48 protein-coding genes (1 of these 48 running past the window's edge) are annotated in these 57,671 nt (G+C 43.7%); 25 read left to right on the top strand and 23 right to left on the bottom strand.

Translation table 11 applies throughout. The annotated features are described in order from the left end of the window. A protein-coding gene (locus E3D81_RS15370; protein WP_134778082.1) for a 3-deoxy-D-manno-octulosonic acid transferase crosses the window boundary here: on the bottom strand, positions 1 to 1,186 show its 5' portion. 59 nt of this gene lie to the left of the window's left edge; the window shows 1,186 of its 1,245 coding nt (coding positions 1–1,186); its start codon is at positions 1,184 to 1,186; its stop codon lies beyond the left edge, outside the window. 59 nt (positions 1,187 to 1,245) lie between these two features. Here E3D81_RS15370 and E3D81_RS15375 point away from each other — a divergent pair, with 59 nt between their 5' ends. Further along, complete coding sequence (locus tag E3D81_RS15375) at positions 1,246 to 2,208, top strand: UDP-glucuronic acid decarboxylase family protein (RefSeq protein ID WP_134778083.1); 963 nt, start codon at positions 1,246 to 1,248, stop codon at positions 2,206 to 2,208. A 15-nt stretch (positions 2,209 to 2,223) separates the two neighbouring features. Continuing rightward, on the top strand, positions 2,224 to 3,252 hold the full coding sequence (gene galE / locus E3D81_RS15380) for a UDP-glucose 4-epimerase GalE (RefSeq protein WP_134778084.1): 1,029 nt from the start codon (positions 2,224 to 2,226) through the stop codon (positions 3,250 to 3,252). Between the two features lie 73 nt (positions 3,253 to 3,325). Here galE and E3D81_RS15385 read toward each other — a convergent pair whose 3' ends face one another. Both E3D81_RS15385 and E3D81_RS15390 read right to left on the bottom strand, forming a co-directional pair. Further along, a complete protein-coding gene (locus E3D81_RS15385; RefSeq protein ID WP_245153235.1) occupies positions 3,326 to 3,763 on the bottom strand; it encodes a DUF983 domain-containing protein in 438 nt (145 codons plus the stop codon). Next, a complete protein-coding gene (locus E3D81_RS15390) occupies positions 3,754 to 4,611 on the bottom strand; it encodes a helix-turn-helix domain-containing protein (RefSeq protein ID WP_245153236.1) in 858 nt (285 codons plus the stop codon). Before E3D81_RS15390 ends, E3D81_RS15385 begins: the two co-directional genes overlap by 10 nt. Positions 4,612 to 4,772: 161 nt before the next feature. Here E3D81_RS15390 and E3D81_RS15395 point away from each other — a divergent pair, with 161 nt between their 5' ends. Together E3D81_RS15395 and mfd are read left to right on the top strand one after the other, a co-directional pair. Continuing rightward, complete coding sequence (locus E3D81_RS15395; RefSeq protein WP_134778087.1) at positions 4,773 to 5,324, top strand: hypothetical protein; 552 nt, start codon at positions 4,773 to 4,775, stop codon at positions 5,322 to 5,324. Positions 5,325 to 5,350: 26 nt separating this feature from the next. Next, a complete protein-coding gene (mfd, locus tag E3D81_RS15400) occupies positions 5,351 to 8,686 on the top strand; it encodes a transcription-repair coupling factor (protein WP_134778088.1) in 3,336 nt (1,111 codons plus the stop codon). A gap of 10 nt (positions 8,687 to 8,696) precedes the next feature. On the opposite strand, the gene E3D81_RS15405 is transcribed toward mfd, so the two are convergent. Then, on the bottom strand, positions 8,697 to 11,192 hold the full coding sequence (locus tag E3D81_RS15405) for a M14 metallopeptidase family protein (RefSeq protein WP_134778089.1): 2,496 nt from the start codon (positions 11,190 to 11,192) through the stop codon (positions 8,697 to 8,699). Positions 11,193 to 11,302: 110 nt separating this feature from the next. On the opposite strand from E3D81_RS15405, the gene E3D81_RS15410 reads away from it, so the two are divergent. Next, positions 11,303 to 12,481: a trans-sulfuration enzyme family protein gene (locus tag E3D81_RS15410; RefSeq protein ID WP_134778090.1), complete on the top strand. Its 1,179-nt coding sequence runs from the start codon at positions 11,303 to 11,305 to the stop codon at positions 12,479 to 12,481. 281 nt (positions 12,482 to 12,762) lie between these two features. Here the strand turns inward: E3D81_RS15410 and E3D81_RS15415 are convergent, their stop codons facing one another. Both E3D81_RS15415 and E3D81_RS15420 read right to left on the bottom strand, forming a co-directional pair. Then, positions 12,763 to 13,962: a sensor histidine kinase gene (locus E3D81_RS15415; protein ID WP_134778091.1), complete on the bottom strand. Its 1,200-nt coding sequence runs from the start codon at positions 13,960 to 13,962 to the stop codon at positions 12,763 to 12,765. An 858-nt stretch (positions 13,963 to 14,820) separates the two neighbouring features. Continuing rightward, complete coding sequence (locus E3D81_RS15420; protein WP_134778092.1) at positions 14,821 to 15,636, bottom strand: helix-turn-helix domain-containing protein; 816 nt, start codon at positions 15,634 to 15,636, stop codon at positions 14,821 to 14,823. Positions 15,637 to 17,160: 1,524 nt separating this feature from the next. On the opposite strand from E3D81_RS15420, the gene E3D81_RS15425 reads away from it, so the two are divergent. From E3D81_RS15425 to E3D81_RS17650, 3 genes are all read left to right on the top strand, one after another. Then, positions 17,161 to 17,478 (top strand): zf-TFIIB domain-containing protein, encoded by a 318-nt coding sequence (locus tag E3D81_RS15425; RefSeq protein ID WP_134778093.1) that lies wholly within the window; start codon positions 17,161 to 17,163, stop codon positions 17,476 to 17,478. Positions 17,479 to 17,595: 117 nt separating this feature from the next. Next, complete coding sequence (locus E3D81_RS17515; protein ID WP_245153237.1) at positions 17,596 to 18,009, top strand: hypothetical protein; 414 nt, start codon at positions 17,596 to 17,598, stop codon at positions 18,007 to 18,009. Continuing rightward, complete coding sequence (locus tag E3D81_RS17650; protein ID WP_367575540.1) at positions 17,934 to 18,098, top strand: ATP-binding protein; 165 nt, start codon at positions 17,934 to 17,936, stop codon at positions 18,096 to 18,098. Before E3D81_RS17515 ends, E3D81_RS17650 begins: the two co-directional genes overlap by 76 nt. 71 nt (positions 18,099 to 18,169) lie before the next feature. On the opposite strand, the gene E3D81_RS15435 is transcribed toward E3D81_RS17650, so the two are convergent. Beyond that, positions 18,170 to 20,185, bottom strand: coding sequence for a BCCT family transporter (locus tag E3D81_RS15435; RefSeq protein ID WP_134778095.1), 2,016 nt, complete (start codon positions 20,183 to 20,185; stop codon positions 18,170 to 18,172). A 258-nt stretch (positions 20,186 to 20,443) separates the two neighbouring features. Between E3D81_RS15435 and E3D81_RS15440 the strand changes: the two genes are divergently transcribed. The 3 genes from E3D81_RS15440 (at position 20,444) to E3D81_RS17280 (ending at position 22,299) form a co-directional block, all read left to right on the top strand. Next, entirely contained in the window at positions 20,444 to 20,650 is a 207-nt protein-coding gene (locus E3D81_RS15440) for a hypothetical protein (protein WP_134778096.1), read from the top strand. Between the two features lie 247 nt (positions 20,651 to 20,897). Then, on the top strand, positions 20,898 to 21,407 hold the full coding sequence (locus E3D81_RS15445; RefSeq protein WP_134778097.1) for an RNA polymerase sigma factor: 510 nt from the start codon (positions 20,898 to 20,900) through the stop codon (positions 21,405 to 21,407). 721 nt (positions 21,408 to 22,128) lie between these two features. Beyond that, the gene (locus E3D81_RS17280; RefSeq protein WP_167554334.1) at positions 22,129 to 22,299 is read left to right on the top strand and encodes a hypothetical protein; all 171 of its coding nucleotides are present in this window, start codon (positions 22,129 to 22,131) and stop codon (positions 22,297 to 22,299) included. Between the two features lie 662 nt (positions 22,300 to 22,961). On the opposite strand, the gene E3D81_RS15450 is transcribed toward E3D81_RS17280, so the two are convergent. The 5 genes from E3D81_RS15450 to E3D81_RS17520 are packed head-to-tail and all read right to left on the bottom strand — an operon-like array spanning position 22,962 to position 31,005. Beyond that, positions 22,962 to 24,620 (bottom strand): sodium/sugar symporter, encoded by a 1,659-nt coding sequence (locus E3D81_RS15450; protein WP_099365407.1) that lies wholly within the window; start codon positions 24,618 to 24,620, stop codon positions 22,962 to 22,964. 1 nt (position 24,621) lies between these two features. Next, on the bottom strand, positions 24,622 to 25,788 hold the full coding sequence (locus E3D81_RS15455; RefSeq protein ID WP_134778098.1) for an aldose epimerase family protein: 1,167 nt from the start codon (positions 25,786 to 25,788) through the stop codon (positions 24,622 to 24,624). Between the two features lie 20 nt (positions 25,789 to 25,808). Then, entirely contained in the window at positions 25,809 to 26,963 is a 1,155-nt protein-coding gene (galK, locus tag E3D81_RS15460) for a galactokinase (RefSeq protein WP_134778099.1), read from the bottom strand. Beyond that, entirely contained in the window at positions 26,963 to 28,009 is a 1,047-nt protein-coding gene (locus tag E3D81_RS15465) for a UDP-glucose--hexose-1-phosphate uridylyltransferase (RefSeq protein ID WP_134778100.1), read from the bottom strand. The genes galK and E3D81_RS15465 overlap by 1 nt, the downstream gene beginning before the upstream one ends. A 47-nt stretch (positions 28,010 to 28,056) precedes the next feature. Next, positions 28,057 to 31,005, bottom strand: coding sequence for a family 43 glycosylhydrolase (locus E3D81_RS17520; protein WP_245153238.1), 2,949 nt, complete (start codon positions 31,003 to 31,005; stop codon positions 28,057 to 28,059). A 120-nt stretch (positions 31,006 to 31,125) separates the two neighbouring features. On the opposite strand from E3D81_RS17520, the gene E3D81_RS17285 reads away from it, so the two are divergent. The 9 genes from E3D81_RS17285 to E3D81_RS15510 all read left to right on the top strand — a co-directional run bounded on the left by E3D81_RS17285 (position 31,126) and on the right by E3D81_RS15510 (position 39,839). Then, the gene (locus E3D81_RS17285; protein WP_167554335.1) at positions 31,126 to 31,365 is read left to right on the top strand and encodes a hypothetical protein; all 240 of its coding nucleotides are present in this window, start codon (positions 31,126 to 31,128) and stop codon (positions 31,363 to 31,365) included. A gap of 862 nt (positions 31,366 to 32,227) precedes the next feature. Then, complete coding sequence (locus E3D81_RS17290; RefSeq protein ID WP_167554336.1) at positions 32,228 to 32,404, top strand: hypothetical protein; 177 nt, start codon at positions 32,228 to 32,230, stop codon at positions 32,402 to 32,404. An 18-nt stretch (positions 32,405 to 32,422) separates the two neighbouring features. Further along, positions 32,423 to 34,168 (top strand): hypothetical protein, encoded by a 1,746-nt coding sequence (locus E3D81_RS15490; protein ID WP_134778102.1) that lies wholly within the window; start codon positions 32,423 to 32,425, stop codon positions 34,166 to 34,168. Positions 34,169 to 34,448: 280 nt separating this feature from the next. After that, the gene (locus tag E3D81_RS17295; RefSeq protein WP_167554337.1) at positions 34,449 to 34,613 is read left to right on the top strand and encodes a hypothetical protein; all 165 of its coding nucleotides are present in this window, start codon (positions 34,449 to 34,451) and stop codon (positions 34,611 to 34,613) included. A gap of 9 nt (positions 34,614 to 34,622) precedes the next feature. Beyond that, the gene (locus E3D81_RS15495) at positions 34,623 to 35,000 is read left to right on the top strand and encodes an MmpS family transport accessory protein (protein WP_134778103.1); all 378 of its coding nucleotides are present in this window, start codon (positions 34,623 to 34,625) and stop codon (positions 34,998 to 35,000) included. Positions 35,001 to 35,526: 526 nt separating this feature from the next. Then, positions 35,527 to 36,162, top strand: a complete 636-nt coding sequence (locus tag E3D81_RS15500; protein WP_209023077.1) for a response regulator — start codon at positions 35,527 to 35,529, stop codon at positions 36,160 to 36,162. 9 nt (positions 36,163 to 36,171) lie between these two features. Further along, positions 36,172 to 37,461 (top strand): sensor histidine kinase, encoded by a 1,290-nt coding sequence (locus tag E3D81_RS15505; protein ID WP_134778105.1) that lies wholly within the window; start codon positions 36,172 to 36,174, stop codon positions 37,459 to 37,461. A gap of 628 nt (positions 37,462 to 38,089) precedes the next feature. Next, complete coding sequence (locus tag E3D81_RS17300; protein WP_167554338.1) at positions 38,090 to 38,245, top strand: hypothetical protein; 156 nt, start codon at positions 38,090 to 38,092, stop codon at positions 38,243 to 38,245. Positions 38,246 to 38,258: 13 nt separating this feature from the next. Beyond that, complete coding sequence (locus E3D81_RS15510; protein ID WP_134778106.1) at positions 38,259 to 39,839, top strand: hypothetical protein; 1,581 nt, start codon at positions 38,259 to 38,261, stop codon at positions 39,837 to 39,839. 246 nt (positions 39,840 to 40,085) lie between these two features. Here E3D81_RS15510 and E3D81_RS15515 read toward each other — a convergent pair whose 3' ends face one another. The 10 genes from E3D81_RS15515 to E3D81_RS15560 form a co-directional block, all read right to left on the bottom strand. After that, positions 40,086 to 40,475, bottom strand: coding sequence for a response regulator (locus E3D81_RS15515; protein WP_134778107.1), 390 nt, complete (start codon positions 40,473 to 40,475; stop codon positions 40,086 to 40,088). After that, positions 40,465 to 42,984, bottom strand: a complete 2,520-nt coding sequence (locus E3D81_RS15520) for a PAS domain-containing protein (protein ID WP_134778108.1) — start codon at positions 42,982 to 42,984, stop codon at positions 40,465 to 40,467. Before E3D81_RS15520 ends, E3D81_RS15515 begins: the two co-directional genes overlap by 11 nt. A 368-nt stretch (positions 42,985 to 43,352) precedes the next feature. Next, positions 43,353 to 43,727, bottom strand: a complete 375-nt coding sequence (locus E3D81_RS15525; protein ID WP_134778109.1) for a PleD family two-component system response regulator — start codon at positions 43,725 to 43,727, stop codon at positions 43,353 to 43,355. Positions 43,728 to 43,732: 5 nt separating this feature from the next. Further along, positions 43,733 to 44,548: a CheR family methyltransferase gene (locus tag E3D81_RS15530; protein ID WP_134778110.1), complete on the bottom strand. Its 816-nt coding sequence runs from the start codon at positions 44,546 to 44,548 to the stop codon at positions 43,733 to 43,735. Beyond that, the gene (locus tag E3D81_RS15535) at positions 44,545 to 44,940 is read right to left on the bottom strand and encodes a response regulator (protein WP_134778111.1); all 396 of its coding nucleotides are present in this window, start codon (positions 44,938 to 44,940) and stop codon (positions 44,545 to 44,547) included. Before E3D81_RS15535 ends, E3D81_RS15530 begins: the two co-directional genes overlap by 4 nt. 11 nt (positions 44,941 to 44,951) lie before the next feature. Then, complete coding sequence (locus E3D81_RS15540; protein WP_134778112.1) at positions 44,952 to 48,539, bottom strand: response regulator; 3,588 nt, start codon at positions 48,537 to 48,539, stop codon at positions 44,952 to 44,954. Then, a complete protein-coding gene (locus tag E3D81_RS15545) occupies positions 48,529 to 50,013 on the bottom strand; it encodes an ATP-binding protein (protein WP_134778113.1) in 1,485 nt (494 codons plus the stop codon). The genes E3D81_RS15540 and E3D81_RS15545 overlap by 11 nt, the downstream gene beginning before the upstream one ends. A gap of 339 nt (positions 50,014 to 50,352) precedes the next feature. Further along, on the bottom strand, positions 50,353 to 51,609 hold the full coding sequence (locus E3D81_RS15550; RefSeq protein ID WP_099365392.1) for a metallophosphoesterase: 1,257 nt from the start codon (positions 51,607 to 51,609) through the stop codon (positions 50,353 to 50,355). Positions 51,610 to 51,612: 3 nt separating this feature from the next. Next, positions 51,613 to 52,647, bottom strand: a complete 1,035-nt coding sequence (gene hemH / locus E3D81_RS15555; protein ID WP_134778114.1) for a ferrochelatase — start codon at positions 52,645 to 52,647, stop codon at positions 51,613 to 51,615. 137 nt (positions 52,648 to 52,784) lie between these two features. Continuing rightward, positions 52,785 to 53,633: a 4-hydroxy-3-methylbut-2-enyl diphosphate reductase gene (locus tag E3D81_RS15560; protein WP_134778115.1), complete on the bottom strand. Its 849-nt coding sequence runs from the start codon at positions 53,631 to 53,633 to the stop codon at positions 52,785 to 52,787. Positions 53,634 to 53,716: 83 nt separating this feature from the next. Between E3D81_RS15560 and E3D81_RS15565 the strand changes: the two genes are divergently transcribed. The 4 genes from E3D81_RS15565 to E3D81_RS15575 are packed head-to-tail and all read left to right on the top strand — an operon-like array spanning position 53,717 to position 55,943. Beyond that, the gene (locus E3D81_RS15565) at positions 53,717 to 54,136 is read left to right on the top strand and encodes a nucleoside-diphosphate kinase (RefSeq protein WP_099365389.1); all 420 of its coding nucleotides are present in this window, start codon (positions 53,717 to 53,719) and stop codon (positions 54,134 to 54,136) included. A gap of 50 nt (positions 54,137 to 54,186) precedes the next feature. Next, the gene (locus tag E3D81_RS17305; RefSeq protein WP_167554339.1) at positions 54,187 to 54,396 is read left to right on the top strand and encodes a hypothetical protein; all 210 of its coding nucleotides are present in this window, start codon (positions 54,187 to 54,189) and stop codon (positions 54,394 to 54,396) included. A 51-nt stretch (positions 54,397 to 54,447) separates the two neighbouring features. After that, on the top strand, positions 54,448 to 55,128 hold the full coding sequence (locus tag E3D81_RS15570; RefSeq protein WP_134778116.1) for a metal-dependent hydrolase: 681 nt from the start codon (positions 54,448 to 54,450) through the stop codon (positions 55,126 to 55,128). 50 nt (positions 55,129 to 55,178) lie between these two features. Beyond that, complete coding sequence (locus E3D81_RS15575; protein WP_134778117.1) at positions 55,179 to 55,943, top strand: LuxR C-terminal-related transcriptional regulator; 765 nt, start codon at positions 55,179 to 55,181, stop codon at positions 55,941 to 55,943. A 259-nt stretch (positions 55,944 to 56,202) separates the two neighbouring features. Here the strand turns inward: E3D81_RS15575 and E3D81_RS15580 are convergent, their stop codons facing one another. Beyond that, the gene (locus E3D81_RS15580; RefSeq protein ID WP_134778118.1) at positions 56,203 to 57,024 is read right to left on the bottom strand and encodes a hypothetical protein; all 822 of its coding nucleotides are present in this window, start codon (positions 57,022 to 57,024) and stop codon (positions 56,203 to 56,205) included. Between the two features lie 265 nt (positions 57,025 to 57,289). Here E3D81_RS15580 and E3D81_RS15585 point away from each other — a divergent pair, with 265 nt between their 5' ends. Then, positions 57,290 to 57,526, top strand: a complete 237-nt coding sequence (locus E3D81_RS15585) for a hypothetical protein (RefSeq protein ID WP_134778119.1) — start codon at positions 57,290 to 57,292, stop codon at positions 57,524 to 57,526. Positions 57,527 to 57,671: the final 145 nt, after the last annotated feature.

The raw sequence follows: 57,671 nt of genomic DNA on the forward strand, positions 1-57,671 counted from the left end.
TTTGCTGCACATAGTTTTTTGCTGCCGTTCCGGCTGGCAACCTTTTCTCATCAGCCAATAATGCCTCAAAAACTTCATTCAACTCCACCTGATTCCCAATGGAAAAACCAGCACCCAACTCCAACAAATCCACCGCCTCCTGGAATTTCGAATACTTTGGCCCAAAAATCACCGGAATCCCATAGGTCGCTGCTTCCAAGGTATTATGGATTCCCGCACCAAATCCCCCACCTATATACGCCATATCCCCATACGCATAAAGCGAGGATAACATCCCAATATTATCGATCAATAAAACCTGCGCTTGTTCCTTTTCCAAATCGGAATAACTTTCATACTTCGAAAACAACAGCGCCTTAGGAAACAAGCCCATCAACTGATTAATATGTTCCTTATGGATCTCATGTGGCGCTAAAATCATTTTCCAACCCTTATGATTATCCAACAAAACTTTCAACAATCCTTCATCCTGTCCCCAGGTACTTCCAGCTACCAAAACCCGATTCCCTCCTACAAAATCCCGCACCACCTCAATCTCCTTATGCTCTTTCGGCAATTCCACCACGCGATCAAACCGGGTATCTCCGGCCAAACCAGCATTGGTTATCCGAATCCATTTCAGCATATGCACACTATCCATATTCTGCGTAAAGAAATAGGATACATTTTTAAGAATATTCCTATAAAACCCACCATATTCCTTAAAAAACAACTGCTCTTCCCGAAAGATCGCAGAAATCATCAATAAACGGATATTACGTCTTTTCAGCTCCCTGAAATAAAAATACCAATACTCATATTTAGTAAAAACGACAAATTTGGGATTGATCAATTCGATGAATTTGCGGGCATTGCCGGCTGTATCTTCTGGCAAGTAGAATACATGATCGGCTAATGGTGTATTCTTTCGGATCTCGAATCCTGATGGGGAAAAAAATGTTACAATTATTTTTTCATCCGGAAAACGCTTCCTGATCTGCTCCAAAACCGATCTCCCCTGCTCAAATTCACCCAAGGAAGCAAAATGAAACCAAATGTGTTTTTGCCCTTGTTCAACCGTTTGCTCGATCTTTTTCAAAAGATCCTTTCGGCCATTTACCCAAAGCCTAGCCTTCGCATGGAATGGTGCCAGGATACGTAAAAGTAGCCCGTATAAAAAGATGCCTGCTTGGTAAAGGAAACGCATAATGTTAAAATATTGCTTATCTTCGTCAAAGATATTTAAACCTTTTCAATTTCACTATTGTGCAGGAGAACAAGCGCAAACGAATATTAATAACTGGAGCGGCTGGATTCTTAGGATCACACCTCTGTGATCGGTTTATTGAAGAGGATTTCCATGTCATCGCGATGGATAACCTCGTCACAGGGGACCTGAAAAATATCGAGCACCTCTTCAAATTACCCAATTTCGAATTCTACCATCATGATGTTTCAAAGTTCGTACATGTGCCGGGAGAATTACATTACATCTTACATTTTGCATCGCCGGCCAGTCCGATCGATTACCTGAAAATCCCCATCCAAACGCTGAAAGTAGGTTCCTTAGGAACCCATAACCTATTAGGTTTGGCAAAAAGCAAAGAGGCACGGATACTGGTGGCATCAACTTCTGAGGTATATGGCGATCCATTGGTATCCCCGCAGGCCGAAGAATACTGGGGAAATGTAAACCCAGTTGGCCCAAGAGGGGTTTATGATGAAGCCAAAAGATTCCAGGAAGCCATGACCATGGCCTACCATAATTTTCATGGCTTGGAAACGCGAATTGCCAGGATCTTCAACACCTTTGGCCCCCGGATGCGATTGGAAGACGGAAGGGCCTTGCCCACTTTCATTTCTCAGGCCTTACAGCATAAAGATTTAACGGTATTTGGGGATGGTATGCAAACGAGATCCTTTATCTATGTATCCGATCAGGTGGAGGGCATCTATAGGTTGCTTTTTTCCGATTATTGCTTGCCGATCAACATTGGTAATCCCGATGAAATGAGGCTCTTGGATATGGCGAAAGAGATTATTGCCTTAACATCCAGTCAATCAAGCATTGTTTTTGAACCATTACCGATTGATGATCCGAAACAAAGGCGCCCGGATATTAGCAAAGCCAAGAAGGTGCTGGATTGGCAACCTAAAGTAAACAGAAAAGAAGGTTTAATGAAAACCATTCACTATTATCAGACATTATTCAATAGTAACATACACTAGACTTAATACATCAACATGAGCAAAATATTAGTAACAGGCGGAACGGGATATATTGGATCACATACCGTTGTGGAATTACATAAAGCGGGTTATACCCCGATTTTGGTGGATAATCTTTCCAATTCCAGCATCAAGATATTGGATCAGATCGAAAAGATCATTGGCGTAAAGCCAGAATTCTATGAATTCGATCTATGTGATAACGAAAAGGTGAATGATTTTATCGGTAAACACCCTGATATTGCTGGAATCATACACTTTGCGGCATCAAAAGCTGTTGGAGAATCTGTTCAGAATCCATTGAAATACTACCATAATAATTTCTTCTCCTTGATCAATCTGTTGGAGGCATACCGAGAAAAGCCGATCAATTTCGTTTTCTCGTCAAGCTGTACAGTGTATGGCGAACCGGATGTATTGCCAGTAAATGAAGCGGCACCTGTAAAGAAAGCGACTTCACCTTACGGAAACACCAAACAGATTGCAGAAGAGATCTTGGAAGAAACTGCAAAGGCGAATTCCAACTATAATGTAATCGCATTACGTTATTTCAATCCGGTAGGAGCGCATGAATCTGCTTTGATCGGTGAATTGCCAAATGGCGTACCTGCAAACCTTCTGCCTTTCATTACCCAAACTGCCATCGGAAAACGCGAAAAGATCACGGTCTTTGGAAACGATTATGATACACCTGATGGTTCTGCTATCCGTGATTATATCCACGTAGTGGATTTGGCAAAAGCACATGTGGCCGCTATCAAGTTATTGGAAAAAGGAAATCCGAACGGTAATTATGATATTTTCAATGTAGGTACGGGAAATGGATACTCTGTTTTGGAAGCCATCCATGCTTTTGAGAAAGCTTCCGGCCAAAAATTGAATTACGAATTCGGTCCTCGCCGAGAAGGGGATATTATCAAGGTTTGGGGTGATGTGAATAAGTCTACCAAAGAATTGGGATGGACAGCTCAATTAGGGATTGATGAAATGATGGCTTCTGCCTGGGAATGGGAAAAATATTTGCACGAGAATCCAATCCAGTAAGATATTAAAATAAAAACCCTGTAAACTTATTTACAGGGTTTCCTATTTTAAACCATTTACTGTTTCCTAAAATTTACTTTCCTTCTTCCTTTACCTGGGCATAGATCTTCGGATTGAAGCGGAACATCGGTGTCATCCAATACAAAAGGATAATCCGTGAATAACGATTGTTAAAAGGCGCCATGATCAAGGTTACGGCCAATGCTACGATCACATATAACCAAGGGTTTTCCAAGTTACCGGTCAGCAAATACGTACCGACACATGCTGCGATCAACTCGCCAACACTCAAAGCATAACTCACGTACATCGCTACATAAAAATAACCCGGCTCTTTCTCAAATTTCAAATCACAGGCCGGACATCTATCCAACATCCTTTTTGATTTAAAACTAAATAGTGGGCCAGCAAACATATTTCCAGTTCTACATCTTGGACATTTCCCGTCAATTGCACTCTTTAATTCCGATGGAATGGTATATTGTGTTTCCATGTTTGTATTTATTTCCATTGTGATCTCCTAAATTCTTCAGGGGTAATCCCTGCTATTTTCTTAAAAAATTTTGTGAAATACGAATTATCATTAAAATTTAATTCATAACTAACCTGTGAGATGGTCCAATCCGGTAGGATCAATAAGCGTTTTGCCTCCAGTAATATCCGATTCCGAATGACTTCCCCCGCCTGCAATCCCATGTATTCCTTACAAACCGCATTCAAATGATTGGGAGTTACAAATAATAATTCCGCATATTCCTTCGGCAAATGTAGCTCTTTGAAATGCTGATCCAAAAGGGCCAAAAAATTCTTGATCAGCACCAGATGGTAATCTAAGCTTTTTCCTTCCAAGCTTGGTGCATAAGCTTGATCCAGTTTTAACAGAATGAATAACAATAAGGTCCTTTGTAGATCCGTGGTCACTCGATCATTCAATTCCAATAATTGGCTGAACAGGTTAATGATTTCCCGCAGTTGATATTCGTCCAATACAAATACACTTTCTGTCAAGGAAGAAAATATCCCAAGCCGTTCCACATAATCCTGTTGAACCAAAAGTGTCTTGAAGTAATCAATATCAAAATTGACAATGAAACCTTTCATTTCACCTTGGAACATCCAAGAATGTACCTGACCAGGCCCCATCATATATACCTGCCCCCTTTCTACCGCATATTCCTTAAAATCAATTTCATGTGATCCGCCTCCTGCAAGGAAAAGTACCATATGGTAAAAATTATGGCGGTGTGGAAAAACCAGGTTTTTATTCTGCTCCAGATATACCTCCAGGCGATCTACCAAGAAGTCTTTGTTCTCCTTGTAGGAAACCGTACATTGTTCTATTACAGGTATCTTTGCCATCAGCTACAAAAATAGACAATTACTACCATTCTGGATGGTACAAAAAGGGTTATCAATGGTAATAATTACTTTTTGCTATTATAGGAAGACTAAATACCCATGAATTAGTACCATTTTTGCTATCATACAAGGTATCTCTTGGAAAATAGTTAATTTTAAACATGTCACTACATAAAGATCTACCTTTAAAACAAGCTGTCCTATCCTTATCCGAAAAAGAAAAAGATAAGCTATTGGTGCGATTGATCAATAAGGATAAAATGCTCTTAAAGCAACTGCATTATGAATTATTGGAGGATGAGGCTGATCTGGCCGACCGCATCGAAGTCCTAAAGGACAGATTGGAAAGTTTGTTCGATCAGGCGTCTTCAACTATTAAGAACTTGCCTTTATATAGTAATTATAGAGAATTGACCAGTTTGATGAGGCAAGCAAGTGGTTGGATCAATGAACATGAGAAAGTAACAAAAGATAAGTTCTCTGTGGTGGAGTGTCGATTGATCCTGCTACAGGAAGCCTTCGAAAGATTCCCTGTCCTTTTTGGACCAACTGCATTATTACCTGGCATGAAGCTTCATAAATACGTTATGGGTAGGGTCAAAAATGTAAATGGCTTGTTCAACAAACTACATGAAGATCTACAGTTCGATCTCAACCCACAAATGGAATCTGTCATATCTTTTGCTGAAGAACATCGATTAATTACTTTTTAGTATTTTTGTAAAAACATCCTTTCCGCGTGAACATTCAAGAACTATTAACAAAATACAGTAATTCCACTCAAGTAAAAGCCTTACAACAAAGCATTCAAGGGAAGAGACCCAAGATCCATTTAAAGGGATTGGTGGGTTCGGCGGATGCCATGGTTGCTGCCGCATGTTATCAACTGGAAAAAAGATTAAATGTATTCATCCTTCCTACACATGAGGATGCCTCTTATTTCTTGAGCGACCTGGAAAGTCTTTTTGATAAACAGATCTTATTTTTTCCGGCTTCTTACCGAAAACCCTACGAATTTACACAACTGGATAGCGCGCATGTGCTTCAGCGGGCTGAGACCTTGAGTTCTTTGAACCAAAATTCGGAACTCCCTAAAATTGTGGTCACCTATCCCGAAGCCATTGCGGAAAAGGTGATCAACAAACAGGATCTGGAAAAGAACACCCTGCCCATTACACAGAACACCAAACTCAGTATCGATTTCATCAACGAATTTTTATACGAATACGATTTTGAGCGGGTAGATTTTGTCTATGAACCTGGACAGTTCGCCATCCGTGGGGGAATTGTGGATATCTTCTCTTTTTCCAACGACCTCCCCTATCGCATCGAATTCTTTGGGGATGAAATTGAGAGCATCCGAACCTTCGATATTGAAAATCAGTTATCCGTCAATAAAATCCATACCGTAACGATCGTACCTAATGTACAAGCGAAATTCTTGTCGAACAACCATATTTCTTTATTGGAATATATCGATAAAAACTCCGTAGTATGGATAAAGGACGTTCAATTCACCTTGGATATCCTGAAGGATGGTTATAAAAAAGCATCCCAATTTTGGAAAGCTTTAACAGAGAAAGACCTGAAAGCAAATCCGGAATTGTTAGATCCGCGATTTACATTCACCGATGAGAAGAATTTCAATGCAATGTTGTTCGAATATCCCATCATCGAATTTGGAAAACAATTTTTTTACAATGCGGATGAACAACTAGAATTCGATACACATCCACAACCTTCGTTTAACAAGGACTTCAATCTGTTGATCCATAACTTCAAGGAAAACGAGAAACATGGCATCCACAATTACATTTTTTCCGATTCCACCAAACAAATTGAACGAATTTATGCGATTTTAGATGATCTGGATAAGACCGTAAGTTTTACCCCAATCTACAAAGCGCTTAGAGAAGGTTTTAGGGATGATGTTCTAAAAGCCGCCTGCTATACCGATCATCAGATCTTTGATCGTTATTATAAATACAAGCGGAAAAAGGGTTACGAACGTTCGCAAGCCATCACATTAAAAGAACTTGGGGAATTAAAACCAGGTGATTTCATTACCCATATCGATCATGGCGTTGGTAAGTATGCGGGGTTGGAAAAAGTAGATGTGAATGGTAAAACGCAGGAAATGATTCGGTTGGTTTATGCGGATAATGACCTCCTATATGTCAACATCAACTCCCTGAACAGGATTTCCAAATATTCCGGAAAAGAGGGCACTGTTCCCAAGATGAACAAGTTAGGAACAGATGCTTGGGACAAACTAAAGAAAACGACGAAAAAGAAGGTCAAGGATATTGCCCGCGACCTGATCATGTTATATGCCAAACGCAAGGCCCAAACCGGTAATGCGTTCAGTCCGGACACCTATTTGCAGCGCGAGCTGGAAGCCTCCTTTATCTATGAGGATACCCCAGATCAGGAAAAGGCAACCAATGATCTGAAAAGAGATATGGAGTCCCCTCATCCTATGGACCGCTTGGTCTGTGGTGATGTTGGTTTCGGAAAAACAGAAGTTGCCATCCGTGCGGCGTTTAAAGCCGTAGCAGATAGCAAACAGGTGGCTGTTTTAGTCCCTACAACGATCCTTGCGCTACAGCATTTCCGAACCTTCTCCGAAAGGCTGAAAGGTTTTCCGGTGAATATCGATTACATCAACCGTTTCAAATCCAGCAAACAGATCAAGGACACCTTGAAAAGACTGGAAGAAGGAAAAGTGGATATCATTATCGGAACCCATCGCTTGGTGAGCAAGGATGTGAAATTTAAGGACCTTGGATTGATGATCATCGATGAGGAACAGAAATTCGGGGTATCGGTAAAGGAGAAACTGAAAGTCATGCGTGCAAACGTCGACTCCCTGACCTTGACCGCAACACCTATCCCACGAACCTTACACTTCTCCCTAATGGGAGCAAGGGATTTAAGCATTATTTCTACCCCACCACCGAACAGACAGCCTGTACAGACAGAACTTCATGTGTTTAATGAAAGTCTGATCCAGGAAGCGGTTAGCTTTGAACTGGACCGAGGCGGACAGGTGTTCTTCATCCATAATCGGGTGGCAGACCTTCCTCAATTAGGCATGTTGATCCGGAAATTGGTCCCAGGAGCGAGAGTTGGTATAGCGCATGGGCAATTGGAAGGTGATGAACTGGAAGATGTAATGTTGAAGTTCATCAATCATGAATACGATGTTTTGGTCGCTACCACGATTATCGAAGCGGGCCTAGATATACCAAATGCCAATACGATCATGATCAACCATGCCCATATGTTTGGATTGAGCGATCTTCACCAAATGCGTGGTCGTGTGGGACGGACCAACAAAAAGGCATTCTGTTACCTGATGAGCCCACCATTGTCCACCTTGACCAATGAGGCATACAAAAGGTTATCGGCCATTGAAGAATTCTCGGAATTAGGTTCAGGATTCAATGTGGCGATGCGCGATCTGGATATCCGCGGTTCAGGGAACCTTTTGGGAGCAGAACAATCGGGATTCATCGCAGAGATTGGTTTTGAGATGTACAATAAGATATTGGATGAAGCGGTTCAGGAGCTAAAAGACGATGAGTTTGGTGATCTATTTGCCGATGAGACAAATCGTAAATATGTAAACTTTACCCAGATCGATACGGATCTGGAAGTATTGATCCCGGATGAGTATGTAACCAATATATCTGAAAGATATAACCTGTACAATGATATTGCTAAACTGAAGGACGAGTCGCAATTACAGGCATTTGAACAATCCTTAATGGATCGATTCGGACCAGTACCAGGGCCAGTTTACGAACTGTTCAATACCTTAAGGTTGCAATGGCTGGGCAAGGAAATCGGATTGGAGAAAATCTCCTTTAAGAAAGATACCTTAAAAGGATTTTTTGTAAGCAATCCGAAATCGAGCTATTACCAGTCTGAGAAATTCGGGCAGGTATTGGCATTTGTTCAGAAGCATGGAAGTATCGCGAATCTGAAAGAAGTGAAAGGTCAATTAAGGATTGCGGTCAACAATGTCAATAGCATTGAGTATGCTATAGAGCTGCTGAAAGAAATGGCATAATTGGTAGGGGTTATTCCCCTACCAAAAACACAGCATTTGCCATCAAAAGCTTCCCACTTTCCCAAAAATTCCGGAAAAGCACATTATCCGTCAAGTAAACTACCGTTCCTTGACCAATCTGCTGCGTTCCGAATACCAGGCCATTCTTCAGTTTCTTATTCAGGTTGTGTCCTACAAAGCCACTTACTTTAGAGCCCTCTGTGATATACCCTACATTCCAGCCTTCACTGTTCTGAAAATACTGGTATAGGTTAGCATCTGTTTTTAAGGTGAAATAATCCTTAATTCCATACATCAAAGGATGTGAATCATCGAATGTGACCTTATAGATAGCTCCAGCCGTATAGTTTTCCAAAGCGCCTCTTTCCCTATCTGCATATTTTTTCAAGGGATTTGGTTTATTCTTTGCACTGGTATCCGTTTTCACAGCCTTTAGCTTAGACCATTCCTGACTCGCCAATTGCCCGACGACAGATTCCAATGCCACCACCTTTCCACCTGCCCGCAGCCAACTCGCAAATTCCTTACTTTGATTGGTATCCTTTAAAAAGGAATAATTACCATTCGGCATGATGAACACATCAATGTCGCTCCATTTTACCCGAGAAAAATCCGAAGGATTGATCAAGGTTATCGGATATTTAAGCATTTCATCAAAATAATGCCAGATCTCGCCTACATTGGTTGCCCTAATCCCCTCGCCAGCCATCATCAGCACCTTAGGGGTTTTCACAGTTTTTACATCCGAGCTTCCTAGATCCCTTCCGCCTTCCACAATCCCAGACTGGATCGGATATAACCTTACCTGAAGCTTATCCGCCTCCTCCTTGATGATCCGTTCCGCATCGGCCTGCTTATTCCCGTTCTTCATGATCAACAAAGATCCCCGCGGAAAATCTTCTTTTCCTAACTTAAAGGCATAATCGGAAGATTTCAAACTAATTTTCCTTTTCAATAAGGCTGCCGTGAGTTGTGCCGCGGAAAACCCATCCCATTTTATCGCGTAGCCAAAACCTGCTGCAGCCGGATTTTCCAAATTTTCTAAAGAATAAGGCTGGAGTTTAGCCGGTTTTGCCATAGAAGCAATGGCCGGGAGACCATAAACATAAGGCATTGCCCATGCGGTGATATCATAAGTGACCGAATCCGTCAATTTTGCATCAGGCTCAAACAATACCCTGATCAATGCTGCCTTAGCTTGACTTCCCGGAATGACCACATCTTTCTCCGACAGGGTATAATTTGCTTCTTTTTTACTGAAATAATCCATTCCCTTAACCGAACCCGTTCCTGCATAATACTTGATCTGGTTCTTATCCAATAATTTCAAAAGAGCCCGCAAACTGCCTTCCCTTGCAGCATCATATTTTATCACATAACTATGATAGGAGGATAATTTACCTGCTATGGCATCTTCACCAAACTTCTTGAATTCCGCCACGACCTTGTCCGCATGCTGCGATACCACTTCTACGATATTGATACCGGATGCATGATGTTGGATTGCGCGATCAACCAGGGTCAATGTATCCTTATTATCGGTATACACCCCCAAACCGGCAGAACCATTACCGGCCTTTTCAAAGGTCATCCCAATAGCACCTGAATAGATCGGATAGGTATCCCCATAAGAAGGATAGAACAGGTCAAAACGTTCCTTGGTAAAATATAGCCAACCTTTGGAATCAAAATATTTTGCATTGTGCCTTCCGATGGTGGTCTGAAACTCCCTTTGCCATGGGGTGATCACCTCGTGCAAAGGCTCTGCCGCTGGCGGAAAATAATAGGGTGCATTGATGCCTTGCTCATGAAAATCGACATGAATATGCGGCAGCCATTTGTTATAGATCACCGCACGTAGCCTGCTTTCCTGTTGGGTCTGCCATGCCCAATCGCGGTTCATATCGAAATAATAGTGGTTCAATCGACCTCCAGGCCATGGTTCCCGATGTTCCCGGGCATACAGTTCCGGGTTATACTGCGCGCCTACAACACCGTTATGCCAATTGTTATACCGTTCCGTCCCATCCGGATTCAGACAAGGATCGATGATGACCAAGGTGTTTTCCAACCAGCGCTTTGTCTCTTGATTCTTCGGGTTGAGCAATTCGAAAAGGGTCAGCATGGAAGCTTCAATAGATGAAGTTTCATTTCCATGGACGTTATTGCTCATCCAGATAATTGCAGGAATGTTACTGCTTCCCTCCCCTTCCAAAGCCTTGGCAAGTTTTAGGTTATTGTTCCTGATTTCCTCTAATTTCGAAATATGCTTTGCGGAAGAAACATAAAAAACCTGCAACGGCCTCCCTTCAATAGAAGAACCATAGGACTCTATTTTCACTTGGTTGGGGAATTCCTTGGCGATGTACGCATAATAGTCCAACACCTTCCAATAAGGCGTAACTTTGGTACCCACCTGATAACCGAGGAACTCGGAGGGCGATTTCACCTGTGCCATAACACAAATAGTGAAAAAACAGCCTATGATGCTGAGCAATCTTTTCATAATTTAGTAATACTGTTTAGATTAAAATATTATACATATTTAGGTCTTCAAATTAAGGATTTATAGGAATAATTTTTAATTTTTAGGCCTTTATTTTAAATCAACCTATTATGGCTCATTTAGAAACCGACCTCATTCACAAAGGAAGTGAATTCAATGAAAGTAAAGCTGTTGTTACACCAATTTACCAAACGTCCACATATATTGCAGATGAGGACCTAACACAATACATTACCGCTGCATCGGAGACAAAACATCCTGGATTTTATCATAGGCATGGTAATCCGACCAACTCCCAGGCGGCCGCTGTATTAGCCTCTTTGGAGAAGACGGAAGATGCGCTGGTCTTGGCCACAGGCATGGCGGCGATCAGTACGGCAATTCTCACCGTGGTGAAAACTGGAGACCACATCATTACCCAGCATTCCCTTTACTCCGGCGCTATGCTCTTCTTTAAGGAATTCCTGTCGGATTTTGGGGTAGAGGTTACATATGTGGACCAAAAGGACAACCAGGCCTTTGAAAAGGCCATTCAGCCAAACACAAAACTGATCTATGTGGAAACCCCTTCCAATCCAAACCTTGACATTACAGACCTTGCATTCATTGCCGGACTGGGAAAGAAAGGACAGATCACCACGATGGTGGACAATACTTTCGCCTCTCCGATCAACCAGACGCCTGCTGATTTTGGTATAGATATTATCGTGCATTCCGCAACGAAATATCTTGGGGGGCATAGTGACCTTACTGCTGGAGCGGTGTGCGGTAGAAAATCTTACATAAACAAGGTATGGCGGAGATCCTTGGTCCTGGGGGGATCTTTAAGCCCATTTGATTCCTGGCTGTTGTTAAGGGGGATGAAGACACTCGCTATGAGGGTTAGACAGATCAATGAGAATGCCCTTGAATTGGCACAATGGCTGGATAAACATCCCCGCATCAAAAAAGTAGCCTATGTTGGGTTGAGTTCACATCCACAATATGCATTGGCACAAAAACAGATGAATGGAGGAACGGGCATGTTATGTGTGGAACTATCGGCTGATCATGATGAACAGGCATATTCCTATGCTCAAGAGGTTCTGAACAGATTGACCATTTTTGCCAATGCCGCAAGTCTGGGAGGAGTAGAATCCTTGGTGGTACATCCAGCAAGTATGTGGGGCGGCCACCATGATAAGGACCAAAAGCAGACATCTGGTATATATCCGGGACTTATACGTATTTCAGTGGGTATTGAAAACATAGAGGACCTTATTAAGGACTTTGAAACAGCACTGGGCTGATCCATCTTCATGTCATTAAAGAAATGGAGGACTATTAACAGAATGTTAGCCAGAAAATAGTACAGTTAGCGTGTTCCAGGCTTCCTTTAAAAAGAATCCTAAATGGATTTTGAGCTACGAGCATTCCGGTGTACCTAAATCAAAGCTTGGGGATCGAGGAAAGGATCTATCCACAGAAAAAAATCTAGGATAGATCTTTATCATGGGAGCCTATCTGTCTGCCAAACCACTGCCAAAGGGCCTTTTTGCTGTAAAGTACAGGCAGGAGGGCATATAATAGGTCAAGTTTTCCCAATTTGGGGCACATTTGGAAATCCCACTCGCAGAACGGTGCCCTCTGCTGGTTTACTCTGTACCTCTACAGTTCCGTGGTTCCGTTCAATCAGGTCCTTGATCAACAGAAGTCCAATCCCCGATCCCCTTTCATCTGCAGTCCCTAATGAATTCCTCTGAACAGATTTGAATAGCGTGGACAAATCTTTCATACTTATCCCAATACCATGGTCGATTATAGATATATACGTCCTAGTCCCTTCAACCTTGACCGATAGTTTTATCTTCCCCCCAAAAAAACTGAATTTTATCGCATTGCTCAATATGTTCCTTATGATTATGCGAATGTGTTCCATATCCGCAACGACAGAATCCTCGGGTGAGATCTCCCAGGAAACATGGAGGCTCTTCCTTTTTATCTGTTCCTGAAAATTATTGATGGTATCATTTACAACTGGCAATAGGCAGACTTTCGTTTTTTCACCCGTGGCGCCCTTTACATTACTGCTACCCCATTTTAGAAGATCATCCAGGATCTGATTCTGCTTTAGGATGTGGGCATGGATATCGCTGATGAATTCGATGGATTTTTCCTGGTTGAAGATATGATGCTTCAAGGCAAGCACCAGGTTTTCAAGACTTGCCAAAGGGCTTTTCACATCATGGGCAATAATAGAAAACACTTTTTCCTTCTCTTGATTGGATTCCTTCAATGCTCTTTTCTGCTTCTGGATCTTGAGAAGGTTGTTCTTTATGATCTGGAGAAAAGAATTGGTTACCAAAATGATAAATCCTATTGAACTAATCATGTTGACCAGAACCCTTGCCTTTGGCAAAGGTTCAGTGATGTTCACCCTTTCGCCCAGGATAAATATGGCAACCATTGATACCGCTACCATTGCACCAAAGAAGATGTGAACCTTTCTTTGATCATAGAGCATCATAGAGGCCACGAGGATACTTATCAGAAAATATTCCGCACCATTCTTGAATAGGATAGCACCGGCAAGAAAAAATATAAAATTGAACCCAAGCAGAACAGCCTTCGCACTTTCAAACCTCCGATAGTGCAAGAGTACGAGAACAGTGGCGGAACTTAGGGAATTCAGGATATTTATGGATGCCAACAAGAACCTTTGATCTTCTAGGTTAACCAATGCGAAATATAATGTAGGGAATACGCACATCCAAGCAATTGTCCGGACCATCTGATTCCTTTTGTTCTGAATGTAGGGATTTTCCGAATATACTTTCCTATGGGACAGGACCAATCTGTAGAGACGGATTATTTTGATATAAATCTGCTTGATAAATAAAGGAAAACTTTTCACAAAAAAAAGAAATTAATCAGTATCATATTTTTTGAACAAGGATCTTTCCCAACAATCGCCCATGACCCAACGTTCTTGCGTTGTCAATACCAGCAAAATGGCACTGCGAATTTAAGGATATTTATATCATCTACAACTGGACCATGAAATACCCTTTGGTCCAAAGACCAAATCAACAACTTGTACGATTAGCGAAACTGGAATCAAGGATGTGTGGGATCCATCCTTTGGAAGATTTAGTATATATTAGATCAAATGGATTTTACTATTCAAAAACCAAGATACCCAGTTCTCCCAGGTCATTCCAGTCCACATTCTACCGAATTGCCTACCTCCCCGAAAAAAACTCCCTTTTCTCTTTTCAACTCCCCCCTAATTGGGACCATCGTCTGGAACAGCCCGATTTATATTCCTCGTAGACCGAATTTATTCTGGTTTATTTTTAAGGTACCTTTTCCTGTACCATTCAGGAATGGTAAAAATCAATGATCTCCCTCCCTAAAACAAAATTTTCAAACAGAATTACTATTACTAAGGCCGATGAGGGATTAGTCAATACCTGATCCACACTCTTAATTCCCCATGGATTTTTGGACATTTCAAAAAATTACTCCTGGGCCAATCCGGGTATTTCCAGTGGTCATCTTATTACGATGGAAATGGAACAAAATACAGCTCCGGTTTTCACAGGATATCCCGGGCGGGGTGCGTTGAATTTAAGTATATTATGGATTGCTATAATCCCTGTCCTAGAAATTCCCTATATTCTGTTGGCGATTTTCCATAAAGTTTTTTGAAGTACATGCTGAACCCGTTTGCAGATCTAAAACCCAATGAATAGGAAACTTCCTTGATTGAAAGTCCTGTGTCCTCCAGCATTTTTTGTCCAAGCTCAATGAGGTAACTATCTATTATTTCCTTAGGCGATCTATCCATAACCTTTCTGGTTATGTTAGAAAGGGTCCTATTTGTAATATTTAGGGATTCAGCATAAAAAGTCACCCCTTTCTCCTTTACTGCATTTAATGCTACCAATCCTTTGAAGGCTTCTGCTGTGTTAAGATAAGTTATCGGGACATTATCAGAAACTGGACCATTCCTACCTAAATCCTTTGATTTTTCGAACACCTTTTTCAAATGGAGCACATTATTCTTCAAAAGATTCGAGATCAACAGTTCCTTTGATTCTTCCTCATCGTCATTCTGGTAGGTCTTAATCATATCGTTAATCACCTTCAAGTGTGCGGCCTCCTTCTTGGATATACGGAATTGATGGAAATCACTTTTCCTGTTTTTGAAGATTTCCGCTATATGGTTGTCATAGAATAGAACTGTATCAAAAAAAAAGTATTCAGATATGGGGCATATTTTTGCAATTTCCAAGGTCGGTGGAACAAAGATCCTTGAGTCCAATACAAAATGACCCGGAGCAGTTTCAATGATCTTCGATACTTCTAGGATCTCGAAGGAAGATAGTAATTCGGGCAGACTGTCCTTCCTTTCGAGCAATTCTTTACCATTTATGAGAAAACATAGGATCTTTCTATTCATACAATCGGATTAATTGGAAGATTAACAAAAATTTCACCAAAATATCTTTCTGAAACGAAAATTCATTATAGAGATCCATATGGTTGATTCCTATTATCGATTAAATATTGTTCTGAACCAAGATAATCCAACAAAATCGTATTGTCCTAAGGTTTTGGGAAAATACATCAACAATTCGGAAGGTTGGCAGAGTATATGGAAATTTATTGCTCGATAGGATTTTTAAATAAAATTTTTCGATTTTGAAAATAGGAATATGAACTGGATTCGGAATCTTATAAGAATAATTTTTACCACATATGATATTACCGATACAAAGAGTTTGCCTCCCCTTTTCCTCCTCAAATCGATGGCACGATTAAGAATCAAAAAAAATGTTGTCCCAAATGGGACAACATCACATCACACTATTTATTGAACCCAGGAAGGTCCTATTGAAGTCTATAATGGGTATAGACTGAATATTCCACTTTTATAAACACATAGTTAATAAAAGTTTTTCGAACATCTCTGCCCTCTTCCCGATTCTTGACCCAAATTTCCAATTTTGATATTTAAGAACAATAGTATCCAATATGAATATTCTTTCAACTATATCACAACATCCAAGGAAACCGTAAACATGTTCGTATAGGAAACAGAAAATCAAAAATTTCTTGGGATTTATTCCAAAAATCATTCCTGCAGTAATCTTTTGCTATCTGGATCAATTAATACCCTCTTCGGAAAGGAGCGAGTGAATCGAAATCCTGAATTTTTCATTTTGAATATTAAAAGGACCAAAACTGGAAGTTCAGATTCTTGAACGGTCGACTTGCCATCATGCACGAATTTATTGGACCATCTGATCCCATCCATAGCTATCCAAAATGTGTCCAGAGTTTTAATGGGATAAACAACGATGTTGAAAGGACAAAACATGTTATTAGGATACTTCCATCAACCAACTTAAGCAATTGGGCTATTTAGGCGACATGTGCATACTCCGAGATTGAATGTAGGGTAAGGGGAAGCATAAATGATGTTTACCCTGAAATAACACGTTCCTAGTTAAGAAATTAATTAAGTTCCCTCTATTTCAAGGAATAACCTTTCTTTACCAATGCCAAAACTTTAAAGTAACCCCAGCGTTGAGAATTATCCGTAAGTACCCCCTGCAGTTAACTCAATTTCCTCGGATCATTGACATGATCTAAATCTGGTATGCAAACCTATTATCTATACAATTAAACAAAAGACTAATCTGTCAGTTGCAACTAAAGATTGGACTCTTCAAATAGGGTCTGCGGCTTGTCACCAGGTAACCATTTCAAACGAAAAAGTGGACTTATGGAAAAACAGGATGTAATTGTTGAGGTACTTTTCAAAAAAAACTCAATCAAATAAACCCTTATCCTCATTACCCAGAAATTTAAACGTTTATAACATCTGGCTGGCACAAGATGTTAAATAAAGCAAAATTAAATTTAATTTATGCGTTTTATTGTAATATGTTGTCTATTTTGGGATTATAAATCATGTACTATGAAATGTCCAAATTGTAATGAAATTTTATTAATCGCAGAAAGGAATCGTGTGGAAATAGATTACTGTCCCAATTGCAGAGGAATCTGGCTGGATAAAGGTGAACTGGATAAACTACTCGATTATGCTGCAAACCATAATAACTTTCCCCAGTCGCAACAGACCGTTGACAGAAACCAAACCATCGACCAAAGGGAGGATAAATATTACAGAAAAGATGAAGATCATTGGCAGGGACAGCATCGAGATGATTATGGAAAACAAAGATATCCAAAAAAGAAAAAATCATTCCTATCCGAATTTTTCGATTTTGATTGATAGTGAATGGTTTGACTCGATAAAATAAGCGAGAGGTTAAAATGGAAGCGTTATATATGTTTAAATGTTAGCACGGTTTATTGATCCTAATCATCCTCGACTTTTGATTTTAATCTGATGGAGAATCTGCTTAACCAGCAATTCAAGGGCGAGGGATTACCGACAGAGACCTTTGACATCCGTGAACTGTTAGGTTATTGCACCAAGATCCTCGAAATAAAAGCGATGGCCAAAGGCCAGAGAATAATCCTAAAAGCAGACCATATAATTTTCATCCCGGCCCAAAATGAACAACTGTGGAGGGTATTCAGCAATCTTATAACCAATGTCATAAAATTCGCTCCACATGGAGCACAAATGGAAGACACAGCTATCAAACAGGTATCGAAAGTCTTAGTGAGCGTAAGGATAGTGGGCCAGGAATCCCTTCACAAATATCAGGGACGATCTTTGATTTGTACAACAAGTGTAACCCCTGTACTGACGGGGAGGAATCCTTCGGAATGGGCCTGGTTATCTGCAGATGGATAGTAGAGGCTCACGGAGGTAAGATATGGTACGAGAACAATTTTGATAAGGGCGCTAATTTTTATGTCGAGCTACCCAGCACCGATAAATAACGGTAATGCTGTCCAAATCTAAACCCTTATTTCCAGCCTGGTCCCTGATGAAAAGCGGGGATTCTGATCTACTACCTTATCCTCCTGTTTGCATTGCTACTGATGAACATCTTATTTTTATCCTCCGAAATTATGGCCACGAATCGTTCATAATGCTTCAGGATATCTGCGATCAGTTCGTCCTTGGTAAATAACCTCACGTCATAACCCTGCCTTGCATCACCAAAATAGGCCAGAGGAAAGTAGGCTTGCCCATCTTCCATATCCGAGAGGTTTTCCTCCTTCTGGAAATATTCCGGAAAATCCTTAGTCTCACTCCGTACACCATAGATGAAATTGTTCACCAAATCATACCGGATCTCGATTTCAATGAAATTTGGCTCTTTGCCCTGATTTATATTAGCCTCGATCCCATTCTTGATAAATTCGTTACGGAGTTCATGTATCGCATTTCCGGCAATATCCCTCATATAGGAATCAATATCATTCTGGGAATCAACTTTCACTATCTGCCTTAACCGGTCCTTCCATAATTTTCCGGACCATGGAACGGTAGATACCGAAAACTCCTGCTCATAATATTTTTTGTCTATCGACAGGGCCTTTACAAGGCAGGCTATCATGACTAGAATGATGATCGAAAAGGGAAGTGCCGTGATCAAGGTCATGCTCTGTAGGGCTTCCAATCCTCCTGCATTCAATAAGAATAGGGCCAAAACGGCCAATAACACTCCCCATCCGGCTATCTGCCATTTCGGCGAAACCTTGGCATTCTTGGTAGCAATGCTGTTCATGACGAACATCCCCGAATCTGCTGAGGTCACAAAGAATATCATGATGATCGCTATAACCATAAAACTAATGACCTTGGTAAACGGTAGATATTCCAGAAACCTGAACATCAGGGCATCTGGATCGTTTGCCAATGCGCTCAGGGCACCTCCAGAAACATGGTTATCCAGCCAGATGGCACTGTTGCCGAAAACGGACATCCACATAAAATTGAATATGGTCGGAAGGATCAGTACGGCTGCAATAAACTCCCTAATAGTCCTTCCTTTTGATATCTTCGCAATGAAGAGGCCCACAAAAGGAGACCATGAAATCCACCATGCCCAATACAGGATCGTCCAATTGTAAAACCAAGGTAAGGATGCATCCTCATAAACATGGGTATTGAAGGTCAGGTTAAAGAAATTATTGATGTAGTTCCCCAATCCTTCTGTAAAACTACCTATCAGATAGACGGTCGGTCCAAGAAAAAGAACGAACAACATCAGCAAAATAACCACTGCGATATTGAGGTTGCTCAGGATCCTTACGCCCTTATCCACTCCGGTGGTCGCTGAAAAAACTGAGATCGAGACCAGGATAAACACAATAAAAGCCTGATAGACAAAGCCGGTCTCATGAACTACACCAAGTATGTGCAAACCAGAATTTATCTGGACTACACCGAAACCCAGAGTGGTGGTTATTCCAAAAAAGGTGCTGCAAAGGGCGAATACATCGATGGTGTTCCCCCAGCGGCCCTGTATCCTGTCCTTAAGAATCGGATAGAGGCAGCTCCTCAGCGAGAGGGGAAGTTTATATCTATAGGCAAAATAGGAAAGTGCCAGCCCTACCAAGCCATATATCGCCCAGGCGTGGATGCCCCAATGGAAAAAAGTATACAGTTGTGCGTTCTTAGCACTATTGACATAACTGCTGTTGGCAAAGATCTCATTGGAATAGTGCTGCATAGGTTCAGCAACACTAAAATACATCAATCCTATACCCATACCGGCTGCGAAGAGCATAGAAATCCAGGAAAAGAAGGAATAGTCCGGAGAACTGTCGTTTCGCCCCAATTTGATCTCTCCGTACTTACTGAACATCAGGAATAGCAGGAACAGAACAAAGACAGTTACTGCCCAGACATATACCCAATTCAGGTTCACGAAAATAAAGTTCTTTACCACACCCAGGACCGCGCTAACCCTCCCTGGGAATATCGCTGAAGCCAAACACACGGCAAGGATAAAGATCAAACTTGGTAGAGTGACTCCGCTATTAAGTGATGAATTGATTTTTCTAGATTTTGACATGGGTTCGAATCGATGGTTCAAATCAAGAGTATTCCTGGATAAGGAACACCTCATCCTTCTATAACAGTTATCCGAACAATAGGTTTTGGAAATTTCCATTCTAGGTTGACACTTTTGTGGAATGGTGGGGGAGGGACAAATGTAAACAGGTCCCCAAAAATCATGCATGCCCTTATTACGGTGTATTCCGAAGCATGATGGAGTTTCAAATATCTGGACCATATACCTTGGCATCTGATAAATAACCTTATTGTTAGATTGCAAGAAACACTTCCCCTATCATTTCTTGTAGGACCTGTTTTACCTTACGGGACCAGCTTTAAAAAAATGTTTTCTTCGGGGATTAAAAAAGAAAAAAATAAGGATATGGAAAAAGATAGTCGGCTACATACCGATAAAAGAATGGATAATGTACAACATGATGCGACAGGATTAATTTTAGTGTCGGAGGGTGCAGTGTACTAACAAATACTAACCAGTCCCATAGGTAAAAAACCCGTTAGGCCCTGGATAAAACCAGAATAATCACGTATTAAGCACGAGAAGAAGACCCTTATTTGGCATTCGATTTGATTTACATCTGATATACAACCTTTTGTTTGATAAGACTGGTTATTTTAACGCGAGGTTTGATATCCAGTCTTATCAATACTACCCAACAGTTCGAATTGTCATTCAGGATATAACAGTTTTTTACAAAATAGTTTTAACCATGAACAATGATTTTATAATAAAAGAAGTGCTGGTTCATTCGCAGACTCTATTGCAGTACGCCAAAAGGTTTACCAAGGATGAAACTGATGCTCAAGATCTTTTGCAGAACACCCTGATGAGGGTCCTGAGATATCATAAAAATTATTCAAAAGGATCTAATCTTCTAGGCTGGGTATATACAATAATGAGAAGCTGTTTTTTGAACGATTGCAGGAAACAGAATTTAATGAATAATTTTATAAAAAACGCTAATCCTGAAAATGATCCCGAACTAAGATTAACAAACAACAAAAGTGAAAACAGATTCTTCATGGAGGATTTTCAAAAGGTTATGGAAACGGTCCCAGAAAAGTTCCTTACTCCTTTCCTCATGCATTTTGAAGGATTTAGGTATTATGAGATAGCCGAACATCTGAATGTGCCTGAAGGGACTGTAAAAACCCGGATCCGTACCGCAAGGAAACTACTAAAAAAGAACCTCTCGAGCTATGGTAATTTAAAGGCATAATTGATATAAGATCCAGATCTGTCAAGCTGTTGAACCTTTTGACAAATAAGACCCTTTTTTGTCGAAGATGACCTACAAATCGTTACTTAATGGAAACGGACAAAAAATAAACCCACCTTCAAATGATGGTGGGTTTGATTGAAAGTAAATTGTAATGTTTGTAACCAAATCAAATTTATCATTTTATATTATAGAACACCCCTATTTGAACAAAGGAAAATATTTTTGTAGCCAAATTTCGTATTTACGATTTCCAAACTTTCTCTATTTTAACCAGATCTCTTCTATTCTTAATATTGAAATCGAGAACGGTTAGTATTATCCATATATGGATATCCTGCCCCTTAGGATTACCATTTATTGATCTGGATATTTTTTGATCATCGCAAAAGTAAGATTCATCGTTGGATATCCTATTAACCCTTCCTTTGATTTTGTTCTTTGGTAGAGGTACCCATTTCCAAATGAGTCTGGTTCCAATATAAACCAATAAAGTTCTATGCTTCTGTAAATGAAGTAGGTCACTTTATATCCTCAGGGGCTCATATCATCAAAAAAATCGGATAGATTACTTTCCAAGGGGCAAATGTCCTATTGTAATTAAACGTTTCCTCGAGAGGCGGCATTATTTAGGATATGCTATTATAAGTGGTATTTGTACGTATTATTTAAAAAAACTGAACTTGTTCCAAAATGACCGTGTTCAATTTATAAAAACGAAATGGAAACGAAATCAAATTTTGACCTCACCGCGTTTATTTTCAGACATGCACTCTGGTTTAAAGAGAACTATTCACTGCAAGAAGCCGAGAATTTTATAAAAAAGACCCTAAAGGAAGATCCTAAAGAAAAGAAAAAATTATTATTGAAGATCAGGATGCCCACTCCATAATTTTGTTAAGCCCAAATACAGGAAATTACCTGAACAACCTGTTATAGAGATAATAACCGATTATTGTGCTCATTATGAACACGATGATCAAACATATCCTTAGTATTTTATCCTCTTTATCCATAATGCAGAAATTAACTATTATATGTTATCGGGACCATTACCTTAGCATGGACATTAGTTTATAGCCAAAATTAAAACCCACAATGAATATCAACACCAATAGGGCAATTATCAATAATAAGGTGATGCCAGCTTTTCTATTCATATTTCAATTTAAAGATTAGAAATAAAATCTTCCCTCGAATTGTTATATTGAGGAAGTTTTAGACCTGGAGCGAAAATTAAATGATATTAAACCGAGTAGCAGCACGGACATAGACATCCTGTTCTGATCGAACAGAACAGGGAAATCCTTAAATTAACAACCAGCGTATGTCACTAATCCGTAGGTAATCTGTTATCTCAGTACGTTCTTTCCATCGAGTGCAACGATTAAAATTCAGTCAATGTTTTGACCAAAAATCGATCCTAACAATTTTCCTCTCCAGGCAAAGATATAAAATAGGTCGGTCAGTCAAATGGCATGCCCTTTTCCCAATCATCGATCATGGTCCCAGCTCTTAAAACAGCAATAAAAAAATTCCATTTATTGACAGCACTTACCAGAAAACAGTGTACAATGCAGCAGTAATACCCAACACGATCAAAGCCCCAACAGCAAAACCCGTTTTGGTTTTGAACATGGTAGAATCCACCTCGAGTCCTTTCGGCACGATGCCTCTCTTATTATCAAATAAAGAGATAAAATACATCCCGATCAAACAGAAAATAAACACAAATCCTACACGATCGATAAATGGAATCTCATATACTCCGTTCACGGGTACAGAGAATCCTGTGGATGCCAGGAAGGAAAGATCCATGAACTTCGGAAGGAATTTCAATACGATGGACATCAAAAAACCACCAATGGTAGCGAATAGGGCAGCATTGGAGGTTGTTTTCTTCCAGAAAAACCCTAAAAGGAACATCGCAAAAATTCCTGGTGACACAAATCCGGTATACTCCTGAATATATTGGAAACCGCCTTTTTTATCGATTCCCAAGTGTGGTGCAATGATGATCGCTAAGACCATGGAAACCACAATGGTAATTTTACCCACGTTCACCAATTTCCTTTCAGATGCATTTTTATCGAAAATCTTCTGATAGATATCCAGCGAAAATATCGTAGCTACGGAATTGGCCTTACCTGCCAAAGATGCGACCACCGCAGCAGTAAGTGCAGCAAAAGACAATCCTTTCAATCCTGTAGGCAATAAGCTCAACAGTACGGGATAGGCGCGGTCAGGGTTCAATTCTCCACCTGCCAACATCTCCTGTTGGAATTTACCATCCTGGTAAAGAACATAAGCTGCAATACCTGGCAACACGACGATCAATGGCATTAATAATTTAAGTACCGCAGCGAACAGAAGGCCATTTCTGGCCGTTCCAAGATCAGCGCCTAGTGCACGCTGAGTTATATATTGGTTACAGCCCCAGTAACTTAGGTTGATGACCCACATACCCCCGATCAACACGCTCAAACCCGGTAGATCGATATAATTTGGATTGTCCGGCTCCAGGATCATATGGAAATGATCATTTGCCTTTTCATGAACAAGGTTGAATCCATCCAGGATGCCGTTACCGCCAAAGTGGGTAGACACAAGATCCAAGGCGAGATAGGTTGTTGCCAAACCACCAAGGATCAGGAAGAAAACCTGTATCACATCCGTATAACCGATTACCTTCATTCCGCCCAATGTAATGATAATGGCAAAAACAGCAAGGCCAATCATACACATCTGGAAATCCAATCCGGAGATGGAAGAAACGGCCAATGCCCCTAAGAATAATATGGAGGTCAAGTTCACAACAATGTACAATAATAACCAAAAAACCGCCATGATCATGGAAACAGTACCATTGTACCGGACATTGAGGAACTGCGGCATGGTAAATATCTTGTTCTTGAGGTATACCGGCAAGAAGAATACTGCTACAACGATCAAGGTAGCTGCTGCCATCCATTCATAGGTCGCTATGGCCAGTCCGATCTTGAAACCGGAACCGCTCATACCGATGAACTGCTCTGCAGAAATATTCGACGCGATCAGGGAAGCCCCGATTGCCCACCAGGTCAATGAACCCTCGGCTAAAAAATAATCCTTTGAATCACCAGAGGCTGATTTCTTTTTGTAATAAATGTAAAGTCCGTATCCTGCAACGATGACAAAATAACAGAGGAATACGATATAGTCTTTGGTTTCCATACTATTTGGTTGTACTGAATTTATAGATTGATTTGGTTGAATAGGTATCTCCAGGGTTTAGAACGGTGGAAGGGAAATTAGGTTGGTTCGGTGAGTCAGGAAAATGCTGTGGTTCTAAACATAGTCCTGTACGGAAGCTATCCGTTTTTCCGTTTTTCAAGGTCACCTTATTGCCCATGAAATTTCCGGAATAGAACTGTATGCCGGGCTCTTGGGTATAGATCTCCATGACAATTCCTGTTCTATCACCAGTTAGGGTTACTGCGTGGTTAAGCCCATCGACCTTGGTCTCATTCAACACAAAATTATGGTCATATCCCTTCCCGAACTTCAACTGTTGATTGTCCTGTTCGATATCCTTTCCGATGGTTTTGCTAACCGTAAAATCAAATGGCGTTCCTTTCACAGGGGCCAATTCTCCGGTTGGGATCAAAGTACTATCTACAGGCGTATATTTATCCGCAAAGACCTTCAATTGATGGTCCAGGATGGTACCGCTACCCTCCCCATTCAAATTAAAGTAAGCATGATTGGTTAGATTGATCACGGTTTTCTTATCCGAGGTCGCTTGATAATGAATTGTCAATTCATTGTTATCACTCCAGCTGTATGTTACCTCCATGCTAATATTCCCGGGGAAACCTTCGTGTCTATCAGGAAGGGTATAGGTAAAGGTGACCGTTTTAGAACTGGCTTCCTTTACTTCCCAATTGGCAAAGTGCAGGCCTTTTTTTCCGCCATGTAAGGTATTCGGGCCATTATTTGTCGGTGTAGTGAAGGTCTCTCCATCCAGGGTAAACTTCCCTTTGGCGATTCGGTTTCCAAATGGACCTACGATCGGCCCAAAATAGGGTTCGGCAGGGTTATTATAACTACTTGCCTTATCAAAACCAAGCACAACATCGGTTAAGGTACCATGCTTGTCCGGAACCATAAGTCCTACCAAACGAGCGCCAAAATTGGTCAGATAAGCCGTAGAACCCGAAGCATTTTTCAGGGTGTATAACTTTACATCTTTACCAGCTACCTTCGAACCAAAGGATGCTGAATCAAGGATAGTATGTAATGTGTCGGATGGGTTTTCGGCAGTTTGCTTCTGTGGTTGCTGACAGGACATCAGGCCTATCAGCGCGCCACCCAGGAAGAGGTTAGCTATATTTCTTTTCATTTTAAGTTTATAATTGAATTCTAATATACTAATTCTGAACCATTTCTGGTTTCCACAAAAATGGGGGTCAGTTCCAAACCGAATGCTTCCCCATAAGTCGGAGCCAGCGCATCCACCAAGGCTTGGCCATATCCCCTTTTTACGATGTTTATGGTACAGCCTCCAAATCCGCCCCCCATCATCCTGGCACCAACAACCTGTGGATGGGATTTGGCATTTTCCACCAGAAAGTCCAATTCCCTGCAACTCACCTCATATTCATTGCTCAAAGCATCATGCGCCAAAAACATCTGTCTGCCCAGTTCTGCTATATTTCCACTTACTAGGGCATCACAGGCCTGCTGAAGACGGATATTCTCCTCTATCACAAACTTCCCTTTGGTATAGGCTGCCTTATCGATATCCTTCACCGTCTCGTTCAACATATCTATGGTCGCATCCCTTAAACTTTTAACCTGCGGATAGACCTCTTGGATCAATGAAACCGCTTTCTCACAGGATTGACGACGATCATTATAAGCAGAAGTTGCTAAAGAGTGCTTAACGTTCGTATTGAGCAGCACGAGCTCATAATCACCCAATTCCAATGGAACATATTCGTAGGATAAATCCCGACAGTCCAACTTAAGCACATATCCTTCCTTGCTCAGTACAGATGCGAACTGGTCCATGATGCCGCATTTCACTCCTGCGAATGTATGTTCTGCCAACTGACCGATCTTCGCAATATCCACCCGATCCAGGTCCAGGTCGAATAGGCTGTTCAGCCCAAATCCAACAGCACATTCTACCGCAGCGGAGGAGGATAGTCCAGCTCCAACAGGTACATCTCCATCAATATATAGATTGAACCCTGAAATGGCCTTATTCCTTTCCTTCAATTGGTTCACCACGCCCAATATATAATTTGGCCAACCCTTATCCGTCGGTTCCACGTCGGCTAGATCAATCTGAAAAGATTCGTTGAAACCTGCTGCGTATAGAAGTACCTCCTCATCATCACGTTTGCCCAATCCTACATAAACCGCCTTATCAATTGCAGTAGGGAGTACAAACCCTTCATTGTAATCGGTATGTTCCCCAATAATATTTATCCGCCCCGGTGATTTGACGACCAAATCCGGATCAACAGCATAAACCTCCTTAAAACGGTCACTGATCTCTTTTCTATCCATTAAACTTTTCTTTCTTTATAATGTATGTTTGATTGATTCCTGATGGTCTCTGCGGCCGTTTCTGGTGTGATATCACGTTGTGGATTGGCCAACATTTCGTACCCTACCATGAATTTTTTAACTGTGGCAGAACGCAATAAAGGCGGATAGAAGTGCATGTGCCAATGCCAGAAACCCTGATCCCCACTATTCACAGGTGCCTGATGCATCCCTGCAGAATATGGAAAGGATGTTTCAAATATATTATCGTATTTGGTGGTCAGTTCCTTCAGTACCTTGGCCAGGTCCTCACATTCTAGCTCCGAAAAATCACGAATGTCCTGCACATGACGTTTGCTGATGATCATGGTCTCGTATGGCCAGGATGCCCAGAACGGAACTAACGCCACAAAATGTTCAGCATCGATCAATATTCTGACCTTTTCCTGAAGCTCTACTTCCAAATAGGCCGATAGCAGACTACGCCCATGTGTGTCAAAATATTCCACTTGTCTTTGTTCTTCCTTTTCGACCTCTACTGGAACGGAATTCTGTGCCCATATCTGTCCGTGTGGATGCGGGTTGCTACATCCCATGATCGCCCCCTTATTTTCAAAAATCTGGATGTATTTTATCCATTCATGCGAGGCCAATTCCTGAAATTCTCCTTTCCAAACTTCTACCACCAACTTCAGGTCCTCTACAGTCATTTCAGGAAGGGTCAGATCATGTCTTGGCGAAAAAGCGATCACCTTACAGATCCCTCTTGCCGTTTCTGCCAGTAATAGATCAGAAACATTGATCTCCCCTTGCCGACTATCTTTCAGCAGGGCAGAGAAATCATTCACAAAAACGAATGGTGCTTTGTACTGGGGATTATGATCGCCATCTGCACGGTTATTCCCAGGGCATAAATAGCATTTAGGATCGTAGGCAGGACGGTTATCGCTGGCTAGATCTTCCACTTGTCCCTGCCAAGGACGCTTACTGCGATGCGGAGAAACCAATATTTTCTCTCCTGTAAGGAGATTGATACGGGTATGGGGTATGTCGTTTATTGCAAACATGGACCGGTTTATTAATATTTAGGTGGGTCTAATATACGAATCAATCCTTATTTCGTGGTTGGTCCGTGTACTTTTAACACACCTTTTTTATCAATTTCCATTTCATCGATAAAAACGACCCTATCCTGCCCGCTCTGTGTAGTCCTTCCATGGTAAACACAATACATTTTCCCTCCTCTTCCTACCAGGATGGAATTGTGCCCGGTTCCTGTCACATCTCCACCCTTTTCGGTGTTCTTCTCCAATACCGGATTATGCTTGGATTTTTTGAACGGTCCCAATGGATTTTTGGAGGTCGCATAGCCTACCGCATAATATTTTCCGGCATAAAAGTTCGCAGAATACATCATATAATAGGTGTCCTGCTGCTTTATCAGGTAGGATCCTTCAGTCCAACGGCGGTTGACTTCCTTGTTGTTTACCGATCGGCTTTCCCATTCTGCCTGTACATCGTCCATTTTCAGTGGTGGTCTCAAAAGCATTTCAGGTTCCCCGATCACCCCACTCAGGTCAGGTTTTAATTCTACCCCATAAACCCAACTCTCCTCGATCTCCGAAAAGATGCCCTGTTGTTTTGCCCATTGGGAAATTTCAGATTCCACGGGATGTTTGTAACAACATCGGGAATAATAGAGGTACATTTTTCCACTTTCCTCCACAAAAACATTGGCATCGATGATGGGATATCCTGGGTCGAAAAGTGGTTCTCCGGTCATATCCACAAATGGTCCGGTCGGCTTGTCGGAAACCGCCACCCCTATTTTATAGTTCTCCAGTTCGTTATTGGGGTTGTTCTTCCAATGTGCCGAATAGAAGAGGTAGAATTTATCATTCCATTTATAGACTTCAGGTGCCCAAAAATCCTTGGTTCCCCAAGCTTTCTCCTGAATGTTGGTATATATTACCCCTTCCTTTTTCCAATCCTTTAGATCACTGGAGGAATAAGCAACAAATCCGTTTTTTGTTCCACCGGTTCCATAAAGATAATATCTGTCGGAGGTATCATCATAAATGATGTAGGGATCACCCAATGCCACTTTTAATGGATTTCCGGGCAAGGTTTCTGGCTGGCGGTTTGTCGGCCGTACAGTAGGCATCGGAATATCGTTCAGATTGGCCTTCCCAGCTCCGATAATTGGCCAGCCATTGTTCCAGTTGACCTCATCCAAAAAAAGCATCCTACGCGAAGTATTGTTGGGCAGTTTTCCGTGTTTTTTGTCTATGCTGTGGTAATAGATCCATTCCTTTCCCTGGTCATCCGCAATGATTCCAGAGGTATGGCCCGGCCCGGCAATTTCCGGAGTCCCTTGAAGGATAAGGGTGCCATGGCCACGCTCTCTAAGATCTCGTCCCTGTTGATCAACATAGGGACCTAATAGCTGTTTGGAACGACCTACCAAAACATGGTATTTGCTGTTTGCTCCTTCGCAACAAGAGCCTTTAGAACCCAAAAAATAATAATATTCGCCCTTTTTATAAATGGTTACCGCTTCAAAATCACCGGCGGCGATCTTGACCTTTTCTGTATTCTTGAGAGTTTTACCATCCTTATCCAATTCTACAGCAAAGGTTCCCTGTTTCGGCCCATCATTGAACGATCCCCAGAAGAGATATTTCTTTCCTTGATCTTCATGATAAAATGGATCGATGGAATTGGGTACATCAATACCCTTGCTACTGAACAATTTCCCTTGATCGATAAAAGGCCCTTTTGGAGAATCGGAAATGGCCAGACCCACTCCAGGGTCTGGATCGCCCCAAGTAGAAAAGGAATAATATAAGTAATATTTTCCGTCCACGTAATTGATATCCGGAGCCCATATGCCCCCGGCATTTTTCCAGGTTGGCTTGGTCTGAAAGGCAGAGCCAACATATTTCCAATTCACCATATCCTTTGATTCCAGAATGGGCACTAACCTAGATCCCTTGCCATCATCCCAATTATCCTGGGTTCCATAGGCATAGTATAATCCGGTTTTTGGATCCTTTATAACGGATGGATCGGCCAGAACAGGTTGGAAAACCGGATTCTTGAAGGTGGGGTCCTTCCTAATTAAAGTAGGGGTTGAGAAGTCTGGCTTGACCCGCATGACCTGTTCGCCCTTTTCCTCTTCAAAATACACCTCACCGATATGCATGATCCTGGGATGGATCCTTTCCTGATCGTGATGGGAATGGAAAACGATCCTTGGCTTTCCGTTTTTATCGATGAAAGTTGCAGAATGCCCCACCCCAACTAGGTCTTTAGGCTTTTGGAAGATAGGATTGGCATCGTATTTTTTCCAAGGTCCAGTGATCTTATCGGAGGTGGCGAAACCTATCCCATAGAACGGGCTTTCATAACTATTAGCGGAATAGGTGAGATAGTATTTCCCATGGTTTTTAATGACAAAAGCGCCTTCGTTTACCCTGGGCCATACCTTTTCCCAATCCTGGGATACCTGGATGACCGGTTTTTCCGTTCCTTTCTTAATATGTAAAAGGTCGGGTTCGAGCTCCGCAATCCATATGTTCAGCCCATCATTGAATCTGTCGTACAGCATATATGGCCTACCTTCATCGATGAACAGCGAATTGTCTATACATTTCTCATCGGCTATCATCGGCTTTTTTTCCTTTTGTGTAAAAGGTCCCAACGGGCTATCGGATGTGGCGACACAGATGTGCTCTTCAGCAGTATAGAACATATAGAACTTACCCTTATGGAAATGCACTTCCGGAGCCCAGAACCATTTTTCCCCCCAAACATCCGCTTTATTTAATGCAAGTTTACGCGTTGGCTCTTTCCAGGTCTCTAGATCATCGGAAGTATACACCCTGATACCGTCAGCACTTGATGTTCCGTAGGCATAATAGGTTCCATCGTAGAGCAGCACAAAGGGATCACCTAAATATACCGGAGAGGTTCCGGGGCTGGCAATTGATCCGATAGGAAAGAATACAAAATGAAGAACATGTAAAATAACGAACAGGATTTTTGGGAATGTGTTTGACATTGCTGAAATTTAGGTTAGGTCGATGGATATAAATCTTCCCCTATTATTTAATCCCGGGAATACTTATCACAAATTTATAGATTAAAGTTAATGTTTTTTTCCTGCTTTACAACACAGGAAATGATCTTTGGGCTGGGATCAAGAACCATCGGGTGGATTGGCACCACAGAAATATACCCCGGTGGGAGAATGGCGGGTCTTTGGATGAATTTCGCTCCCACAACAAACTTCAGATGGACATTCTTGGAACGATGGGGAATCGCTCCGGCGAACCATTTAAATAACATCCCGGAAAATGGGATTGGGAATAACACATGGGTGATCATGATGGGGGAATTCACGGATATTTGTAACCATTGAGAAGGCCATCAAATGAATGCCCGCAATCCATATTCGTCCTGCGGGCGTTACACAAACTATTAATAAGCCCACAATCTATTGATTATTTTTGTCAATCCCAAATAATCGGGTGCCTCCTGAGCCCTATACCTCTCCCAGCCTCTCCGAACGGACAGTTACGAACGAATTCCGAAACCTCCTTGCGTAGGGACAAATGTGTACTGATCCCGTCTCTCAAATCAGACGACCAGCATACCACCCATCGTTGACCATAAAAGTGCCGACTTTGAATCAACTGGACGATCTGTCCGCTGACTCTATCAAGCATCCGACCGCTCATGATGGTATGGACCGGAAGCTTTGGTATACCTGATCTTAACATAGCCCCCTTTTTTCCAGGAGGCTGAAAGGATTAAAAAAATATGCTTGGTTAATATTGAGGTACCCAACCAGGACTCGGGTTTCAGGGAATGAGCGGTCCTTGCAGCCAATTCCTCATCATAGAGAATTGTTCAAGCGGCTATCGGAATGGGTATTCCAATTTTATTATATCCATCAAAAAGTCCCAAATATTTATCCACTGCCTCAGAATTCAGGACACTTGATAGGACCAACCTCGATCTCACCTTTCCCAATTTCAGGGGATCCTACCTAATCTCTGGAGGGGGTAGGGTATCCCTTTCCGCAATATCCAATTTTGTTGCATGATTTTGTACCTCAGCATTCTATTGGCAGGGATTGAGTCCGCATTCCCGTAGTAATACCTTTACAAATTTTTATTTTCACCATGTCCAGCACATCTGTTGACGCCCAAAAACAATTGAAAAGCCTAGTTTTGTGGCAATTAAAAGTTTAATCCTTTTGTTTAAAAGCAGAGTACATCATGGGCAATAAAAAGAAATACATCTCGCCGGAAGTTTCGGTTGTCTATATCAGAATGGAAAATGGCATTGCCGCCGGATCGGCCTCGATTACCCCTGGAGGATCCAATTCCAATTACCAACCAGAAATCGATGACTGGACCACAGATGATGGGTACAACAATTCCATTGACCTTTAACCGGATAAGTAGAAATATATGAAACAACACCTGATATTAATATATTGCCTTTTCTTTTTTTGTTGTTCCTGTAGCAAAGAAAATGATCCGGACGGGACTGCTGGCCAGCAAGGGGATGGGACTTCCATCACCTTTGAGATAAGTGGGATCGACAACGGGACACAGGTCGTAGATGTGAACAGGGAGCAGATTTCCAAAATCCATGCGGCCTCTCATTCCCCACAAAGTATCCTATACCAGAAGCAGGAACCGTTCAATGAATTCTGTGATGCGGTGGTGAGCCTGAGCGAAGTCCCGACCAATGCCCAGACGAGCAAAAAAGTCCTATCCGCCATAGGATCCAGGTCAACTGGTGAACACGGAGTTAAACTTTCGAGCACCGACATGCCGATCGGCAGGACCTACCGGGTCGTACTCTACGAAGGAGGTACACAGGTCGCTACATTGAACGCAACCTCTGGAACAGCCTTCACTTTTTCCGGGGCCTTCCGGAATCGCGTATACACCTGGTTTGCATATTCTTACAACAATTCCGTACCCTTTACAGGGAACTTCGATGATGCCAACCCGAATATTTCGCTTTCTGGCAATTCGGGACTGCTGTACGCGTCGGGAACAATTACAACAAGTAATACGCTGAATTACAACAACAAACTGAACATCCTGTTCAAGGAAAAGTCCGCGATAATAGAACTGGTTGTGGATGCCAGGGGAATGTTCGGAACGATAGGTGATATACAGGTAAGCAATATGACAGCGGGACAGTTGAAGAACGGTGTCCTGAACCTAAGGACAGGAAATTTTGTTTCCTATTCAAACGCACCCTTGGTCAACCGCTCCAATTCGGATTTTGTGAACCATAATGCTGCTCTTTCCGACCAGGTAAGAAGAACGAATTTCTACACTGTAGATGCCCAGAACCAGATCTCGAACTTTAAGGTGAACATTTCCACCTTGACCCTGCGAGGAGATCTCTATCCGGAATGGGGGGATCCCATTGTATTCACAAATCGCGAGTTCACGGTGGCCACACCGTTCACACCACAGCACAATAAGCGTTATAGGGTCACCATAACATTGATAATGACGCCCAAAACAATAGGATCAGGTACTTCCCGGACCGAATGGGCAAGGGGAAACCTATATGTAAAGGGCAGCGGAACCCCCTCTGCGGAATATAGGATGCGTTTCCATGCCGCATCCAATGCCTACAGGATAGTGGCTTCGGGGTCCACCAGTGAGGCAAAAGGTGAATATCTGAACTGGCGGGCCTTATCATCGGGCGCAACTGCGGCAAGTTCGGGAACGAACGATCCCTGTGCATTGGTATATCCTGCCGGTAGATGGAAGATGCCAACAAACACAGACATCAATAGGCTCTCATCGCATTCATCACGACAATTCCGCCATTATGGAGGAAGGGAGACCATACGTTTGTTAAGGTTTGACTTCTCTGGTTCGGATAACCCTTACGATCCCGAAAACAGGCTCTCGTTCCCTTTATATGGATATAGGAACGTGAACAGCTATGCGGTCACCGGATATAATATCTCCTCCTCTGGCACAGCCTATGGCTATTATTGGTCCGGGGATCAGTCCAGTAGCACCAATGCATATATGTTAAGTATCGTTTCAAGCGGTTCTACCTCAGGGAACTTCAGTTTATCCAGTATGGCTAAGAACCGTGGGGCCAATATCAAATGTGTCAGGGACCTGAACTGGACATCTGCCCAGCTCCCTGCCTTACCGGCGGCTGATTATTAAGGAACTGTCCTTCAATGCTGAAAATTCCACAATAGGACATTAATTCTTTTTCCCCTGTGCCTCAAATGTATGGTTGGCCATGTGACTAAAAAATAAGTCCATCCCACCGGGGAGGGGGGATGGACATCACATCTAACTATGCCTGGATGGGCGTACCAACGAATTATATTGGCGAAAAATATGCAGCAAAAATAAGACATATGTCTGATAATGGACAAGTTATCCGGCACGAGTTGTTGAAAATGTAGCTAACCGGCTATCCCCATCAGTTTTGCAGGGCATGGTTTCGGTTAAAGGAGGATATCAGTTACCATCCCATTATTTGATCCTTATACCGGTTGTTTCCATGGCCGTTACCTATTGGAAGGATCAGAATAAATCAAGGGATCGATTTTTTGCCACTGAAGAATCTGGCTCCATATTTGCTGATTATCGGGACATATAAAAATAATTTATGAAAAACTTTAAACTATTATCCCTGATCCTATTGGTTCTTCCGATCTTCTTCTCATCCTGTAGCAAGGACGATGGTCCATCAGATGATCAGGTGGAAAGGAAGGTTCAGTACAAGATCATTGGTTCTGCAGGTGTGAATATCACCACGATCGTCTATTATGATGGTGACACACCCGTTTCAAAGACAGGTTCCTTTGGCAGTGAATGGACCAGTGAGGTGGGCGTATCTACCAAAACACCTATGGCCTCAGCAAATGGCACAGGACCTGATGATGGTTCCACGCTAAAAGCACAGATCATCATTGATGGAAAGGTCGTTAAGGAAAGTGCCCCTTCCACCGGTAAGATCCTACAGACAAATGTTTCCTACTTTTAGGTAGGTCCGTACCACGCGTTCCAGGCCAATCCAATCCGCAGGTGAACCACTCACCCTTTAGATTTGTTATAACTGGTTTTCCTGCTTGGGGGGAATGGCATGGAACGATCGGATATGAACTTTACCAAACATACTTCTTTTTAAGGAACGCTATCAGCTGAGCGTCCCCCTCCTCCATTTCCGTTAACTCTTCCTTAGGAACAGTACCATTAACATCGGTCATCCCTTCCTCCCAAATCACACAGGTAGCATATCGCATACCCGACCTTTGTCATACTCAGGTCCCATAGAAATCGGAAGACGCCTCATCGGTCATTCCGGTCTGAATACCTCAGTGATTCAAACTGATGGAAGAATCTTCCTGAATCCCACTTTTTCAAAAGGATTATCATTTCCAACCAGTACAATTAGGCAATAAAAACGTCCGTGGGGCATGAGGCTCATGGGATTGGAATAGGATCAGGGGAGGTACCATAACGAAAAATAGTTATTGGTAAATAATATCAATTTCCCAATATTTGCTAAAATGACCAACATGATATCTATCGCCATAGTAGAGGATGAAAAATTCTATAACCACACCCTTAAGAGAGTGTTGGACCTGCACAAGGAATTCAACTGTGTTGCCCAGATATATTCAGGAGCGGATGCACTTGTTCAATTACCATCGGTGCGGCCGGACTTAGTTTTGATGGATCTCCACCTAAAGGATTATTTAGGCAGCGATCTGATCAGGCTTTTGAAGGAAAAAATGCCTGAGAGCACATTTGTGGTCATTACAAGCTTTGAGGAGGAAGAGAGAGTCTTTGAATCGCTACGCGCGGGAGCCGTAGGGTATCTGGTAAAAGGGGAAAGTCTGGAAAACATCACCAAAGCTATCCACGAGGCATATAACGGCGGTGTACCGATGAGTAGAACCATCGCACAAAAAGTCCTCAACTTCTTCAGGAAACAGTCTGAAAAACAGAATCGTATACCCGATCTTTCCCCTACTGAGCTAATGGTATTGGAAATAATGGCCAAAGGACAACCCTATAAGGAGATCGCCCATAACAAGCATGTTTCGGTAGAAACGATTAAAAAACATATCAGTAACATCTACAAAAAACTGGGCGTAAAAAATAAGGTGGAAGCAATCAACTTTTTACGGAAGTACGACTAGCGGAAAAACATGTTGAACGAAACTATTTTCAGTCTATTGAATATTGGATTCAACATCTGTTTTATGTTGTATCTGATCTTCAAATACTTTTATGAACAGAACAATAAATATTATCTGTTCCTGGCCCTGCTCAGCCTTTCCTTTACCACAAATTTAATACTTCGCCTGGAGATTGTGAACGGGGATTATACCTGGATCCGTATCTCCAGAAAAGCAGTGGTAATATTTTTCTATGCATTTATCCTATCTTTCCTGGATATACGGCGAAGTAAATTTGTTAGGATTAGTCTGATATCCGGGATGATCTTTATTAGCATAGGGTTGATTTCGAGGCTTTTAATATCAGGTTCCGTCCTTTTTTCATCCATCAATTCTATCTATAGATCCTTATATTCGTTTGTAGATCTGTATATAATAGCAGTGATGATATCTTATGTTTGGAAAAAAAGGACCGGATATTACCTGTACATCCTATATGGCCTTCTTACCGTCATCACCTGTGCGGTGCTGATATATACAGGTGATCAGTTATTCGGCCTCCACCGCTATATTTCCGGATACCTACTGTTCCAAACTGAGATCATAATCTGTTTCTGCTTCTTCTTTTTGGCCATAATTACCAAAGAGAGTGAACAGAAGAATGAAATAGAAAGATTGGAGTACCTGGTGGAGACAGAAAAGAAGGAAAAAGAGAACTCCCTGAACCTTGAGAGGGAGCGCATTGCATTTGACATGCACGATGAACTTGGAGCGGGCCTGTCTGCTATAAAACTACAATCTGAAATCCTTAAGAAACAAGGTTCAAATACCCTAAACCACGATGACCTGGACGCCCTAATCAACATTGCCGACCATATGAATAAGTCCATCCGAGAAATGCTATGGTCAATAAACCCGCAAAACGATAATCTGAAGAATTTCGAGGAATATTGCATTAGATATGGAAGGGAATATTTCGAGCGGACCCCTATTTTATTTAAAGCTGAATCCAACCTACAAGATCCTGGATCCAGTATATATGCAGAGGTTAGGTACAACATGCTATTGATACTCAAGGAAGCTTTCCATAATTGCGCCAAGCATAGCCAGGGCAGCTCAGTGAATTTTTCTATCACCGCAGACTCCCGATCCATCCACATGATCGTTGAAGATAACGGCATTGGTCTTTCGAACGATAGGGCTGAAGGTTATGGCCTAAAGTCGATGAAGAGGCGTGTAGAAAAACTCAATGGGGAAATACGCTTAAGGTCCGATGCGAACGGGACGCAGATCGATATTAAGATCCTTACCGATAATTAGCCTGGGAACACCCTTAGAATGATTCCCTTGAGGGACTTATTTTTTGTGCAAAATGGATCCCAGGTCCTCTCCTTTACCAAATTTCTGACATAGACCCCATGTGGAATTATTATCGATACCACAATTACGTAAACAAAGACCAGTATTATCAAATCTATAGTACCGGATGATAATGGCTTCTGCGCTGTAACCCTTTTTGCTACTGGACTTTACTTTCACAGGTGCAGCACAGCAAGTGAAAATCTTCATGGGAAATTGGAACGACCTGTTCGATTGCCTGAGGAGCGAAGGAGATGACAAAACACCTGGTTGTTAATTTCCATTATATTCCGAATGAGGATCCAGAGCTTCAAATTCCGTCTGGTTGACAGAGGAACTTTCCCATCGTACCACATGTTCACGCATTGGCAAAATTCGCTGATAGGTCCTGTTGTGAAGTCCAGAACAAACCAACAATTAATTTATACAACTTTTTTAGATGTTAGAACAACAAATATATTCCCGATAAGCAATGGTCGGTCGAATTACCTCTACAAAATTTATATAAACTTAAACCCTCTTCTTTCAATAAGATTCTATCACATAGATTTGTCCTCAGAATTACACTACTAAATAAAACATCACCATCATGAGGTACATTGCACCAATGATAACAGTTCTTGAGATAGAGCTGGAATCAGGGATCTGTGCTGGTTCAGCAACAGTTAGACCACATAACCCGAACAACCAGATTATTGAGGAATGGGAAGAGGAAGAAGAGCCAAGCCGCTCGATTGATTGGTAACTTAATAGATAAGATGATGAAGACCCCTAGAAATCTATTGTTAAATTTATTGGTTATTTTCTTTGTTGGTATCCTCCACTCATGTAAACAGGAGAATCAGGACCTAGCCGAAGGTAATCAGGCGAAGGTCGAGGTCACGATATCTTCCCTTGACGAGTCAGAGGAGGATTATTTGACCAAAAATCCGGAAAAAATATCTTCGGCGCCCATCAGGCAGTCTTCAGGATCGATAAATTATTCGGATCATACTTTGGTTGAATATTCCTGGACCCAGGACAAGGGCCCCTTGAAGACCAAACAAAATTCCCTGAAGGCAGATTCGCGGGCTGCTATCAAAAGAAAGCCTTTGGGCAATAATATCGCCTACTCCGTCCTGGTCTATGATGACCAGGGGAACTATGTCACCGAGAGGAACTATAACTACGGTGCTGAAGGTAGTGTGGCGCCCCTACTGTTGGACAGTGAGAAAACTTATACCTTCCTTGCTTTTTCCATAAATTCAACCAATACCCTACCAACGATCATTGATAAGCAAAAACTCTCCACCGTAAAGCTTTCCAAGGTTGCTGGTGATCTGATGACCTTTACAAAGCAGGTCCGCTTGAATGTCGGGGTGAACCTTCTGAGCATAATCCTTAAACACAGGTACAGTTCGATCACAACACAACTGACAGCAGATCCGACGACCGTGGGAACATTCAACAATATTTCTAACAGTTCCATTAAACCGGCATATGAATATGCGACCTATAGTTTCACTGGCGACTCATTTGATTATTTGATGGAAAAACAGACTGGCTGTCCGGTTGTTTTCCCCACATCGCAACTAGGATCAAGGACTATGACAAGTACTCCAAGTTTCCTGATCTCACCGGCCACAACCACTGGGGTCCTAAATTTCGGTACCATAACGATCGATGACGAGACAAAGACCAACTTCTCCATACCAAAAATCAGGATCACCCCAGGGGTAAGCTATACCCTAAAACTGAATTTCAAGACCTGTACGGAAAATGTCGGTAGTGTCCAGGGAATGAACTGGAACTATCCAGAATCCTTTTACGGAGGTGTTTCGGGCATATGGAAGGACAACGTTTTCTACGCAAGGGGGGAAACTATTTCCAGGACCATTATCGCCCCGGGTGCTGATTACGGATTTGTTTTCGATATAACCGAACTCGATAATGCCTTCAATATGGAACTGAACGGCGTAAGGCTTGCTGCTAGGGAAATTCAGTTCGAGAGGGGTGCATCTTCATCCCAGAACATAAGGTTCAAGGACGGATCGCTCTATCAGGGCATAAATTCCGAAGGTGGCAACAATATCGGTGCTGTCTATAATATGAAAGGTACCACCTCAAATCCTCTGGTAAAGGTCGTGATCGGAAAAAAAGGCGAAGTAACGCTATTCGGCTCCAAGGTCTCCGGAGGACCGTTATATGAATTGGAGCTGTTCAATGGGAACACATTCAATACATTCAAATGGAACACTGCCCTACAGGGTGATAACATCATAAAGGTTACGCAATTAGTGGATGGAAGAACCATCCTGGTGGGTAACGGCAGCGGAAAAAAGAAGATCCCCTGCAGTTGATTTCAAGGTTTGCCCATCCATGGGGAACCATTGAAAAATATCCATGGAGAAGACAAATGGTTTAGCCCTCTCCTTTCAAAAAAAACGTTGCGGTTCCAGTGGGGCAGGACTGTTCTAGGTACACACGGAAATGCTGATCAGTTCGTGCACTTCCATGGAAGATCGCCCCACTAATTCCTCAATGGGCCTACTTTTCTCCAGACCAACCGCACCTATGAGATCCAAGCTTACTTTTTGTACCTGGAATCATTCAAGCAGCAGCTTTTGAAGTACCTTCACCTCCAGGGGTTTGGAAAGGAATCCCGAGACAAGGTCATATTCCCTCGACCTTTTTATGTCCAGAGGATCTATGGAGGAAGAAACAATATATATTTTCATCCGATCGCCGATCCTCGGTAATTCCTGCCCGAGCTTGTCCAGGAGTTCCCAACCATCCATCACCGGCATGTTGAGGTCCAAAAGGATTAGCCCATTCATTTCCTTTAAGTCCCTTGATAAAAGATGATCAAGTGCCAGCTTTCCATTCATGAAACCGCTGATGGCTACCTCGGGGGCGATCGTGGATATCTGGACCTTGAGGATCAGTTGAAAAACCTGGTCATCATCAATTATGATCACTTCTTTATTACTCTCCATCTATTTTATCATTTGTGTTTAGTTCTTGGTGGGAACTTTCTGTTACCTCCCTTATCACCGCATCGAGCTCATGTGCAGCATCCTTGATTTTTTCGAGCATCAGACCGTAATGTTGTAGGTCCTGATCCTGCTGCCCCCAGTCTTCAAGGAGCCTTGAGATTGCAAGTATCCTGCTCAGTGGAGCGCGGACCAGATGGGAGTGTATCCAAGAAATCCTCCTTAATGCGGAATTTTTTTTACGTATGGCGACCATGTCGCCAACTTTCTGCGTGATATCCTCCAATAGGATTATGGTTGCCCCATCACTTGGTGAACTTGACTTGGAATGGGCCATTTTCACCACTATCCTATCCTCTGAGCTGGTCCTGTGGATAGCAATATTGGGGATATCGACCATATCCTTGATGAAGGTTGTTTCCGATTGGTTATACTTGTCCTTGGGAACGATAAGCTGACCCAAATCCTTTTTGAGGAACTCTCCATGCGTAAAACCATAGGCATCCAATGCAGCCTGGTTTGCATCCAAAATCCTTCCATCGCTGTTTCTGACCAACAGCACAGCCATTGGGATCTGCTGAAAAAGACCATAGTACTTTACCTTACTCTCTTCAAGTTTTCTCATCTGCATCAGCACATGCTGGAATAGGTTCTCGCGCTGGAGCTCAACCTGGTGGATATTGGTTATGTCCAGACAGCCGCCCAAGAGCCTTGCCTGCGGAATTGTCCCATGTAAGGCCCGTTTGACCCAGCATCTCAGATATTTGACGTTTCCATCCGGAACTATAATCCTTGTTTCGAACACGGACTCCTTGAGATCCTTTTGGATCTGCTGAAATATCCTGGTAACCTTTCGGCGGTCATGGGGGTGTACCATTCGGATGTAGTTCTCGCTGGATGGATGGAACTGAAGGGGATCTTTTTCAAGGATCCTGAAGAGTTCCTCTGACCATTCCAGCTTTCCTGAAGCCAGGTCCCATTGCCAGAATCCGAAGTTTGCCATCTGCTGGACCTGTCTGTTGATTTCAAGGAGCTCTGTTGCCTGGATGGTCTTCTGCCGATGGCCAAGAACCAGTCCCAGCACCGATAGACAGCGATCAAATAGCTCTGAAAGATGTTGATCCCCCATGGCAGGTAGGGATGGATATTCCAATAGCTGGATACCCTGCTTCCCATGCTCCTGAAGTACCAGATGACGACATGTTGGAGCACTGGGCCCATTGATCAGGCTTTGGGGGCCGGCCAGCAAAACATCTCCCCTGTGCGAATGGCTTACAAGAAGAAATGATTTTCCTTCAAATATGGCCTGCATACCTTTCAGGAAATATGATAGGCCGTCCACAAAACCATCATGTTCCAAAGGAATCGATTCCAATAGCCGGCCCTCCATTTCTTTGAAGATATTCCAGCGCTCGTAATCCGATACATCGATCATAACCCCCCGAAGGTAGAGTTTCCCGTTTCCCTGAGGCACAAGTACCACATTGTCTCTTACCCAAACGGAATGCCCTTTCTTATGGACCAACCTATATACGGCATCAAATCTACCTGTGCCTTTCAATTTATCCTCCAATTGATGGAGCGTACTGGACCTATCCTCGGGATGGAGGATCTCTTCCCATTTCCGTCTTGAGCTCATCCATTCCTGCTGGGTATAGCCCAAAATATCAAATACCTTTGGGCTTACATAGGTTGTCTTAAGATCACCCACATCCCCTTCCCAGATGATCGCCTCTATCGAGGAAACCATTTTTCTGAGTCGATCTTCCTCCAACGGATCATTTTTGCCATGGATGCCAGCATCAGGTATTTCTGTAAAATCACCTAGTACTATTCCTGGGGCACTTCCGGATCCCTGAAAGCCTGAGATCAGCCAGATCCTTGGACCCATTCCGTCATCATGGCGGGAGTACAGTAAACGTAATGGAACACCTTGGGAAACACAGGCCTCTAACCTCTTATGGAAATCATCTCTTTCCCCTTGGTCCTTGAAGAGCTCCTTTGGAAAATCTCCATCGTGGTGAATCCCCAGGTCTGCACGAAGTTCAGGTGAGAGGATAAATCTCCCGTCACTTGGATCATAGCTCCATGGTAGAGGGTGGATTGGAAAGGTTGGATGGGATGGGAGGTGGCCCATTCCCGAAGTATTTATGGGATATAGGGCCCGCAGAAGTACCTGTTCAGAATATTCAGGTAACCTTACCATTTTATGCTTTACACGGAAGGACTCCACCTTGAGTTCCGGTGAGAGCTCCCAACGGTGGACCAGATAACCCACTCCTGGCCCTGCAGCGTCTATACCATCAAAAATATTTGCCCAGGGAGTCCCAAAATCCAAAAAGGGGTTATCTGGGAAGACCTCAAAGAAAGGCCTTCCATGCAGGTCCTCAGAAGTTTTCCCTGAATGCTCGGAATATGCCAGGTTACAATCGAGAATAACTGTTCCGGGCCCGTTTACCTTCAGTAGCACCAGGGGTACATCCAAAAAATCACATAAGTCCTTAAATTCCATCAAAAATAGATTAGAAAAATCTGTACGGATTCATACCGGATAGGTGCCTGGAAGTGCCAGTTTCCAATACACAGTCCAATAAAAACCCCATTAACCATTCACGATCGGGACACGACCAATATAATTACAAACAACCATTGCTAAAAGTTCACTAAGTCCCATTTAACCCTTTTTCTCCGGGAAAAGGATTATGTGCATTCCGATGATTAAACTAACATTTTTTTGCCATATTCCGGCATGAAAACAAAATAAATGTTTGAACATGTACCGGCCCTGTTCCTAAACCCCTAATGCGCGGGGTTCTTTGGATTGAGGTCCGAAGGATCCGGATCCCCCGTGCATGGGGCCGGAAATAGGATACGCCTATATCAGATGGTGGATCCCTCCAGGACTGCAAGAATCTGACCCTCCAGCTCATCCAGACTGAATGGTTTGGCCAGGTAGGCATCGGCCCTGGCCATTTTTGAAAGTGATTCCACCTCTGTGTTTGCAGAAACATATAGTACGGGGATCTTATTATACGTATCGTGCTGTTTTAGAAGCTGCGTGGCCTGGACACCTCCAATATCAGGGATCCAATTATCCATAATTATCAGGTCCGGTCGTGACTTTTCCACTCTTTCCAGGACATCGTGGGAGGTCATGGAGCTATTGACATGAAATCCCATTCCCTCCAGGACTATTTCATATATTTCCAGAACATGAGGATCGTCCTCAAAAACCAAGGCAATTTTTTGTTTCATAGCTTTCAAAGATATATTTTTTTATATATTTTCTGGTCCGAAATCTGCTTATACTGATTCTTTATACCTGAAAACTGGATTGTTTCCCTGGACCCAAGGCACAGGTAGCCGGATCCCTCTATGTTTCTGTTAAAATTATCAAGTACCATTTCCTGGAGCTCCCTTCCGAAATATATCAGTACGTTGCGGCAGGATATCAGCTGAAAGGAATTAAAGGCACTTTCTGAGACCAGGTTGTGCGAAGCAAAGATTATTCTTTCTGAGAGGGACTTATCGAACTGTGCATAACCATAATTTGCGGTATAATAGGTCGAAAAATCCTCCTTCCCACCTGCAAGAAGATAATTTCTCGAATAGGTCCTTAACATGTCCAAGGGATAGATCGCTTTTCGGGCCATCTGAAGACAGTGGGGATCGATGTCTGTGGCATAGATGGTGCATTTATGGTAGATACCTGCCTCCTTGAGCATGATGGCAAAAGAATAGGCCTCCTCACCCGCGGCGCATCCGGGCACCCATATGCGTACGCTCGGGAAAGTGGCCAGATAAGGGATAATGTCCTTGGTTATGGCACTGTAGAATTTTGGATCCCTGAACATTTCCGAATAGTTTACTGTGACCTGCTGCAGGAATCGATCTAGAAATCCGTCCTTCTCAAAAACCTCTATCCACGCCGCGGGATCCGAGGATAACTTATTCTCGGAGAGGAACCTGGAAACACGCCTGTACAGCGAGGGCTTGCTATAACCCCGGAAATCGAGTCCGAACTTCAGGTAGAGTTCCTCGAGGAACCGATCGATTTCTTGAACCTGGGACCTCATTCTACCTGTTTGCCGTCTGTACTGAGCAGTCTTTCAATTTCTGCCAGCAACACCTCCAGGTCGATGGGTTTGGAAACGAAACCGTCCACACCGGAATCAAGGCACCGTTGCCTATCTCCTGCCATGGTACGTGCCGTGACCGCGATGACCCCTACGGTCCGTTCAAGCCCTTGTTCCCTTATCATTTCCATCATTTCAAAACCATCGATTTCAGGCATCATCATATCCAGTAATAAGATTCCGATCGAGGGGGTCTGGATGAGGAATTCCATCCCCTGTTGGGCCGTGGTGCAGCTAAGCACATCATAGCCCTTGACCTTAAGGGCGTAACTAAGGGCAAAAATATTCCGGGGATCGTCGTCGACGATCAAGATCTTGGTTCGCTTATTCATGTTTCATTTTTTTAACTGGCGTACATCCATACCCTTAATAGGGATATCAACTGATCAACATCCACGGGTTTGGAGATATAGTCCGAGGCTCCAACCGCAATGCATCTTTCCCTGTCCCCGGACATGGCCTTGGCGGTTACTGCTATTACAGGTAGATCCGAGAACCTCCTATCTTTGCGCAATTTACTGATGGTTTCGTATCCATCAAGATTGGGCATCATCATATCCATGAGAACGATATCGATCTCCGGATGGAGCTCTAGGGCCTCCAGCGCCTCCTTACCGTCAAGTGCAGAGAACACTTCCATTTGGAACCTTTCGAGCGCTCTGGTAAGGGAGTAGATATTTCGGATGTCGTCATCCGCGATCAGTACCTTCTTATTGTTGAGTACCTCACCCAATGAGCCATAGGCTTTCTTGCGAAGGGCTTGGTCATTTGGTTTTTCATCTATCAGGTGCAGAAAAAGACTTACCTCATCAAGAAGCCTCTGGTAGGACTGTGCGGTTTTAACCACAACCGAATCTGCATAGCCCCTGATCCTTAGCTCCTCCTTGCTGGAGAGGTTCTTTCCCGTGAAGACAATGATCGGAAGGCTCTCCAATCCCTTGACGCTTTTTATCGCTTCCAGTGCCTCATAACCTATCCTATCGGGAATTCCCATGTCCAGGATCACACAATCTGCATTTCCTTGGGTAAGTGAGTCTACGCTGTCCTTAACATTGTCCCTTATTTCCGATACGATATTGAAGTTATCCAGGAAATAGGCGAGTGCTTGGGCATGTTTAGGGTTTTCCTCTATTATCAGAACCTTCTGGCTGCCCTTTTCCAATGCCCTCTCAATTGTCGAGAACATGCCGCGCATCTGTTGGAAGGCGATCGGCTTGTTGATGAAATCGATGGCGCCCTTTCTGAGGCTCTCTTTCCTGGCCTCCTGTGAACTCATCATATGCACCGGGATATGCCTAGTGGATGGAGTTCCCTTGAGCTGTTCCAACACCTGCCAGCCATCCATTACCGGAAGTTGGATATCCAGTAGAATGCAAACCGGCATTAGGTTGACCGCTATGGGAAGGACGTGATCACCTTGAGTAACAACGATCCCCATATAGCCGTTCTTACGTGAATAATCCAATAGTGCCTTGGCAAAACCTATATCATCCTCAACAATCAGAAGGAACCTGCCGCCTTGGCCCACGGAATACCTATCGTCGGCGACAGGTTCGGGTAAAGCGGCCAGATCGAACCCTTCAGGGGGAGTTACCGGCAAATTTTGTAGGGGCTCCTGGATCTCTGGTTTCGCAATGGGACCTTCATCGGGACTGCCTGTATCCATGGATAGGTCCAGCGGGAGACGAAGGGTAAATGTACTCCCCTGATTCTCTACGCTCTCGACACTCAGGTCCCCTCCCAAGAGTTTGGCAAGCTCCTTACTGATGGACAGACCGAGACCTGTTCCTCCATATTTCCTTTTGGTCGAACCGTCGGCCTGTTGGAAAGCATCGAATATGATCTTCTGCTTTTCCACCGGAATTCCAATGCCGGTATCCCGGACCCTAAAAGTGACCTCTTTCTCCGAGGAGGAAACCTGGATGGAAACAGTTCCTTGATGGGTAAATTTTAGGGCATTGGAAATAAGGTTCCGGAGTATCTGCTCCAATCGCAATCGGTCGGAATGGAAGGATGACAGGCCAACCTCCTGAATGTTGTAATCGATCTTCAGGTCTACCCCCTTATCCTTGAATAGAGGGTCGAACATACCCTTGATATCCCTGCTCAGTGAAGGGATATCCACCTGGCGGATTTCCAGCTGCATCTTCCCCGCTTCGATCTTGGAAAGGTCGAGGATCTCATCGATCAGGTTCAGAAGACTAGAGCCAGATGTCCAGATCACCTTACAGGATTCCATCTGTTCTTCATCCAGGTTGCCCTGTTCATTCTCCGAAAGGATCTTCGAGAGAAGCAATATGGAATTCAATGGTGTGCGCAGTTCGTGCGACATATTCGCAAGGAACTCGGATTTGTACCTGGTACTCATGGCAAGTGCCTCGGCACGTTCCTTGATCTCCATATTCTGTACCGCGATCCTTTGGTTCCTTTCTTCGAGCATCGTACTTCGCTGCTCGAGTTCCTGGTTAAAGTTTATCAGTTCTTCCTGCTGTACACGCAGTTCCTCTTCAGAGACCCTGAGCTTTGTGGCCTGCGCTTCCAGTTCGGTATTCAGGTTCTCGAGCTCCACCTGCTGAACCTGGAGTTCTTCGGTTTGGGCCTGGGTCTCCTCCAGTAGGTCCTGGATCCTTTTCCTGTTCTCTGCCGCAGCAAAGGCCAGTCCGATACTCGAATTCACCATCTCCACCAGATCAAGGGCATTTGGTCTGAATGGCCCCAACTTTCCCAATTCGATGACCGACACCGCTCTTCCCTCATGGAGTATGGGTATGACCAATATCTGTTCAACAGGAAGGTTTCCCTGGGAAAAGGAAATAAAGTTTCGCGAGGGATCTTCCAGCCCGGATACCAACCGGGTCCGACCCTCCGAGAAGACCTGTCCAATGATCCCCTGCCCGGGAATGAAGGAGTCCCTAATCTCCCCGTCCATCCCGGCAGAATGCACCAGGTCCAATGTTCCCCTATTGAAAAGGTATAGACTTCCGTTGGAACATTCCAGATAATCCATTAGGAATGCAAGGACCCTCTGCGATAGTTCCTGAAAGGTAAGATTACCCATTATATGCTGACCTAAGGTGGCCAGGCCTGTCTTTTTCCACTGACTTTCCTTCAGTTCATCAAAGGAGGCCTTAAGGGACTGGGTCATCCGCGAGATGGATTCTGCAAGGTTGCCAAGATCATCCTGGTTGAAGTCCTGCACACTCAGATCGTACTGTCCATGGGATATCCTGTTTGCGATCTCCTTTATACTGTTGATCCGACCACTGATCTCCCTATCTTTCTCAATTAACTGTAACTGCAGGAGGTTCCTTTTGGAAAGATCCGCCCTCAATCTCCAGAAAAGTAGCCCTGTGATGATCAGCGAGAGCATGGATGCCACGATAATGAAGGCCCCCGTGCTTTTGGAGGAGGATTCGAGTTTACGGCTATGATCCTCAAGTACAGCCTCTTCCCTGGAAATTATGTCGCCTATGATTCTCCTGGATGAATCCATCAGCGATCTTCCCTTTCCCAAGGTCGTCATCCACTGGGCATCGCCTCGGACCTTCTGGTCCATGACCTGGTCCAAGATGTCCATCCGTTTCCTGGCAATATCACCTAAGGAATCGAAACGCTGTTTCTGGAGGTCCCTATCCGAAAAAAAGGCCCCTGCCTGTTCGATGTTTATCAATAGCGAGTCCTTGCTCCTTCTGTATGGGGCAAGGTATTTGGGATCCCCTGTCAGAAGATAGCCCCGCTGGCCCGTTTCCGCATTCTGGAGGTCCAATAGGATCTGGTTCATGGAGACTATGGTATATTTTGTTCGGTCCACGAGGGATTTATTGGCCTGCTGGTCCTTTAGGCTCAGGTATGTTATTACCGAACAGCTGATCATAACCAGCACCGAAAAGGCAAAACCCAATTGAAGATTGAAGAGTTTCCTATTGTTCATTGTCATATATTAAAGGGATCTTAAAATAAAACGTACTGCCGAGCCCCGGTGTACTTTCAACGCCACAAATTCCTCCGTGGCCCTGAATGATCTCCTGGCAGATGAAAAGCCCTAGGCCAAGGCCCTGGAATTTTACCGAGGATTCCTCCACCCTGTAGAACTTATTGAATACATAGGGTAGTTTTTCCGGCGGGATTCCAATTCCACGGTCGGTCACGCTTATCTTCAGCTCCCCATCTGAGATCTCGGTGGATAGTTCCACCCGGTCATGGTTGGGAGCATATTTTACCGCGTTGCCCAGAAAATTGTTGAGCACCTGTTCGATCCTGATCTGGTCACCCAAGATCTTTTCCTTAAGTGGTTCCCCATGCCTGGTGATCTCTACACTACGCTGCGGGTAGGATTGCACTACGCCCATGCAAACATTTTCGATGACTTTTTCCAGATCAAAAAATTTTTTCCTCAGTTTGATCCTACCTTCCTCAATGTTCGCTACATCAAGCAGATCAGTAACAAGGGCATTGAGCCTTTCGGATTGCTCCAGAGTTTTCTTAACAAATCCATAGGCTTTGGTGTCCTGGGAATCCTTAAGGCTTCTTTCTGCCAGTTGGGCGTATGCCCGGATCCCGGTGAGCGGTGTTTTTAGCTCATGGGATGCGATACTGATAAAGGCATCCTTTTTCTTCTCTATCCTTTTATGGTCCTCAATATCTGTAAAGGTCCCTACCCAATTAAATTCCCCACCGGGTAGATTCACCGGAGTGATCCTCAAAAGATGGTACCGGAATTCATCGGAAATTAGGTTCTTGATCCGAACTTCCCTTTGGTATGTTTCACCGACATAGGTTCTTCCCAGCCATTCGGCAAGATAACAACTCTCCCCGGGCCATCCCTGGGGAAACTCCGTTTGGGAGGTCGAGTAATCGTACCACTTCTGGTTGGTGAATTCGATCGTGCCCGATCTGTCGGTGGTGAAGGCGATCTGGGGAATGGATTCAAGGATCCCCTGCAGGTATTCAGATCTGTTCAAGAGATTCTGCTCGGCACGTTTTCTCACTTCCACCTCATGCCTAAGCGCCTCCTTTGTATTGATGAGCATCTGGTTCTGCTCGTATAGCCGGTAGAATGTACCAACCTTCAACAGAAGTATCTCCGGATCGATCGGTTTGGTCACATAGTCTATCCCTCCACTCTGGTAGCCTTTGGCAATAAAACTCTTATCGCGATTAACCGCCGTAAGGAAGATAATCGGGATGTCCTTTGTCCTATTGAGCCCCTTGAGGGTCTCTGCTACCTCGAAGCCATCCATATCAGGCATCTGCACATCCATGATTATCAGTACATAATTGTTCCTGATTGCCAATTTCAGCGCTTCTTCCCCTGAGGGCGCAGAATCTGTCTGATAGCCCTTGGATTCAAGAAGCCTCTTCAACGAAAAAATATTCTCCTGGATATCATCCACTATAAGTATCATGGCAACCGGTTTGATGTGCAGGACCAAAAATAGTAAGTTATTTCCAAAAACAATGGATAAAGTGTCCCATTGAATGCCGATTTGGGTTAAATTGCCCAGGGAGAAGCGTACCAATTCTAGTTGCAACTGTCCAAACCGCCAACTTCTGGTCAGTTCGATCTCAAGGGAAGGGCAAAAATGGGGAGGGTATATGTTCCGGGGACAACGAATGGGCCATCTAGGGCAGGGATGACCAAAATGCCCACAGTCTTGCCATATCCATACGGCAAAAGGGGATCCAAAGATCTGAAACCCGTATCAAGAAATATGGGTGGAGGGGCAGATTCCAGAAATATCGGCCTATGCCCGAAGAAGTTCAAAAATAGTTATCTCAGGGGCTATACCTACCCTCCCAGGGTATCCCAGGAAACCAAATCCAGTATTTACGTAGAGCTGTGAATTGCCTTCTCTGTAAAGGCCCGCCCATTCCTTATAAATATATTTGGCAGGACTCCATTGGAAGTTCTCCCCACGTACTCCGAACTGCATTCCATGGGTATGGCCTGCAAACATAGCGTCAATATCTGTATCCAATACCTGCGCACGCCAATGGGATGGATCATGCGACAACAATAATTTCACGGCCTTATCTTCCGTGCCGACCAGAGCCTTCCGTAGGTCGCCTTTTTTGGGAAAACGTCCCGTACCCCAGTTCTGGACACCTACAATAGCAATCTCTTCGTTCCCCGCTTTCAATGTCCGGTTTTCATCCATAAGCAGATCCCAACCCATCACTTTATGAGTTTCGATGACATCCTGAAGGTTCTTACGTTTCGCTGGAGAATCCGTCGGACCATAGAAATAATCGCCATAGTCATGGTTGCCAAGGGTGGAGAAAACACCCAATGGGGCCTTGACCCTACTGAAGATATCCTGGTAATCACGCATTTCATTCGCTACGTTGTTCACCAGATCCCCGGTAAAGAATATGGCATCCGGCTTTTCCTGCAATAGCATCTCGACACCGCCCAGAACAGCTTTTTTATTATAGAATGAGCCCGAATGCACATCAGAGATCTGGCCGATCCTTAGACCATGGAACTCTTTGGGAAGATTCGGAAGGATTAATCGTTGGCGCCTTATGCGATAGTCATATGCTGTAGAGATTACCCCCCAGGCCAATGGGACCATCGGTAATGCCGCCACTATGATCCCGGATTTCAGCAGAAAATCAGATCGTGAGATGCCTTTTTTTGGGACCTCGGGGAGAGGTTCCTCCAACTCCTCGAGCCTTTCTTGCAGATTCTGTCCTTTCCTACCCGAGAATAGGCGCGAAACCCATATCCCCCCCCTTCGCAGATCATCGATGACAAGAACCACTGCATAGATAAATTTGCTCACCGCCGTGATGAAGAAGGCAACAAGTATGATGGAACGGACCATCAGTGGGATGGAATATGCAAAGGAAATATAGAGACCGACCAATAGGATAAGGGAATAGCCCCACCATAGGATCGTAAACCATCTGGTACGCATGAACTTGATTTTTGTTGCCCGCAGGGCAAAAAATATATAAAAGTCCAAGAGGAATAATATGACCGCGTTTAACTTTAACATCTATTAATTTCCGTTTTCCAGCACCATTTTTTTCAACGCCGTAATCCATTTTGGATTATTGTTCAAACTCTCCACCATTTCTACTTCCTGGCCACCGGATTCCTTGAACTCTTTGGCATATTCCACTTTGATCTCATCAAGGGTCTCTATACAGTCTGCCACAAATGCTGGTGAAAAAACCAGTATTCTCTTCTTTCCTGATTTGGCCAGTTCATGCAAAGAATCTGATGTATAAGGCTGTATCCAAGGTGTCTTGCCCAACCGTGATTGGAAACAAACGGTATATTTTCCCTCTGGGATACCCAGTTTAGCAACCACAGCTCTGGTGGTGGCATAACATTGGGACAGATAACAGAACGGATTTGTTTCCTTTTTGCAGCTTTCACAACCAAAATCAGGACAGCTGAGTTCCTTTTTCGGGTCGATCTTGGCCAATTGCCTTACAGGCAATCCATGGTAGCTGAATAAAAAGTGGTCAAACCTCTGCAGGTCATGGTACCGTGCATGGTCTGATATGACCTCCACCATCAAAGGATCCTCGCAATAGCTACTGACGAAATTCAATTTGGGAAAGTATTGCCAACTTCGCATCAGTTCCATCACCCGGTCAATAACCGAACCGGTGGTAGCTGATGCATATTGCGGGAACAGGGGGATAACGGTCAAAGACTCCAGGAACATCCCTTCCAGGTTCTTAATTGCCTTGGGAATGGAAGGTTCCTGATAGCGCATGGCCAGTTCCACATGATATTCTTCACCCAGATCGGCCTGCAGCATCTTTTGTTGGTCCAAACTGTACCTCATCAACGGTGATCCCGTTTTCTCGCACCAGATGGTGGAATAGGTATCCGCGGATCTGGGTGCCCTTCTTGGCACGATGATCCCCTTGACCAGCAATGAGCGTGAAATATAGGGTATATCCATTACCCTAGGATCCATCAGAAACTCTGTTAAATACTTGCGAACTTCGCCCGTTGTGGGTGCATTGGGAGTACCCAATTGCACCAATAAAACTCCCTTTTTTGCCTTTTTACTCATTCTTAACACAAAACTACGACAAATTAGGGCAAATGGGGCCTATATGGCAAGGATAAAGCGAGATTGCCCTGTATTATTATATTCAGATGACGATATCCCAGAACCATGATGGAGGTAATACGGATGGAAATTCTTCACTAATAGGATTCGATGGTCTCCTTTACCTTTTTCATCAACCACATTGGCGTAGATGTCGCTCCGCAGACCCCGACGGTCTGATTGTCACTGAACAGACCTGGCTCCAATTCCGCGGGATCTGAGATGAAAACCGTATTCGGGTTGACCTGTCTGCAGACATCGAACAGCACTTTTCCATTGGATGATTTCTTACCCGAGACAAAGATTATCTTATCGTACTGTTGTGCAAATGTCCCGAGATCTTCGTACCGGTTGGAAACCTGGCGGCAGATGGTATCATTGGCCTTCACCTGGTACCCGCGCCTGATCAGTTCATCCTTGATGGCATAGAACCTATCCACACTTTTGGTGGTCTGGCTGTACAGGGTGAAACTGGGCGGCAGCTCCACATTATCCAGCTCATCAATATCCTGGAATACAATGGCTTCATTATTGGTCTGCCCCGATAATCCGATCACCTCTGCATGGCCATGCTTCCCGAAGATAAGTATCTTCTCCCGATCATCATGGGAGGTCTTGATCCGGTTCTGTAACTTAAGGACGACCGGGCAGGAAGCATCGATCAGCGTAATATTGTTCTCCAGGGCGATCTTATATGTTTCCGGAGCCTCTCCATGGGCGCGGATCAACACCTTTTCGTTCTGAAGTCCCTGAAGATCTCCATGGGCAATGATCCGGAGGCCTTTGGCCTTCAGACGGGCCACCTCTTCATCGTTATGTACGATATCTCCCAAGCAATACAGATACCCCTGCTGGTCAAGGATCTCCTCGGCCATATCTATGGCATAAACCACCCCAAAACAGAAACCTGATTCCTTATCGATCGTAACCTGTAAATTCTTAGCCATAGTACAAAGATAGGTAAACTCTTTACTAAACGCTTTATCCTAAAGACTATTTCATTATATTTGCAAAAATTTTTTTATTTTATATGGCAACTAATAGAACTTTCACAATGATCAAACCAGATGCAGTAGCAAATGGTCACATTGGGGCTATCCTGAACGACATTATCGCAGGTGGATTCAAGATCGTAGCAATGAAGTACATCCAATTAAACGAAGAGACTGCTGGTAATTTTTACGGAGTGCACAGGGAGCGTCCTTTCTATGGGGAACTGGTCAGGTTCATGACCTCGGGGCCTATCGTAGCTGCCATCCTTGAAAAAGAGAACGCTGTTGAGGACTTCCGTACCTTGATCGGTGCAACCGACCCTTCAAAAGCGGTTGAAGGCACGATCCGTAACAAATATGCAAAATCGATCGATGCCAATGCAGTCCACGGTTCGGACTCTGACGAAAATGCGGCCATCGAGGGAAACTTTTTCTTTTCAATGTTCGAGAGGTTCTAGACAATCCTTACATCTTACATCCATGGTCCGGGATCCCATTTGTCCGGACCATGTTATTTGGACTACCGTCCAATCTGCCCCCAGAATTCAAAGGGCTGGCAGAAACCATCCTTTACCACCCCCGAACTGTCTCCGGTGTGGCACCATGTTCCTGCAAACGGTCATTGGAAGATAGGCCGGAATTCTGGGATCTTCCCACCGAGTCCAATTTTTTCTCTCATAAACTCCTGTATTCCCCAAAAAAACGTATATTGGCATAAATAACCAAATGTGCCCTCCCTGGGGATCAGGCACCCATAACCACCATACCTATGAAAATAACCTTCTATGGCCATTCCTGCCTTGGGATCCAGATTGACGATACACATCTTTTGATCGATCCGTTCATCCGTCAGAACCCCCAGGCCTCCCATATCGACATTGATGCGATCCGTGCGGATTATATCCTGGTGACCCATGCCCACTATGACCATACCCTGGATCTGGAATTCTTTGCAGAGAAGACCGGAGCAACCCTGATATCGAATTTCGAGATCGTAAACCACTATGCTCAAAAGGGCATCAAGGGCCACCCCATGGGGGTCGGCGGAAGTTGGGAGTTCCCCTTCGGAACCCTGAAGATGGTCCCCGCATCCCATTCCTCAAGTTTTTTGGACGGTTCCTACGGAGGAACAGCGGCCGGTTTCATACTCTCTGGTCCGCTGAGCAGGATCTATATATCGGGAGATACCAGCCTGACTACCGAAATGAAATTGATCCCTGAGTTCTTTCAAATAGATCTGGCCGTATTTCCGATTGGGGGAAATTTCACCATGGATGTTTCTGAGGCCATCATCGCATCCGATTTCATCAAATGCAACAGAGTGCTTGCAGTGCATTTCGACACATCGGAGCTGATCCGGATCGACCAGGCAAGAAGCATTGGAGAGTTCTCCAAGAGGGATAAGGAGCTGCTCATTCTTCCCATCGGAGGGAGCTTAGAATTGGACTGAAACAGTAGAACATCATCCTGTAGATAATATCAGGATCTAATCAGCGCATTATGAAACACCCAATCATAAGTGAGGTATACAAGGGTTGGTCGGATATAGGTTCACGGGGTACCGATTGGGTCGGTAAGTTAGATAGTGCCCTTTACCGACAGCTTTTGGAGATGGTGCAACCGGGTGCTTCCTATTTTTTCCTGTTCGACCCATTTCTGAAACATATCGATATGGTCTCCAATGGGATCCAGGAGGTCATCGGGGTACCGGCAGATGAATTCTCGGTACAATACATCATGGATAATATGCATCCCGAGGACCTTCCTCTCTTTGGGGATATCGAAGCCACAGTCGTGGAATTCAAGAAGAAACTGGCCCTGGAGGACCTCTTCAGTTATAAGACCAGGTACAACTACCGCATGAGGAAACAGAACGGGGATTTCGTACACATCCTGCAGCAGACCATTACCATTGCCGCCGATGATTCGGGGAACGTGATGCGCAACCTGGTCCTTCATACCGATATAACCGACATAGCTCCCTTCCAGGAGATGAGATTGTCTTTCATCGGACTCAAGGGGCTTCCATCCTACATCAATGTTCGGCCAGCCCGGAGGTTTTCCGTTGAAAAGCTGCAGCTGACCTCCAGCGAGCTCGGTATACTGGGACTTCTGGTTGAAGGGATGGACAGTAAAAGGATAGCCCAGATCACCAACCGTAGCCTGCATACCATCCGTACCCACCGCAAGAATATCCTTAGGAAAACCGGTTGTAGGAGCATACAGGAACTCCTGATAAGATCCCTAAAGGAAGGCTGGATATGATGGGCAGCCACGGCATGGTATAGTTTATCCGGGTCCCCAACATTTCATCAACGTGTAAACAAGGACAGCAACGAACATAAAGGAAATGTTCCACCAGCCCTAATCTAAAAATACGAGGATAAAAAATCCCTATCAGGATGCCTGATAGGGAACTAATCAATTATACTGTAGTTATTATGAAGCTTGCAAAAATGGATAGCACCAGTGGTACTACCCAGAAATCATACCTATGCGATCCCACGCCTTTGTCCTACGATTATCAAACCGTGGCTGACAAACAGTTAAATATACAAAATACCGTTCGGTATCCAAAATAAATATTCTGTTGATCATCATATTTAATGCCACCCCACTGAACCGGAAGATTCCTGCTGCCTAATTGCCGGGGAACCTCTAGGCTGTCCTTGGCAATCCGGAAATAGTTCTCCAAGCTCAGTTTTGGCAGTTTCAGTCTCGGATAAACCCTTTCCAGGCTCCGGATCATCTGCATGGAATGATCTCTGGCAGAATGGCACTTCTTGTGATCGATGATGAGATGGAAATGACCTATGCTGTATTTCCTGCCTCGCCTCAATGGGTCCTGGTTCTCCTGCCTGAAACTGGGTCCAAGCTCTGGCCATCTTATCTTTACTATTCCGGACAAACTGCTCCTGGTGTCCTCTGCCAGATCGGAAAGAGCGCTCAGGTCATGGTGGTAAAAGGCTGTCCCTGTCCGGCCTTCCAGCTCCAGCAATACACTTGCTGACAGGAGCTGGACCTGCTGCTGCAGTACGGCCTTCTGCCGGGAAACAGAACCTGTTGCCCCATAGATGAAAAGAACATCCGGATAGATCTCCATTCCGATAAAACCAAACGAGGGGATGAACCAGGTCCTGCACTCGATATAATCCACACCATCGCTATGGTCGAAGACCACAATATGGTACGATCCCAGACCAGTGCGGAACCTGAGTTCCAACCTGCCCGATCCCAGGTTCTGGGAGTCCAATTTGAACTGTCCAAAGTGCCTGGCCAGTCTTATCACAATGGGCATCTTGCCCGGTTCCATCAAAAGCAGGAGTTCGGTCGGGGATTTCACCATTACCCCCCTTTTGGGATGCGATCTCCACTGATCCGATTTCAGTATAATTTTTGTTCCGAAGGTCCAGAATTGTTATGAGCGGACTGAAATTATGGTTTAGCATTTTTCGTAATTGAATGGTGGATTAAAAAAACATTCCCTTGTCCCAGTCGCAAGGACAGCCAAGGGCCTAGGCTTCTTCGATTGTCAACTGAACAGTCAGGTACAAAGAAAGTTCTGTTCGCTCTTGAACAACGCTGTATCATACTTCCATTGACCGGAGAGCTTGGGATGGTGGAGCCCTGAACAGTACGTTGAACAGAATGGCGGCCCATACCCGGCATCCCGGTACCTGGATATATCCTTCGGGCTCGACCAGGATGCTTTATGTTTGACATGGTTCAATGGATCTGGAAACCTCCTAGGGATTAAGGAGTCATTGTCAGGCTTGATGGGAACGTGGAGATGGCTGAAGGTGAAATGGGGGGAGGGTAATTACCAGGGTGTGAAGGAAAGTTCCTAGCCCAGATGATCCATACCATTAATTGGTTTTATTTATTCCGAATCCACATTTTTTTGTGAACTTTTTTGTTTGGCTGCGGAATGGTGTGGATTTTGGATGTACCAAAAGAGGAACTTGGAGGATCCATTGGTGTGACCAGTCTTCT

Source organism: Sphingobacterium sp. CZ-2 (assembly GCF_004526235.1).
Taxonomy (GTDB): Bacteria; Bacteroidota; Bacteroidia; order Sphingobacteriales; family Sphingobacteriaceae; genus Sphingobacterium; species Sphingobacterium tenebrionis.

Coding starts and splice junctions, on each gene's coding strand:
- galE (WP_134778084.1), top strand. CDS start 2,224: ATGAGCAAAATATTAGTAACAGGCGGAACGGGATATATTGGATCACAT.
- E3D81_RS15385 (WP_245153235.1), bottom strand. CDS start 3,763: ATGGAAATAAATACAAACATGGAAACACAATATACCATTCCATCGGAA.
- E3D81_RS15390 (WP_245153236.1), bottom strand. CDS start 4,611: ATGGCAAAGATACCTGTAATAGAACAATGTACGGTTTCCTACAAGGAG.
- E3D81_RS15395 (WP_134778087.1), top strand. CDS start 4,773: ATGTCACTACATAAAGATCTACCTTTAAAACAAGCTGTCCTATCCTTA.
- E3D81_RS15405 (WP_134778089.1), bottom strand. CDS start 11,192: ATGAAAAGATTGCTCAGCATCATAGGCTGTTTTTTCACTATTTGTGTT.
- E3D81_RS15410 (WP_134778090.1), top strand. CDS start 11,303: ATGGCTCATTTAGAAACCGACCTCATTCACAAAGGAAGTGAATTCAAT.
- E3D81_RS15415 (WP_134778091.1), bottom strand. CDS start 13,962: ATGGTCCGGACAATTGCTTGGATGTGCGTATTCCCTACATTATATTTC.
- E3D81_RS15420 (WP_134778092.1), bottom strand. CDS start 15,636: ATGAATAGAAAGATCCTATGTTTTCTCATAAATGGTAAAGAATTGCTC.
- E3D81_RS15425 (WP_134778093.1), top strand. CDS start 17,161: ATGAAATGTCCAAATTGTAATGAAATTTTATTAATCGCAGAAAGGAAT.
- E3D81_RS17515 (WP_245153237.1), top strand. CDS start 17,596: ATGGAGAATCTGCTTAACCAGCAATTCAAGGGCGAGGGATTACCGACA.
- E3D81_RS15435 (WP_134778095.1), bottom strand. CDS start 20,185: ATGTCAAAATCTAGAAAAATCAATTCATCACTTAATAGCGGAGTCACT.
- E3D81_RS15445 (WP_134778097.1), top strand. CDS start 20,898: ATGAACAATGATTTTATAATAAAAGAAGTGCTGGTTCATTCGCAGACT.
- E3D81_RS17280 (WP_167554334.1), top strand. CDS start 22,129: ATGGAAACGAAATCAAATTTTGACCTCACCGCGTTTATTTTCAGACAT.
- E3D81_RS15450 (WP_099365407.1), bottom strand. CDS start 24,620: ATGGAAACCAAAGACTATATCGTATTCCTCTGTTATTTTGTCATCGTT.
- E3D81_RS15455 (WP_134778098.1), bottom strand. CDS start 25,788: ATGAAAAGAAATATAGCTAACCTCTTCCTGGGTGGCGCGCTGATAGGC.
- galK (WP_134778099.1), bottom strand. CDS start 26,963: ATGGATAGAAAAGAGATCAGTGACCGTTTTAAGGAGGTTTATGCTGTT.
- E3D81_RS15465 (WP_134778100.1), bottom strand. CDS start 28,009: ATGTTTGCAATAAACGACATACCCCATACCCGTATCAATCTCCTTACA.
- E3D81_RS17520 (WP_245153238.1), bottom strand. CDS start 31,005: ATGTCAAACACATTCCCAAAAATCCTGTTCGTTATTTTACATGTTCTT.
- E3D81_RS17285 (WP_167554335.1), top strand. CDS start 31,126: ATGATCTTTGGGCTGGGATCAAGAACCATCGGGTGGATTGGCACCACA.
- E3D81_RS17290 (WP_167554336.1), top strand. CDS start 32,228: ATGGGCAATAAAAAGAAATACATCTCGCCGGAAGTTTCGGTTGTCTAT.
- E3D81_RS15490 (WP_134778102.1), top strand. CDS start 32,423: ATGAAACAACACCTGATATTAATATATTGCCTTTTCTTTTTTTGTTGT.
- E3D81_RS17295 (WP_167554337.1), top strand. CDS start 34,449: ATGGTTTCGGTTAAAGGAGGATATCAGTTACCATCCCATTATTTGATC.
- E3D81_RS15495 (WP_134778103.1), top strand. CDS start 34,623: ATGAAAAACTTTAAACTATTATCCCTGATCCTATTGGTTCTTCCGATC.
- E3D81_RS15500 (WP_209023077.1), top strand. CDS start 35,527: ATGACCAACATGATATCTATCGCCATAGTAGAGGATGAAAAATTCTAT.
- E3D81_RS15505 (WP_134778105.1), top strand. CDS start 36,172: ATGTTGAACGAAACTATTTTCAGTCTATTGAATATTGGATTCAACATC.
- E3D81_RS17300 (WP_167554338.1), top strand. CDS start 38,090: ATGAGGTACATTGCACCAATGATAACAGTTCTTGAGATAGAGCTGGAA.
- E3D81_RS15510 (WP_134778106.1), top strand. CDS start 38,259: ATGATGAAGACCCCTAGAAATCTATTGTTAAATTTATTGGTTATTTTC.
- E3D81_RS15515 (WP_134778107.1), bottom strand. CDS start 40,475: ATGGAGAGTAATAAAGAAGTGATCATAATTGATGATGACCAGGTTTTT.
- E3D81_RS15520 (WP_134778108.1), bottom strand. CDS start 42,984: ATGGAATTTAAGGACTTATGTGATTTTTTGGATGTACCCCTGGTGCTA.
- E3D81_RS15525 (WP_134778109.1), bottom strand. CDS start 43,727: ATGAAACAAAAAATTGCCTTGGTTTTTGAGGACGATCCTCATGTTCTG.
- E3D81_RS15530 (WP_134778110.1), bottom strand. CDS start 44,548: ATGAGGTCCCAGGTTCAAGAAATCGATCGGTTCCTCGAGGAACTCTAC.
- E3D81_RS15535 (WP_134778111.1), bottom strand. CDS start 44,940: ATGAATAAGCGAACCAAGATCTTGATCGTCGACGACGATCCCCGGAAT.
- E3D81_RS15540 (WP_134778112.1), bottom strand. CDS start 48,539: ATGAACAATAGGAAACTCTTCAATCTTCAATTGGGTTTTGCCTTTTCG.
- E3D81_RS15545 (WP_134778113.1), bottom strand. CDS start 50,013: ATGATACTTATAGTGGATGATATCCAGGAGAATATTTTTTCGTTGAAG.
- E3D81_RS15550 (WP_099365392.1), bottom strand. CDS start 51,609: ATGTTAAAGTTAAACGCGGTCATATTATTCCTCTTGGACTTTTATATA.
- hemH (WP_134778114.1), bottom strand. CDS start 52,647: ATGAGTAAAAAGGCAAAAAAGGGAGTTTTATTGGTGCAATTGGGTACT.
- E3D81_RS15560 (WP_134778115.1), bottom strand. CDS start 53,633: ATGGCTAAGAATTTACAGGTTACGATCGATAAGGAATCAGGTTTCTGT.
- E3D81_RS15565 (WP_099365389.1), top strand. CDS start 53,717: ATGGCAACTAATAGAACTTTCACAATGATCAAACCAGATGCAGTAGCA.
- E3D81_RS17305 (WP_167554339.1), top strand. CDS start 54,187: ATGTTATTTGGACTACCGTCCAATCTGCCCCCAGAATTCAAAGGGCTG.
- E3D81_RS15570 (WP_134778116.1), top strand. CDS start 54,448: ATGAAAATAACCTTCTATGGCCATTCCTGCCTTGGGATCCAGATTGAC.
- E3D81_RS15575 (WP_134778117.1), top strand. CDS start 55,179: ATGAAACACCCAATCATAAGTGAGGTATACAAGGGTTGGTCGGATATA.
- E3D81_RS15580 (WP_134778118.1), bottom strand. CDS start 57,024: ATGGTGAAATCCCCGACCGAACTCCTGCTTTTGATGGAACCGGGCAAG.